Annotated in this window: 50 protein-coding genes and 1 pseudogene (2 of these 51 cut by a window edge); 18 read left to right on the top strand and 33 right to left on the bottom strand. The window is 65.3% G+C overall.

Features of this window, described 5'->3' with window-relative positions; translation table 11 throughout:
* From AC07O3_RS30560 to AC07O3_RS30530, 7 genes are all read right to left on the bottom strand, one after another.
* On the bottom strand, window positions 1-1,044 hold the 5' portion of the coding sequence (locus tag AC07O3_RS30560) for an amidase (protein WP_495341111.1). 357 nt of this gene lie to the left of the window's left edge; only the first 1,044 of its 1,401 coding nucleotides appear in the window; its start codon is at window positions 1,042-1,044; its stop codon lies beyond the left edge, outside the window.
* A gap of 4 nt (window positions 1,045-1,048) precedes the next feature.
* Window positions 1,049-2,542 (bottom strand): ABC transporter substrate-binding protein, encoded by a 1,494-nt coding sequence (locus tag AC07O3_RS30555; RefSeq protein ID WP_093083039.1) that lies wholly within the window; start codon window positions 2,540-2,542, stop codon window positions 1,049-1,051.
* 48 nt (window positions 2,543-2,590) lie between these two features.
* Window positions 2,591-3,406 carry an ATP-binding cassette domain-containing protein gene (locus AC07O3_RS30550; RefSeq protein ID WP_097198478.1) on the bottom strand — a complete coding sequence of 272 codons (816 nt, stop codon included), beginning with the start codon at window positions 3,404-3,406 and terminating at the stop codon, window positions 2,591-2,593.
* On the bottom strand, window positions 3,403-4,398 hold the full coding sequence (locus AC07O3_RS30545) for an ABC transporter ATP-binding protein (RefSeq protein WP_495341110.1): 996 nt from the start codon (window positions 4,396-4,398) through the stop codon (window positions 3,403-3,405). Before AC07O3_RS30545 ends, AC07O3_RS30550 begins: the two co-directional genes overlap by 4 nt.
* A 5-nt stretch (window positions 4,399-4,403) precedes the next feature.
* Window positions 4,404-5,285, bottom strand: a complete 882-nt coding sequence (locus tag AC07O3_RS30540) for an ABC transporter permease (RefSeq protein ID WP_495341109.1) — start codon at window positions 5,283-5,285, stop codon at window positions 4,404-4,406.
* Complete coding sequence (locus tag AC07O3_RS30535; protein ID WP_097198480.1) at window positions 5,282-6,232, bottom strand: ABC transporter permease; 951 nt, start codon at window positions 6,230-6,232, stop codon at window positions 5,282-5,284. The genes AC07O3_RS30540 and AC07O3_RS30535 overlap by 4 nt, the downstream gene beginning before the upstream one ends.
* Before the next feature lie 174 nt (window positions 6,233-6,406).
* Window positions 6,407-7,489: a tartrate dehydrogenase gene (locus tag AC07O3_RS30530; protein WP_495341108.1), complete on the bottom strand. Its 1,083-nt coding sequence runs from the start codon at window positions 7,487-7,489 to the stop codon at window positions 6,407-6,409.
* Between the two features lie 349 nt (window positions 7,490-7,838).
* Between AC07O3_RS30530 and AC07O3_RS30525 the strand changes: the two genes are divergently transcribed.
* Window positions 7,839-9,266 carry a sensor histidine kinase gene (locus AC07O3_RS30525; protein ID WP_495341107.1) on the top strand — a complete coding sequence of 476 codons (1,428 nt, stop codon included), beginning with the start codon at window positions 7,839-7,841 and terminating at the stop codon, window positions 9,264-9,266.
* Window positions 9,267-9,297: 31 nt separating this feature from the next.
* Window positions 9,298-10,155: an aldo/keto reductase gene (locus tag AC07O3_RS30520; RefSeq protein ID WP_495341106.1), complete on the top strand. Its 858-nt coding sequence runs from the start codon at window positions 9,298-9,300 to the stop codon at window positions 10,153-10,155.
* A 7-nt stretch (window positions 10,156-10,162) separates the two neighbouring features.
* Here AC07O3_RS30520 and AC07O3_RS30515 read toward each other — a convergent pair whose 3' ends face one another.
* From AC07O3_RS30515 to AC07O3_RS30455, 13 genes and pseudogenes are all read right to left on the bottom strand, one after another.
* The gene (locus tag AC07O3_RS30515) at window positions 10,163-11,653 is read right to left on the bottom strand and encodes a nucleobase:cation symporter-2 family protein (RefSeq protein ID WP_495341105.1); all 1,491 of its coding nucleotides are present in this window, start codon (window positions 11,651-11,653) and stop codon (window positions 10,163-10,165) included.
* 202 nt (window positions 11,654-11,855) lie between these two features.
* On the bottom strand, window positions 11,856-13,628 hold the full coding sequence (locus tag AC07O3_RS30510; RefSeq protein WP_495341104.1) for an EAL domain-containing protein: 1,773 nt from the start codon (window positions 13,626-13,628) through the stop codon (window positions 11,856-11,858).
* 115 nt (window positions 13,629-13,743) lie between these two features.
* Entirely contained in the window at window positions 13,744-14,499 is a 756-nt protein-coding gene (locus tag AC07O3_RS30505) for a GntR family transcriptional regulator (protein WP_093058878.1), read from the bottom strand.
* 14 nt (window positions 14,500-14,513) lie between these two features.
* The gene (locus AC07O3_RS30500; RefSeq protein ID WP_093058877.1) at window positions 14,514-15,251 is read right to left on the bottom strand and encodes an aspartate/glutamate racemase family protein; all 738 of its coding nucleotides are present in this window, start codon (window positions 15,249-15,251) and stop codon (window positions 14,514-14,516) included.
* 28 nt (window positions 15,252-15,279) lie between these two features.
* The gene (locus AC07O3_RS30495; protein ID WP_093179680.1) at window positions 15,280-16,773 is read right to left on the bottom strand and encodes an NCS1 family nucleobase:cation symporter-1; all 1,494 of its coding nucleotides are present in this window, start codon (window positions 16,771-16,773) and stop codon (window positions 15,280-15,282) included.
* Between the two features lie 300 nt (window positions 16,774-17,073).
* Window positions 17,074-17,742 (bottom strand): glutathione S-transferase family protein, encoded by a 669-nt coding sequence (locus AC07O3_RS30490; RefSeq protein ID WP_495341103.1) that lies wholly within the window; start codon window positions 17,740-17,742, stop codon window positions 17,074-17,076.
* 484 nt (window positions 17,743-18,226) lie between these two features.
* On the bottom strand, window positions 18,227-19,357 hold the full coding sequence (locus tag AC07O3_RS30485; RefSeq protein WP_495341102.1) for an acyl-CoA dehydrogenase family protein: 1,131 nt from the start codon (window positions 19,355-19,357) through the stop codon (window positions 18,227-18,229).
* An 8-nt stretch (window positions 19,358-19,365) separates the two neighbouring features.
* Window positions 19,366-19,728: pseudogene (locus AC07O3_RS30480) on the bottom strand (acetyl-CoA C-acetyltransferase); the annotation flags it as partial.
* Window positions 19,729-20,154: 426 nt separating this feature from the next.
* Window positions 20,155-21,084 carry a hydroxymethylglutaryl-CoA lyase gene (locus AC07O3_RS30475; RefSeq protein WP_495341101.1) on the bottom strand — a complete coding sequence of 310 codons (930 nt, stop codon included), beginning with the start codon at window positions 21,082-21,084 and terminating at the stop codon, window positions 20,155-20,157.
* Between the two features lie 18 nt (window positions 21,085-21,102).
* Window positions 21,103-21,723 carry a 3-isopropylmalate dehydratase small subunit gene (gene leuD / locus AC07O3_RS30470; RefSeq protein ID WP_495341100.1) on the bottom strand — a complete coding sequence of 207 codons (621 nt, stop codon included), beginning with the start codon at window positions 21,721-21,723 and terminating at the stop codon, window positions 21,103-21,105.
* Between the two features lie 8 nt (window positions 21,724-21,731).
* The gene (leuC, locus tag AC07O3_RS30465; RefSeq protein ID WP_495341099.1) at window positions 21,732-23,132 is read right to left on the bottom strand and encodes a 3-isopropylmalate dehydratase large subunit; all 1,401 of its coding nucleotides are present in this window, start codon (window positions 23,130-23,132) and stop codon (window positions 21,732-21,734) included.
* 11 nt (window positions 23,133-23,143) lie between these two features.
* Window positions 23,144-24,115 carry a Bug family tripartite tricarboxylate transporter substrate binding protein gene (locus tag AC07O3_RS30460; RefSeq protein ID WP_495341098.1) on the bottom strand — a complete coding sequence of 324 codons (972 nt, stop codon included), beginning with the start codon at window positions 24,113-24,115 and terminating at the stop codon, window positions 23,144-23,146.
* Between the two features lie 48 nt (window positions 24,116-24,163).
* On the bottom strand, window positions 24,164-25,366 hold the full coding sequence (locus AC07O3_RS30455; RefSeq protein ID WP_413332038.1) for a CaiB/BaiF CoA transferase family protein: 1,203 nt from the start codon (window positions 25,364-25,366) through the stop codon (window positions 24,164-24,166).
* 54 nt (window positions 25,367-25,420) lie between these two features.
* Between AC07O3_RS30455 and AC07O3_RS30450 the strand changes: the two genes are divergently transcribed.
* The gene (locus AC07O3_RS30450; RefSeq protein WP_413332036.1) at window positions 25,421-26,125 is read left to right on the top strand and encodes an IclR family transcriptional regulator; all 705 of its coding nucleotides are present in this window, start codon (window positions 25,421-25,423) and stop codon (window positions 26,123-26,125) included.
* 24 nt (window positions 26,126-26,149) lie between these two features.
* Here AC07O3_RS30450 and AC07O3_RS30445 read toward each other — a convergent pair whose 3' ends face one another.
* Entirely contained in the window at window positions 26,150-27,130 is a 981-nt protein-coding gene (locus AC07O3_RS30445) for a Bug family tripartite tricarboxylate transporter substrate binding protein (RefSeq protein ID WP_495341097.1), read from the bottom strand.
* Between the two features lie 130 nt (window positions 27,131-27,260).
* Here AC07O3_RS30445 and AC07O3_RS30440 point away from each other — a divergent pair, with 130 nt between their 5' ends.
* From AC07O3_RS30440 to trxB, 3 genes are all read left to right on the top strand, one after another.
* Entirely contained in the window at window positions 27,261-28,208 is a 948-nt protein-coding gene (locus AC07O3_RS30440) for a LysR substrate-binding domain-containing protein (RefSeq protein ID WP_495341096.1), read from the top strand.
* An 85-nt stretch (window positions 28,209-28,293) separates the two neighbouring features.
* Window positions 28,294-29,046, top strand: coding sequence for a glutaredoxin domain-containing protein (locus AC07O3_RS30435; RefSeq protein WP_495341095.1), 753 nt, complete (start codon window positions 28,294-28,296; stop codon window positions 29,044-29,046).
* Window positions 29,047-29,091: 45 nt separating this feature from the next.
* A complete protein-coding gene (gene trxB / locus AC07O3_RS30430; RefSeq protein WP_495341094.1) occupies window positions 29,092-30,033 on the top strand; it encodes a thioredoxin-disulfide reductase in 942 nt (313 codons plus the stop codon).
* Between the two features lie 112 nt (window positions 30,034-30,145).
* Here trxB and AC07O3_RS30425 read toward each other — a convergent pair whose 3' ends face one another.
* Window positions 30,146-30,925 carry a glutathione S-transferase family protein gene (locus AC07O3_RS30425; RefSeq protein WP_495341093.1) on the bottom strand — a complete coding sequence of 260 codons (780 nt, stop codon included), beginning with the start codon at window positions 30,923-30,925 and terminating at the stop codon, window positions 30,146-30,148.
* Window positions 30,926-31,004: 79 nt separating this feature from the next.
* Window positions 31,005-31,757, bottom strand: coding sequence for an SDR family oxidoreductase (locus AC07O3_RS30420; protein ID WP_477961822.1), 753 nt, complete (start codon window positions 31,755-31,757; stop codon window positions 31,005-31,007).
* Window positions 31,758-31,882: 125 nt separating this feature from the next.
* Here AC07O3_RS30420 and AC07O3_RS30415 point away from each other — a divergent pair, with 125 nt between their 5' ends.
* Window positions 31,883-32,800 carry a LysR family transcriptional regulator gene (locus tag AC07O3_RS30415; protein WP_495341092.1) on the top strand — a complete coding sequence of 306 codons (918 nt, stop codon included), beginning with the start codon at window positions 31,883-31,885 and terminating at the stop codon, window positions 32,798-32,800.
* Between the two features lie 433 nt (window positions 32,801-33,233).
* Here AC07O3_RS30415 and AC07O3_RS30410 read toward each other — a convergent pair whose 3' ends face one another.
* Entirely contained in the window at window positions 33,234-34,367 is a 1,134-nt protein-coding gene (locus AC07O3_RS30410; RefSeq protein WP_495341091.1) for a hypothetical protein, read from the bottom strand.
* Between the two features lie 198 nt (window positions 34,368-34,565).
* On the opposite strand from AC07O3_RS30410, the gene AC07O3_RS30405 reads away from it, so the two are divergent.
* Together AC07O3_RS30405 and AC07O3_RS30400 are read left to right on the top strand one after the other, a co-directional pair.
* Entirely contained in the window at window positions 34,566-34,952 is a 387-nt protein-coding gene (locus AC07O3_RS30405) for a VOC family protein (protein ID WP_371127416.1), read from the top strand.
* Between the two features lie 114 nt (window positions 34,953-35,066).
* Window positions 35,067-35,816, top strand: coding sequence for a TerC family protein (locus AC07O3_RS30400; protein ID WP_093081345.1), 750 nt, complete (start codon window positions 35,067-35,069; stop codon window positions 35,814-35,816).
* A gap of 24 nt (window positions 35,817-35,840) precedes the next feature.
* Here the strand turns inward: AC07O3_RS30400 and AC07O3_RS30395 are convergent, their stop codons facing one another.
* On the bottom strand, window positions 35,841-36,740 hold the full coding sequence (locus AC07O3_RS30395; protein WP_495341090.1) for a LysR family transcriptional regulator: 900 nt from the start codon (window positions 36,738-36,740) through the stop codon (window positions 35,841-35,843).
* Between the two features lie 130 nt (window positions 36,741-36,870).
* Here AC07O3_RS30395 and AC07O3_RS30390 point away from each other — a divergent pair, with 130 nt between their 5' ends.
* The 3 genes from AC07O3_RS30390 (at window position 36,871) to AC07O3_RS30380 (ending at window position 39,867) form a co-directional block, all read left to right on the top strand.
* Window positions 36,871-38,523: a sensor histidine kinase gene (locus AC07O3_RS30390; protein WP_495341089.1), complete on the top strand. Its 1,653-nt coding sequence runs from the start codon at window positions 36,871-36,873 to the stop codon at window positions 38,521-38,523.
* The gene (locus tag AC07O3_RS30385; protein WP_093058870.1) at window positions 38,520-39,206 is read left to right on the top strand and encodes a response regulator transcription factor; all 687 of its coding nucleotides are present in this window, start codon (window positions 38,520-38,522) and stop codon (window positions 39,204-39,206) included. Before AC07O3_RS30390 ends, AC07O3_RS30385 begins: the two co-directional genes overlap by 4 nt.
* A gap of 175 nt (window positions 39,207-39,381) precedes the next feature.
* The gene (locus AC07O3_RS30380; protein WP_093058869.1) at window positions 39,382-39,867 is read left to right on the top strand and encodes an SgcJ/EcaC family oxidoreductase; all 486 of its coding nucleotides are present in this window, start codon (window positions 39,382-39,384) and stop codon (window positions 39,865-39,867) included.
* A 28-nt stretch (window positions 39,868-39,895) separates the two neighbouring features.
* Here AC07O3_RS30380 and AC07O3_RS30375 read toward each other — a convergent pair whose 3' ends face one another.
* The gene (locus AC07O3_RS30375; RefSeq protein WP_495341088.1) at window positions 39,896-41,599 is read right to left on the bottom strand and encodes a CehA/McbA family metallohydrolase domain-containing protein; all 1,704 of its coding nucleotides are present in this window, start codon (window positions 41,597-41,599) and stop codon (window positions 39,896-39,898) included.
* Window positions 41,600-41,766: 167 nt separating this feature from the next.
* On the opposite strand from AC07O3_RS30375, the gene AC07O3_RS30370 reads away from it, so the two are divergent.
* A complete protein-coding gene (locus AC07O3_RS30370; protein WP_495341087.1) occupies window positions 41,767-43,797 on the top strand; it encodes a putative bifunctional diguanylate cyclase/phosphodiesterase in 2,031 nt (676 codons plus the stop codon).
* 12 nt (window positions 43,798-43,809) lie between these two features.
* Here AC07O3_RS30370 and AC07O3_RS30365 read toward each other — a convergent pair whose 3' ends face one another.
* The 4 genes from AC07O3_RS30365 to AC07O3_RS30350 are packed head-to-tail and all read right to left on the bottom strand — an operon-like array spanning window position 43,810 to window position 48,474.
* Window positions 43,810-45,036 (bottom strand): M20 family metallopeptidase, encoded by a 1,227-nt coding sequence (locus tag AC07O3_RS30365; protein WP_093058866.1) that lies wholly within the window; start codon window positions 45,034-45,036, stop codon window positions 43,810-43,812.
* A gap of 17 nt (window positions 45,037-45,053) precedes the next feature.
* Window positions 45,054-46,832, bottom strand: coding sequence for a 2-oxo-4-hydroxy-4-carboxy-5-ureidoimidazoline decarboxylase (gene uraD / locus AC07O3_RS30360; protein ID WP_495341086.1), 1,779 nt, complete (start codon window positions 46,830-46,832; stop codon window positions 45,054-45,056).
* Window positions 46,829-47,791 (bottom strand): allantoinase PuuE, encoded by a 963-nt coding sequence (gene puuE / locus AC07O3_RS30355; RefSeq protein ID WP_097198491.1) that lies wholly within the window; start codon window positions 47,789-47,791, stop codon window positions 46,829-46,831. The genes uraD and puuE overlap by 4 nt, the downstream gene beginning before the upstream one ends.
* Window positions 47,792-47,799: 8 nt before the next feature.
* Window positions 47,800-48,474, bottom strand: coding sequence for a GntR family transcriptional regulator (locus AC07O3_RS30350; protein ID WP_093058863.1), 675 nt, complete (start codon window positions 48,472-48,474; stop codon window positions 47,800-47,802).
* A gap of 74 nt (window positions 48,475-48,548) precedes the next feature.
* Here AC07O3_RS30350 and uraH point away from each other — a divergent pair, with 74 nt between their 5' ends.
* The gene (uraH, locus tag AC07O3_RS30345; RefSeq protein WP_056519771.1) at window positions 48,549-48,899 is read left to right on the top strand and encodes a hydroxyisourate hydrolase; all 351 of its coding nucleotides are present in this window, start codon (window positions 48,549-48,551) and stop codon (window positions 48,897-48,899) included.
* Between the two features lie 2 nt (window positions 48,900-48,901).
* Here the strand turns inward: uraH and AC07O3_RS30340 are convergent, their stop codons facing one another.
* Window positions 48,902-49,399, bottom strand: a complete 498-nt coding sequence (locus tag AC07O3_RS30340) for a hypothetical protein (protein WP_093081362.1) — start codon at window positions 49,397-49,399, stop codon at window positions 48,902-48,904.
* 56 nt (window positions 49,400-49,455) lie between these two features.
* On the opposite strand from AC07O3_RS30340, the gene xdhC reads away from it, so the two are divergent.
* The 3 genes from xdhC (at window position 49,456) to AC07O3_RS30325 (ending at window position 53,107) form a co-directional block, all read left to right on the top strand.
* Window positions 49,456-50,265, top strand: a complete 810-nt coding sequence (xdhC, locus tag AC07O3_RS30335) for a xanthine dehydrogenase accessory protein XdhC (RefSeq protein WP_495341085.1) — start codon at window positions 49,456-49,458, stop codon at window positions 50,263-50,265.
* Window positions 50,266-50,483: 218 nt separating this feature from the next.
* Window positions 50,484-51,689, top strand: a complete 1,206-nt coding sequence (locus AC07O3_RS30330) for a urate hydroxylase PuuD (protein ID WP_093058860.1) — start codon at window positions 50,484-50,486, stop codon at window positions 51,687-51,689.
* Between the two features lie 77 nt (window positions 51,690-51,766).
* A complete protein-coding gene (locus AC07O3_RS30325) occupies window positions 51,767-53,107 on the top strand; it encodes a glycerate kinase type-2 family protein (RefSeq protein WP_495341084.1) in 1,341 nt (446 codons plus the stop codon).
* 6 nt (window positions 53,108-53,113) lie between these two features.
* Here the strand turns inward: AC07O3_RS30325 and AC07O3_RS30320 are convergent, their stop codons facing one another.
* On the bottom strand, window positions 53,114-53,701 hold the full coding sequence (locus tag AC07O3_RS30320) for an LURP-one-related family protein (protein ID WP_426389727.1): 588 nt from the start codon (window positions 53,699-53,701) through the stop codon (window positions 53,114-53,116).
* 239 nt (window positions 53,702-53,940) lie between these two features.
* On the opposite strand from AC07O3_RS30320, the gene AC07O3_RS30315 reads away from it, so the two are divergent.
* Window positions 53,941-55,383, top strand: coding sequence for an NAD-dependent succinate-semialdehyde dehydrogenase (locus AC07O3_RS30315; protein WP_093058857.1), 1,443 nt, complete (start codon window positions 53,941-53,943; stop codon window positions 55,381-55,383).
* A 7-nt stretch (window positions 55,384-55,390) separates the two neighbouring features.
* Here AC07O3_RS30315 and AC07O3_RS30310 read toward each other — a convergent pair whose 3' ends face one another.
* Window positions 55,391-55,912, bottom strand: partial view of an MgtC/SapB family protein gene (locus AC07O3_RS30310; RefSeq protein WP_093081370.1) — the 3' portion only. The gene runs 195 nt beyond the window's last position; only the last 522 of its 717 coding nucleotides appear in the window; its start codon lies off the right edge, out of view; it ends in the stop codon at window positions 55,391-55,393.

Genomic DNA, 55,912 nt, shown 5'->3' with positions numbered 1-55,912 from the left:
GGAGAACCCGGCCGCGCTCTCGGCCCAGTCGCGGATGTACGGGAGAATCTTCGCGCGCTTCTCCGGCGTCATCGCCTGCATGTCGATGCACGAGCGCATGCGCCAGAAGTGGTCCATGCCCTGCAGCATCTTCGGCGTCATGAAGGGCTTGATTTCTTCCACCAGCGCGCCGGCCGCCTCGATGCGCTTCGCGGCGCGGCGCACCGCCTCGGCGATCTGCGGGTCCAGCGGCAGTCCGCAGCCCGCGTCCATGTGCAGTGCCACGCGCTTGCCCTTGATGAACGACGGGTCGACTTCGAAGGCCGTCCAGTCGATGCCCGGCGCCGGCAGTTCCGAATAATCGCGGTCGTCGGGCTGCGCGACCGAGGCCATCATCAGCGCCGAGTCGGCCACCGTGCGCGTCATCGGTCCGGCGCAGCGGCCCATGTAGGGCGTGCTCAGCGGAATGCGGCCGAAGCTGGGCTTGAGCGTGTAGATGCCGCACCAGCTGGCCGGCAGGCGCAGCGAGCCGCCGATGTCGGTGCCTACGTGCAGCGGGCCGTAGCCTGCGGCAGCCGCTGCACCGGCACCCGCGCTGGAGCCGCCCGGCGTGCGCGACAGGTCCCACGGGTTGCGCGAGAGTTCATGAAAGCTCGACAGGCCCGACGACAGCATGCCCAGGTCGGGCATGGTGGTCTTGGCGACCAGCACCGTGCCGTCTTCCTTCAGGCGTGCAGCGGGCGGGGAGTCCTGCGTCATCGGCACGAGGTCGTAGGCGGCGGTGCCCAGCGGCATCGGGTCGCCTTCGGTCGCGAGGTTGTCCTTGATGGTCACGGGCACGCCGTCGAGCGTGCCGCGTGGCGTGCCGGCCAGCCAGCGCGCCTCGGAGGCGCGGGCCTGCTCGAGCGCAAGCTCGGGGCGGAAGAGCCAGGTCGCGTGCAGCTCGGGTTCGTAGGCCGCGATGCGTTCGTTGACCGAGCGCACCACTTCCACCGGCGAAAGCTCCTTGCTGCGGTAGGCCGCGTGCAGCTCCTGCACGCTCAGGGAGTACAGGGGCTTGGTCATCGCATCAACTCCACGAGATTGCGGCCAGGTCGTTCACCACGATCGGCATGCTCGGCCACAGGCCCTTCACTTCCTTGCGTGCGATGGTCGGGAACACCGCCTGGTACAGGAAGCCGTTGACTGCGTCGGTTGCCAGCTGGCGCTGTGCCTCGGCCAGCAGATCGGCGCGGCGCTTCTTGTTCTCTTCGTTCTGGATGCTGACGAACAGGTCGCGGAACTTCTTCGAGTCGTAGCCCCAGTAGTAGTCGGGCTCGGTGTACTTCACAAGGTCGAAGGGCTCCACGTGCGCGACCATGGTCAGGTCGAAGTCGTGCGCGCCGCCGAAGGTGCCGCTGAGCCACTGGGCCCACTCGACGTTCTGGATCTTCACGTTGATGCCGATCTGCGCCAGTTGCGCCGCGATCATCTCGCCGCCCTGGCGTGCATACGAAGGCGGTGGCAGCTGCAGGCGCAGTTCGAGCGGCGTCTTCACGCCGGCCTCGGCCAGCAGCTTCTTCGCCTTCTCGATGTCGAAGGGGTTCATCGCCGTGGTGTCGATGAAGCCCGGCGCGCCCAATGCGTAGTGGCTGCCGATGGGCCTGCCGAAGCCGTCCGCCGCGCCCTGGACGATGGCGTTGCGGTCGATGGCCGCGAGGATGGCGCGGCGCACGCGCACGTCGTCCAGCGGCTTCTTGCGGTTGTTGATGGTCAGGATCACCTTGCCGCGCGTGCCGACCTCGATCACCTGGAAGCGCGGGTTGCCCTTGAACTGGCTCACCGAGCGCGTGCCCGCGCGCGGGAAGATGTCGATGTCGTTCGACAGCAGTGCGGCGGTCTGCGCGGCCGTGTCAGACATGAATCGGAAGACGAATTTCTCGGTCTTCGCAAGATTCGGGTCGCGATACGTCGGCGATTTCACCAGCGTGCACGAGGCGCCGCGCTGCCATGCGCTCAGCTTGTACGGGCCGGTGCCGACTGGCGCAGTGACGTTGGTCTCGGCGCTCTTGGGCTCGACGATGCAGGCGGTCGACTGGCCCAGCATGAACGGCAGGTCGGGGTTGGGCAGCGTGCTGTTCACGCCCACCATGTACTCGTCGAGCACCACGGTGCCGATCTCGCTGAAGAAGCGCTTGTCCTTGTTGGTGCTCTTGGCGCCACCTGCGCGGTCGAACGAGAACTTCACCACCGACGCGTTGAAGGGCTGGCCGTTCTCGAAGCGCACGCCCTTGCGCAGCTTGAAGACGAAGGTCTTCATGTCGGGCGACGACGTCCAGCTCTCGGCCAGCATCGGCGTGACCGAGCCGTCGGCGTTCACCTTGGTGAGCGTCTCGAAGATGTTGTACTGCGTGATCTCCGCGATGGCCGATGCGGCGCCGCTCGTCGGGTCCAGGCCTGGTGGTTCGAGCGGCATGCCGATCGTCAGCGTGTTCTTGCCGGCCTGCGCGCGCGCCTGGGGCAGGAAGACACCCGGGATTGCCGCGGCCATGGCGGAAGTCATGAGTGTGCGTCGCTTCAACATTCGATAGTTCCTGGAGGTGAGGGTGGAGGAAAAGAAAGCCTTGCCCGGCTAGCGGGACGGCGTGTGCAGAACGGCGGAAAGCAGGGTGCGCGTGTATTCGTGCTGGGCGTGCTGGAACAGGTCGGCCGGGCGGCCCCGTTCGACGATGCGGCCCTTGAAGACCACGCAGACCTCGTCGCACAGATGGTTGACCACCGCGAGGTCGTGACTGATGAGCAGATAGCTGATGCCGAACTGCTGCTGCAGGTCTTGCATGAGGTTGAGCACCTGGGCCTGCACCGAGACATCCAATGCGCTTACCGGTTCGTCGGCGACGATGAGCTTGGGGCGCGTGATGAGCGCGCGCGCAATCGCGATGCGCTGGCGCTGTCCGCCCGAGAACTCGTGCGGGTACTTGTCCATGTCGGTGGTGCGCAGGCCCACTGCAGCGAGCGCTTCGGAAGCGCGTTCGCGTTGCACGGCGCGGCTGGTCTCGGCCAGTGCTTCGAGCGGCTCGGCGACGATGCGTGCGACCGTCTGGCGCGGGTCGAGGGAGCCATAGGGGTCCTGGAAAACCATCTGGAAGTCGCGCCGCGCGGTGCGCAGCTCGGCCTTGGGCAGCGCATGCAGGTTTCGGCCTTCGAGCGAGACGGTGCCCGAAGTGGGCGTGTCGAGCGCCATCACGAGGCGAGCGATGGTCGACTTGCCCGAGCCCGATTCACCGACGATGCCCACGCTCTTGCCGGCCTGCACCTCGAAGCTCACGCCGTTGAGCGCCTTCACGGTGGGTGGCGGGCCGAAGAGCTTCTCGCGCGGCAGCGCGTAATGGCGGTAGAGGTTGTTCACGGCCAGCAGGGGCTGGCCGGCGGTGATGGGCTTGCTCATGCGGTGGCCGCCTTGGCATTCAACGCGGCGATTTCGCCCAGCCGCAGGCAGCGCACCGTGTGGTCGTTCGGCAGCATCGTGGCTTTGGGTCGCGTGCTTTGGCACAGGTCGATGGTGTGGGCGCAGCGACCGGCAAAGGCGCAGCCGCGCGGCATGTCGACCAGTTCGGGCACGCTGCCACGAATGGTCGGCAGGCGGCCGGCACGAACCGCACCGATAGCGGGCCGCGCCGCGAACAGGCCGCGTGTGTAGGGATGTGCACGGCCGGCAAAGACCGTGTCGGTCGGGCCGCTCTCCACTGCGCTGCCGCCGTACATCACGAGCATGCGCTGCACGCTGTTGGCGATCACGCCGAGATCGTGCGAGATCAGGATCAGCGCCATGCCCATTTCCTTGACCAGGCCCTGGATCAGGTCGAGCACCTGTTTCTGGATGGTCACGTCGAGCGCCGTGGTGGGTTCGTCTGCAATCAGCAGATCTGGCCCGCAGGCAAGCGCCATCGCAATGCCGATGCGCTGGCGCTGGCCGCCCGAGAACTGGTGCGGATAGGCATCAAGGCGCGAGGCCGCATCGGGAATGCCCACGCGGTCGAGCAGGCTCAGTGCTTCCTTGCGGGCCTGCGCCTTCGTCAGCCCGCGATGCAGCTGCAGTGGCTCGCCGACCTGGCGCGCGATGGTGTGCACCGGATTCAGTGCAGTCATCGGCTCCTGGAAGATCATGCCGATGCGGTTGCCGCGGATCTGGCACATCTGCTTTTCGGGCAGGCCGACGAGCTCCTGCCCGTCGAGCTTGATGCTGCCCGCGAGCTTGGCGCTGGACGGCAGCAGGCCCATGAGCGACATCACGGTGATCGACTTGCCGCAGCCCGATTCGCCGACGATGCCCAGCGTTTCGCCGCGCTCCAGCGAGAACGAAATGCCGCGCACGGCCTGCGCCGGCCCGCGCTGGGTCTGCAGGCCGATCTGGAGGTTGTTGACTTCGAGGAGGGGCATGGCGCTTACCGGGCTCTGGCGAGGCGGGGGTCGAGCAAGTCGCGCAGCCCGTCGCCAAGGAGATTCAGCCCGAGCACTGCGAGGGCGATCGCCATGCCGGGGAAGACGGCCAGCAGCGGCTGCTGGAACATGAGGGTCTGCGCTTCGCTGAGCATGCGGCCCCACGAGGGTTGCGGCGGCTGCGTGCCCAGGCCCAGGTAGGAGAGGGCGGCTTCGGCCAGGATGGCGATGGCGAAGCGGATCGTGATCTGCACGATCAGCACGGCCGAGATGTTGGGCAGCACGTGCTGCATCGTGATCGCGAACGGGCCCTTGCCGCAGGCGCGTGCGGCGGCGACGTACTCGCGCGACCAGATCGCGTTGGCAGAAGCGCGCGTGATGCGCGCGAAGGTCGGGATGTTGTAGATGCCGATCGCGATGATCGCGTTGACGATGCCCGCGCCGAACACGGCGGTCATCATGATGGCCGACAGGATCGCAGGGAAGGCCAGCGTGAAGTCCGACAGCCGCATCACCGCTTCTTCGACCCAGCCGCGTTTCGCAGCCGCGAGCAGGCCCAAGGCGGTGCCGACCACCAGGCCGATACCGACTGCGATCACGCCGACGAGGATGGACGCGCGCGCACCGACCAGCAGCAACGAAGCCACGTCGCGGCCGAACGCATCGGTGCCGAGCCAGTGCGAGGCCGAAGGGGCCTGCATCTTGTTCGGCATGTCCATCGCATAGGGCGACCAAGGCGTCCACACGAAGGACACGAGGGCGGCCAGGAGCAGCAGGGCGGCAAGCACGCCGCCGATGACGAAGCTGCGGTGCTTCAGTGCGCGCTGCCAGAAGCCGGGGACCTTGAGCGCCGCAGCGCCTGGACTTGGAATAGCAAGGGTGCTCATATGTCGCTGGCCTTGATGCGCGGGTCGATCACGGCATACAGCACGTCGACCACGAAGTTCACGATGACCACCATGGCCGCCAGCAGCATCACGCAGTTGCGCACCACGATCAGGTCGCGGTTGCTGATGGCCTGGAAGATCAGCCGGCCCAGGCCCGGCAGGTAGAACACGTTCTCCACCACGATGGTGCCGGCCAGCAGCTCGGAGAACTGCATGCCCATCACGGTGATGACGGGGATCATGGCGTTGCGCAGCACGTGGGTCCACAGCACCGCGCGCTGCGAGACACCCTTGGCGCGCGCGGTGCGAACGAAGTCTTCGCGCATCACTTCGAGCACGGCCGAGCGGGTGATGCGCGCGAGGATCGCGGCTTGAACGACGGCAAGAGACAGCGCCGGCAGCAGCAGCGACTTGATGCCCGCGAAGATGCCTTCGCCCCATCCCTCGAAACCGCCAGCGGAGAACCACTGCAGCTGCACCGAGAACACGAGGATCAGCAGGATGGCGAACCAGAAGTTCGGAATGGCGATGCCGACCTGGGCCATGCCCATCAGGCCGACGTCGCCAAGCTTGTTGTGGCGGGCAGCGGCTGTGACGCCCACCAGCAATGCAATCACGACGGTGAGAGCCATCGCCAGCATGGCCAGAGGCACGGTGAGCGCGAGGCGTTCCAGGATCAGGTCGAGCACCGGCGAGCTGTAGGCGTAGCTGTCGCCGAGGTTGCCGGTGAGCAGGCCGCCGATCCAGTGCCAGTAGCGTGTCCACGCCGGCAAGTCGAGGCCCAGCTTGGTGGCCAGCGCTGCGACGGCTTCAGGAGAGGCATCCGGTCCCATCAGCATCTGCGCTGCATTGCCCGGAAGAATCTCCAGTACCAGGAACACGATGATGGATGCGCCCACCAGGGTGCCGATGAGCGTCAGTGTGCGTTTCAGCAGGAACAGGCCCATTTCAGTGACTCCGCTCTGCGTTGTGTCGTTGGGTGTTCTTGTTCAGGGTGCGTGCGAATGACACCGGGTACTCCCCTCCGCGAATGTTCCCCGCCTTCGGCTGCTCCTTTATTTCGCTGCGGGGAGCACCCGGTGCCATTCGCACATGAGCGCGCCTTGAACAAGAGCGAGATTTCATGCCGAGATGCAGCTAGCAATCGCGCGGCCGACGTCCACAGTCGAAGCAGTGCCGCCCATGTCGCGAGTACGCGGACCTTCGCTCAGCACGGTCTCGATGGCCGAGATCACCGCAGCCGAAGCCTCTGCGTACACCGGGTCGTTGTTGCCCAGATGGTCGAGCATCAGCGCGGCCGACCAGATCTGGCCGATCGGATTGGCGATGCCCTTGCCCGCGATGTCGGGCGCCGAACCGTGCACCGGTTCGAACAGTGAGGGGAATTTGCGTTCGGGGTTCAGGTTGGCCGAGGGCGCGATGCCGATGGTGCCGGTGCAGGCCGGGCCCAGGTCGGAGAGGATGTCTCCGAACAGGTTGGAAGCCACCACCACGTCGAACCAGTCGGGGTGCTGCACGAAATGCGCGCACAGGATGTCGATGTGGTACTTGCTCGTCGCCACGTCGGGGTAGCGCGTAGCGATCTCGGCCAGGCGCTCGTCCCAATAGGGCATGGTGATCGAGATGCCGTTCGACTTGGTGGCGGCCACCAGGTTCTTGCGCTTGCGGCGATTGGCGAGCTGGAACGCGTAGTCGATGATGCGGTCCACGCCGGTGCGGGTGAACACAGCCTCCTGGATTGCCATCTCGCGCGGCGTGCCTTCGAACAGGCGCCCACCCACCGAGGTGTACTCGCCCTCGGTGTTCTCGCGCACCACCAGAAAGTCGATGTCACCGGGCTTGCGGTGCGCCAGCGGGCCAGGCACGCCGGGCATCAGGCGCACGGGGCGCAGGTTCACGTACTGGTCGAAGTCACGGCGGATCTTGATGAGCAGGCCCCACACGGCGATGTGATCGGGCACCTTGTCGGGCGCACCCACCGCACCGAAATAGATCGCGTCGTGGCCCTGGATCTTGTCGTCCCAGTCGGCCGGCATCATCAGGCCGGTGCGCACATAGTGGTCGGAGCCCCAGTCGAAGTGGTCGTATGAGAAATCGATGCCGAAGCGGCGACCGACCGCATCGAGTACGCGCAACCCTTCGGGCATGACCTCGACGCCGATGCCGTCTCCGGGAATGACGGCAATCCTGTGCTTTTTCTGCATTGACTCAACCTGTTCCAAGTTCGTTTCGTTCGGTGCACCAGCGCTCGTGACGCAGGGCTTGCCAAAAAATTCTAGAAGCGAGAACCGGGCCTGAAGAGGGGGTTGGCACTCAAATGGCATTGACAAAATCAGAAGGCAAAGCGGAATGCCTTCACAGGGGATTCCGAGAATTTCTTGTCATTAAATTGACTTTGACTTCAGAAAATTAGAAGGCAACAAGCATCCGCGACCGACCGCTTGCCGGCTCCGACAACCGGTTCATGAAGGTTTTCTGAAGCCCTCGGCGCGGGCGTGCCGGATACTCCACGCGCTTGCGATGCGCTCCGCAGAGACCGCCGCCTGGAGGACCATGAATCTTTTGCCTGTCGCCATGACGGCGCTTGCCCGGCGCTGGAAGCGGTGGTTGCAGCCCTCGCTGCTGCGGCGCCTGCTGCTGGCGCAGACCGCGGTGGTCGTGCTGCTGTGGGGCGCCATCCTGGCGCTGTTCCTGTACGACTCCAACCGCGTGACGGATCTGGTGCGCTACGACAAGATCTTCGATAGCGTCATCACGATTGCGCAGAACCTCGCGGCCGACCCCGCCCGTCAGCAGGAGGCCCTGAAGGCCTTCGACATGGCGCTGCTCGAAACCTCGGGTGACTTCAGTTCGGAGACGGACAAGGCGCCCGTCATGCAGGTGTGGCAGCGGGGGCGGCTCATCTTCAACTCCACAGCTGCCGCGCCGGTCATGCAAACGGCAGTGCCGGGTCGGGTGGAGAACGTGCGCGTCGGCGAGCGCATGTGGCGCGCGCGCATGATGACTTCGCCGGGGCTTGACACCCGCGTGCTGCTGGCCGAGCCGAAAGTCCTGCGTTTCAGCGTCACCGTCGACCACCGCAGCTACTACCTGCTGCCGCTGGCCATCAGCCTGCCGTTTCTCGTCTTTCCGGCGTGGCTGTCGGTGCTGTTCGCGCTGCGGCCCTGGCGGCAGGTAACGCAAGAGACTGCCGAGCGTGGCCCGGCCGACCTGACGCCGCTGAGCTTCGAACCGCGGCACAAGGAGCTGCAGCCGCTGGTGCGCAGCATCAACGACCTGCTGCGCAGCGTGCGCGACCGGGCATCGCGCGAGCGCATGCTGATCGCCGATGCAGCGAATGAACTGCGCACGCCGCTCGATGCGATGCGCGTGAATGTCGAAGCGCTGAAGGAACAGACCGCCGACGCGGGCCAGCGCGAACTCATGATCAACCTGCTGCGCAGCAACGACCGCGCCGCGCGGCTGGTGGGCCAGTTGCAGCAGTTGATGCGCAGCGACGAGATGCCGCAGGACGCGGTGCCCATGCGGCTCGCGTTCGATGCGCTGGTGCAGGAGCGCATCCCGTTCGTGGAGGACCTTGCACGCGTGCGCGGCATCGGGCTGGACTTCGTGTCCGAAGGCGCGGTGCTGGTGTTCGGCGAACGCGAGAGCCTGATCTCGATGGTGAGCAATCTCATCGAGAACGCCATCAAGTACAGCCCGGATGGCGGCACTGTCACCGTGCGCGTTGCGTGCGAACCGGAATCGTCGAAGGCCGTGCTGCGCGTGACGGACCAGGGGCCGGGCATTCCGCCGGAGCTGCGCGAGCGCGTGTTCGACCGCTTCTTTCGCAACCCGGACCAGACGCAGTCGGGCAGCGGGCTGGGGTTGGCGATCGTTCGCTCGGTGCTGAACAAGCATGGCGGCCGGATCGAACTGGCAGCCGGTGAAGACGGGAGCGGCCTGCTCGCGACCGTGTGGCTGCCGTTGTCGACGGGCTGACAGGGCCTTGCGTCCCCCGTACCATGGCCCGATGCGAACACTCCAACTCCCCACCGGCGGCGAGATGCCGGTCCTCGGTCTCGGCACCTGGCGCATGGGCGAAAACGCGGGGCATCGCGCGGCCGAAGTGAAGGCGGTGCGCGAGGCCATCGCGCTCGGCTACCGCCTCATCGACACCGCCGAGATGTACGGCGAAGGCGGCGCCGAAACCGTCTTGGGCCAGGCCATCGGCGAGGCCTTGCGTGCGGGCGACGTGCGGCGTGAAGAGCTCTTCGTCGTCAGCAAGGTCTACCCGCACAACGCCAGCAGGCGCGGCACGCGCGATGCCTGCGAGCGCAGCCTGAAGCGGCTGGGGCTCGACGCCATCGATCTCTACCTGCTGCACTGGCGCGGCAGCCATCCGCTGAGCGAGACGGTCGCGGCAATGCATTCGCTGGTAGCAGACGGGCGCATAGCCCACTGGGGCGTGAGCAACTTCGACACCGACGATATGGAAGAGCTGGCGCAGGCCGTGGGCGATGGCCCGGAGTGCGCGGCCAATCAGGTTTACTTGTCGCTCGGCGAGCGCGGCCCGGAGTTCAGCCTGCTGCCCTGGCTGCGCGAGCATGGCATGCCGCTGATGGCCTACAGCCCGATCGACCAGGGCGCGTTGGCTGAAGACGATGGGCTGGGCGAATTGGCCGAGCGGCTCGGCGTGACGGCCGCGCAATTGGCGCTGGCCGCGGTGATCGCGCGGCCCGGCGTGGCGGCGATTCCGAAGGCGGTGCGCAGCGCGCATCTGAAGGAGAACCTGGCGGCAGAGGAGTTGAAGCTCGATGCGGCAACTCTCGAAGAACTCGACCGATTGCACCCACCGCCGCGGCGCAAGGGGCCGCTGGCGATGATCTAGCAAAGGCTCAGTGGGCTTCGGCCTGCTTGGCCGCAGCAATGACGGCTTGCTCGTCGTGCTTCGCACCATTGAGGAACAGGTTCAGAAGCACAGCCGCAATCGACGCCAGCAAGATGCCCGACTCGATCAGCGAGTGAATGGCATGCGGCATCCACTGCTTGAAGTTGGGCGCGATCAGCGGAATCATGCCGACGCCGATCGACACCGCGACGATCATCGCGTTGTGGCGGTTGGTCTTGAAGTCCACGCCCGACAAAATGCGGATGCCGGTGGCCGCGACCATGCCGAACATCACGAGGCCCGCACCGCCGAGCACCACCGTGGGCAGCGACTCGACCAGCGCGGCCATCTTCGGCAGCAGGCCCAGCACGATCAGGATCGCGCCGCCGGCCACGCACACATAGCGGCTCTTGATGCCGGTGACGGCCACGAGGCCCACGTTCTGCGAGAAGCTGGTGTACGGAAAGGTGTTGAAGATGCCGCCAATCAGCGTGCCCAGGCCGTCGGTGCGCAGGCCGCGGGCCAGGTCCTTCTGGCTGATCTTGCGGTCGGTCATCTCACCGAGCGCGAGGAACATGCCGGTCGATTCGATCATCACCACGATCATGATGAGGGTCATCGTCAAGATCAGGATCGGGTCGAACTGCGGCATGCCGAAGTGAAAGGGCAGCACGATGTCGACCCACGCGGCCTTGCCCACCTTCTCGTAGGTCATGAGCCCGGTGATCGAGGCCACCACGGCGCCGATCACGATGCCGAGCAGCACCGAGATGTTGGCGATGAAGCCCTTGGCGTACTTGACGATCAGCAGGATCGACACCAGCACCAGCGCGGCCACGCCGAAGCCCGACAGGTCTGCGTACTTTGGGTTGGGCACGGTGGGCATGATCGCGAAGCCCTTGGGCACGGCGGGAATGGAGCTGCCGGGCGAGGTCACTTCTGCCAGCCACTTCGCATAGACCGGGTCGACCAGCGCGGGCGCCGTCGGGCCCACGGGGTTGCCGAAGATCCAGTTGATGCCTACGCGCATCAGGCTGATGCCGATGACCGCGATGATGGTGCCGGTGACCACTGGCGGAAAGAAGCGCAGCATTCGGCTCACCAGCGGCGCGATCAGTATCGACACCACACCCGCGCCGATGATGGCGCCGAACAGCAACTGCGCGCCGTTCTGGCCGGGGTTGGCATTGGCGATGGCGACCATCGGCGCGACCGACGCGAAAGTCACGCCCATCATCACCGGCAGCTTGATGCCGAAGAACTGCGTGGCGCCCAGCGCCTGGATCAGCGTGGCGATGCCGCAGCAGAAGAGGTCGGCCGAGATCAGCAGCGCGACCTCGTCGGGCGTGAGTTTGAGCGCGCGTCCGACGATCAGCGGCACCGCGACGGCGCCCGCATACATCACCAGCACGTGCTGCAGGCCGAGGGCCGCGAGCTTGCCCGAAGGCAGGCGCTGGTCCACGGGATGGACTATTGAGAGAGAACTGTCGGCCGTCATCGTTGGGCTCCTGCTGCGGCGAGAAGGAAGGTGGGCGACACGGCTTGGCATGCGCACACCCCGTTGTGTACGCCAAACTGTATACAACTTATGCAACAATCCAGACTCTGGAAAACCCGCATCCGCGCAGGGGCCTCGCCGAGTGGTCAAGGCCGCAAGACTGTCGCTGGCCGCCGGGACCATCGACGCATGAATCCCTGCGCTATGCGCGCGGCCGGGCCTCGCGCACAGTGAGGCCCGAGGCCGCCTGCTTGGCATCGTGCTTCGCAATGGCCGCTTCGCTCGCCACATCCTCGGCATGGCTGAACATTCCCGGCGGAATGCGCACCGCGCCGATGGACAGCGTGGAGAAGGGCGTGAACCGGACCACGCCATGCCGGTCCTCGCCTTCGATGCCACCGGACTGTCTTTCCGCTTCGTCGTAGAGGCCGGGCGCCTGCCGGTTGAAGTCGTCGATCAGAGCGGTGCAGCGCCGGTGCCAGTCAGGGCTCTGGAACAGCACCAGGAAGTCGTCGCCGCCGATGTGACCGACGAAGTCGCGATGGGCGTCTGCGTGCTGCGTCGCCAGTCGCGCGAGCAGCAAAATCATTTCGTCGCCGCGCCAGTAGCCGTAATGGTCGTTGAACACCTTGAAGTTGTTCAGGTCGGCATAGCAGGCAGCAAAGTCGGCACCGCTGTTGAGCAGGCGCGCAATGTGGATGTTGATGGGGATGTTGCCCGGCAACGAGGTCAGCGGATTGGCGTGCCGCGCGGCCTCGATGCGCGCCTCGGTCACGGCGCGCACGAGCTGGTCGCCCGTGCCCAGGCCGACGTAGCGCTTCTTCTCCGTGACGATGAAACCTTCGCTCAGGTAGCGCTGGTCTTCAGACATCAGGATGCCGAGCAGGCTCTCGACGTTCTCCTCGCGCTCCACGATGCGCGGGGTGCTGCTGCCGTAGGCCAGGCAGGGGCGGCGGCCGTGGACCTCGCGGAAGTACATCCGCGCGTAGTCGTTCATGAACGACTGCCGGTTGATCAGCGAAACGGGGGTGCCCTTGTCGACCACGGCGAGCGCATGCAGCTCGGGGTGCTTCTGGAAGATTGCGGAGACCTCGTCGATCGGCGTCTGCGGGCTGAGCGCAGGCGCCTGGATGATCGACAGGCTGCGCAGCACGTTGGGCTGCGACGGTTGCGACGCGTGCGGCATCACGGCGATGCGGGTGTCGCGGATGGTGGCCGCCATGGGCTCGGGCAGCGCCGGCTGCAGCGCCGGCGCCGGCCGGCCGAACAGGTAGCCCTGGCCGTGGGCAATGCCGAGGTCGCGCAGCACGTGCAGGTCCTTCGCGTCTTCCACGCCCTCTGCAATGAGCTCGGTGCCCAGCGCGTTGCCGAAGCCGACGATGGCGCGCACCAGCGCCACGCTCTGCGGGCTGTTGGCGATGCCCTGGGTGAGCAGCTTGTCGATCTTCACGAAGTCTGGCTGCAGGTCTTTCCAGCGCCGCAGGTTGGAATGGCCTTCGCCGAAGTCGTCGAGCGCGACGCGCGCGCCCAGCGCATGCAGCGCCTCGACCGCGCGCCCAAGCGCCTCAGGGCTGCCGGTGGCCCGCTGCTCGGTGAGCTCCACAGTCACGTCGCGGGCACTGACGTTGTGGTGCGCGAGCATGCGTTCGAGCCAGCACGCCGTGCCCGCGCCGCCCATGGCCGCGACCAGCGCGTCGGCGCTCATGTTCACGAACAGCCGGCCCGCATTGGGCAGGCGGCCCCACTGGGCGAGGATGACTTCCACGCACAGCAGCTCGAACTCGGTCAGCCGCGACTCGGTCGCGGCAAGTGCAAGCAGCGCCTGCGGGCTGTGGAGCGGGGTGCCGGTCGGTCCGCGAATGAGGGCTTCATGGCCGAAGACCGTGCCCTTGCGCAGATCCACGATGGGCTGGAATAAGGGCGAGATCGCAGGAGGCGAGGCAGGGGTGGCGTTGGGCCGGGTTTGCCGGGGCATGCTGTGGAAGTTGTTCGTCGGCGGCGATCGCGCACGGGAAAAACGCGTAAGCCATTCGGGCTACAGCATGACGCAGTTGTGTGACAGCCGCACCGGCCCTGCCGGCCGTGTGGGGTCAGGCGAGCAGCGCCTTGACCAGATCGAGCTGGCGGTCGGGCTTTTCGGTGCCGAGTTCGAGGCTGGACTCGATGCGCTCCAGGTGGTCGATCATGCTCGTCACGGCTGCCTCCACGTCGCCCTTGCGGCACAGGCGCAGGAAATCGGCGTGCTCGTCCGACGAGCAATGCGGGTCGTTCGACGAGTGGTAGAGCATCGCAATCAGCGAGCTGCGCGCGACCAGTTCACGCACCAGCTCGGCCAGCGTGCGGTTGCCGGTGGCCTCGGCCAGCGCCACGTGGAAGTCGCCCAGCAGCTTCTCGCGCACAGTGCCCGTGGTGGTGGTCTGGCGCAGTGCGGTGCGCTCGAACTTGATGTGCTGCTCCAGCACCTGGTAGTCGCGCGGCCGCGCGGCGGCGATGAACAGGCGCACCACTTCGCTTTCGAGGATGCGGCGCACCGCGAACACCTCGCGGGCCTCTTCCACCGAGGGCTGGCAGACGAAGGCGCCCTTGTCGGGAATCATCTCGATGAGCTTGTCCTTCGACAGCATCAGCAGCGCGGCGCGCACCTTGGTGCGGCTTACCGAATACACGCGGCCCAGCGCTTCTTCGCGCAGCCAGGTGCCGGGCGGCAGGCGCTTCTCGACGATCGCGGTGGCGATGTCGTTGGCGATGCTTTCGATGGAGCTGTTCTTGTCGGCTGCGGCCACGCCGTTCTCGTCCGGAACGGCGGTGGCAGGGGAAGCGGAGGGTTTGGAACTGGCGCGGGGCATGCGCGGATTGTGGCCTAGCGCGGGAGAGTGAAGCCCTCGAGCGCACCAATGATGGGCTTGGGCAGGGGCTTTGCCAATTCGCCGCGCTTGCTGGTGCGCAGCTTCAGGGCGACGAGCGATTCGATCAGCTTGGTGCCCGCGGCCACGCCGTCGATCACGGGCACGCCGAGCACCTGCTCGATGTGCGCGCACAGGTCGGTCATGCCGGCGCAGCCGAGCACGATGCAGTCGGAGCCGTCTTCTTCGAGCGCGCGCCGGCATTCGTCGACGATGCGTTCCCGCGCACCCGAGCCCGGCTCTTCCAGTTCGAGCACGGGCAGTTCGCAGGCGCGCACGTTGGCGCAGAAGCGCTCCATGCCGTAGATCTCGGCCAGGTGCCAGGCCTGGCCCATGGTGCGGCCCAGGGTGGTCACCACGCTGAAGCGGCTGCCGATCATGCTGGCCAGGTGCATGGCGGCCTCGGCGATGCCCACCACGGGGCCGCGTGCCAGCTCGCGCGCGGCCTTCAGGCCCGGGTCGCCGAAGCAGGCGATCACGTAGCCGTCGATGCCGTCGCGCTCGCCCGAAGCGATCTCCTGCAGCAAGCCCGGCACGGCCAGCGCCTCGTCGTAGTGGCTTTCGATGGAGACCGGCCCCATGGCCGGGCTCACGGCCACGATCTCGGTGCCGGCATGCGCCACCGCGCGGGCGCAGGCGCCGATCTTCTCGGTCATGCTCCAGGTGGTGTTGGGATTGATGATCTTGATGCGCACGGCGCGGTCCCTTTCTTTCTCTTTCAGTTCAAGTCTTGCTGTTGCGGTTCAGCAGGGCATAGAGGACGAAGCCCAGGCCCATGCCGATGAACCAAGCATAGTTGGCGCCACCGCGCAGCGCCGGCACCATCACGCACAGGATCGGCACGAGGGCGGACGGCACCAGCGCCTGGATCGCCTTCGGGTTGTAGCCGCCGCTGTACCAGTATTCGCCCTTGGGGCTCATCGTGTAGAGCGCGTCCACGTCGATGCGCTGCTTGCGCACGATGTAGTAGTCGGCAATCAGGATGCCGAACAGCGGGCCGATGAACGAACCCAGCACGTCGAGCGTGTAGTGAATGACCTCGGGGCTGTTGTAGAGGTTCCACGGGGTGAGAAACACCGAGCCCACCGCGGCGATCATGCCGCCCGTGCGCCAGCTGATGTGCTGCGGCGCCACGTTCGAGAAGTCGAAGGCCGGCGAGACGAAGTTGGCCACGATGTTGATGCCGATGGTGGCGATCATGAAGGTCAGTGCGCCCAGCACCACGGCGGTGGTGCTGTCGATCTTGCCCACGGTGTGCACCGGATCGGTGATGAGTTCACCAAACACGGGCAGCGTGGCGGCGGTGGTGATGACGGTCAGCAGCGAGAAGAACACGAAGTTCACCGGCAGGCCCCAGAAGTTGCCCTTCTTCACCGCATCGAAGCTCTTGCCGTAGCGCGAGAAGTCGCCGAAGTTGAGCATCGGGCCGCTGAAGTAGCTCACCACCAGCGCAATGGCCGAGAGCATCACGGGCAGCGCGTCCCAGCCCTGGAACTTGATGCCGCCCAGGTTCAGGTCGATGTTGCTCCAGCCGGCCTTCCACACCAGCCAGCCGCAGAGCACGGCCATCACCACGTACACCGCCGGGCCGGCCCAGTCGATGAACTTGCGGATGGCATCCATGCCGCGCCAGAACACGAAGGCCTGCAGCACCCACATGACCATGAACGCGACCCAGCCAAGCGCCGAGAGGCCGACGAAGCCGTACTGCGCGACATCGGCATACGGCGCGAGGCCCGGGGCCATGTGCAGCGCCAGCACCATGAACGCCGCCGACGCGAGATACGTCTGCACGCCGTACCAGGCCACCGCGATCAACCCGCGGATGATGGCCGGAATGTTCGCGCCCAGCACGCCGAAGGGCGCGCGGCACACCACGGGGTAGGGCACACCCGTCACCTGGCTGGGCTTGGCCACCAGGTTGCAGAAGAACTGCACGATCACGATGCCCACCAGCAGCGACACCAGCACCTGCCAGCTCGACAGGCCCAGCGCGAACAGGCTGCCGGCCGTGATGTAGCCGCCCACGCTGTGCACGTCGGACATCCAGAAGGCAAAGATGTTGTATTGGCCCCAGGTCTGCTTCTTCAGCGGAGCGAGGTCTTCGTTGGTCAGGCGCGGGTGGTAGCCGGGCTTGATGAGGGCGTTCGATTCCGCGTGCGGCGCAATGCCGGCTTCGCTTGCCCCCGCGGGGGCCTGGCTGACGACTGTGCTCATGGTCTTTCCTCGTGCGAGTGGGGTGGATTGAGTACGTGCTTTTCGGATGCGTTATTTGTATACAAAAAATGCACTCAATCAAGACCATTCGGGGAATCATATATCCGTAGATTCCCTGATGCGCTGTAGACGTGCGCGGCCGAAGTTGCGGCACGAGTGATCGAGCAGCCCGGTCTGGAGAGTCTGCGATACGACTTCAAACAGGATCTCGAACTCGCCCTGCCGTCATTGATGCGAGGGGTGGCTCCGTCATAGCCCCATGTCGACAGGCACGGCCTTCGAAGCTGCGAGGGTTCGTTCTCAGGGCCGGATGTCCGGCGACGGAATTGTCGCGACGCCCTGGGCGCTGGCCGCGGCCGCCTGCGCCGCCATGGCGGCCTGGTATGCGGGGCGCGCCTGCAAGCGTTTCCAGTAGGTCGACACGGCCGGCGTGAATCGTTCGTTCAACCCCAGGTGCTGGGCGAGCAAGAGCGCATATCCGACTGAAATATCGGCGGCGGTGAACCGGTCGGCGCAAAGGTATTCCTGTTTCGCAAGCAGAGGTTCCAGGGTTCGCAGGCGTGCTGCAAACCATCTGGCGTAGTCTTCGGCGACCTGGGGCTGCCGGCGTTCACCCATCTCGAAATGTGCGTACCGCAACACGAGCGTTTGCGGAAAGGTCAGCGTCGCTTCTCCGAAATGAAGGAAGTTCAGATAAGCGCCGTAGTCCGGCTCGTCCACACCGACGTCGAGCCTGCCGGCGGAGAACCGTGCCGCGAGATATTGGCAGATGGCCACCGACTCCGTCATACGGACGCCATCCTCGGAAAAGGCGGGTACGGTACCTAGCGGATTGATGTCCAGGTACGAGCGGGCCATCGCTCGCGGTGGAAATGGAAGCATCTCCAGTTCGTAGGGAACTCCAATTTCCTCGAGTGCCCAAAGCGGCCGGAACGACCGCGCACTGACGCAATGATGCAAGATGATCATGTGTGCATTCTCACCGCCTCATTGCGCCTTGCCCCAGTGATTGTGCGACTCGATAGCAGCCGTTGGCACTAGCAGGCTCCCCGCCAACTTATGGCTTTCGACCAAGAAGACCAGAGAGACAACGACGTCATAGTCAAGCGCCCTTCCATCATCGATGATCTTCAAGGCACTCTCAAGCGTCCATGCAACCCTGTTGAAGCAGCAAATACGTATGACGGATTCGAGCTGATGAAGTGACCTTGGTGATACCTTTATTGGGTACCCTTCGCCAACGTTGGCTGCGGAGAGAGCTTCAACTAGTGGGGCTCTCAGGAGCTTTGCCAGGCTCGTAGCATCGTCACTGGGTTTCATGGTCCTCGGAATTTCTAACATCGTGCTTTCTCCAAACTCACGCATGGAAGATTCGCCCAAGCAATCGCAGGTACGACCGAGTGCCCCGAGCAGCCACGTCTGATTTCAAAGCGCTCTCGGCAGTCAACCGCCCCTACGCCAGCGCGCGCTGGATCAGCAGCTTCTGGATGTCCGAAGTGCCTTCATAGATCTGGCACACGCGCACGTCGCGGTAGATGCGCTCCAGCGGAAAGTCGTTCACGTAGCCGTAGCCGCCCAGCGTCTGGATGGCGGCGCTGCACACGCGCTCGGCCATCTCGCTGGCGAACAGCTTGGCCATGGCGGCTTCCTTCAGGCAGGGCAAGCCGGCGTCGCGCAGGCTCGCGGCATGCCAGATCAGCTGACGCGCGGCTTCAAGCTGCGTCGCGCATTCGGCCAGGCGAAAGCCCACGGCCTGCTGCTCGAAGATCGAGCCGCCGAAAGCCTGGCGTTCCTTGGCATAGGCCAGCGCCACGTCGAAGGCGCTGCGCGCCATGCCCACGCTCTGCGCGGCAATGCCGATGCGGCCGCCTTCGAGCGCGCCGAGCGCGATCTTGTAGCCCTCGCCCTCGGCGCCGATCAGGTTCTCGCGCGGGATGCGGCAGCCGTCGAAGTTGATCTGCGCTGTGTCGCTGCTGTGCTGGCCCAGCTTGTCTTCCAGGCGCGCCACGTTGTAGCCCGGCGCATCGGTCGGCACGATGAACGCGCTCATGCCGCGCTTGCCTGCGCCCTTGTCCGTTACCGCGATGACGATGGCCACCTGGCCGTTCTTGCCGCTGGTGATGAACTGCTTCACACCGTCGATCACGTAGGCGTCGCCGTCCTTGCGCGCCGTGGTGCGCAGGCTCGAGGCATCGCTGCCTGCCTGCGGTTCGGTGAGACAGAAGGCGCCGAGCATCTGGCCCTGCGCCAGCGGTTCGAGCCACTGCTTCTTCTGCTGCGCGTTGCCGTAGCGCATGAGGATGGCGTTGACCGGGCAGTTGGTCACGCTGATGGCGGTGCTGGTGCCGCCGTCGCCGGCCGCGATTTCCTCCAGCACCAGCGCGAGAGTGAGGTAGTCGAGGCCGGCGCCGCCGTTCTCTTCGGGCACGCAGATGCCGTAGGCGCCCAGCGCCGCGAGGCCCTGGTGGGCTTCCTTCGGAAAGCTGTGCTCGCGGTCCCACTTGGGCGCGTTGGGCCAGAGTTCGGCTTGCGAGAAATCGCGCACCGCGTCGCGGATGGCTTCCTGGTCGGGAGTCAGCAGCATGGCAAATCTCAGAGGAGTTCCAGAGCCACGGCGGTGCCTTCGCCGCCGCCCATGCACAGCGTCGCCACGCCGCGCTTCTTGCCGCGCGCCTTCAGCGCATGGATCAGCGTGACCATGATTCGAGCGCCGCTGGCGCCGATCGGGTGGCCCAGCGCGCAGGCGCCGCCGTGCACGTTGACGATCTCGTGCGACACGTCGAGCTCGTGCATCAGCGCCATCGGCACCACGGCGAAGGCCTCGTTCACTTCCCACAGATCGACGTCTTTCACCTTCCAGCCGGTCTTCTGGGACAGCTTGGCGACGGCACCGATGGGCGCGGTCGAGAACCACTCGGGCTGCTGCGCGTGCGTGGCGTGTACGATCGATGCCAGGCCCCTTGCCGTACCAGATGCCGAAGACGCCATCCACCTCGCGGGCCCGAACGCGCGGTGCATCTGCGCCCCCCAAAGGGCCGTCGCAGCAAGGTCTTCATTGAGGCCCGGCTGAAAGACGATGTCGTGGGCTTTCAGTGCAGCGGCGGCCTTCCACAGCTGTTGGTCGTAGCCGCCCAGTGGCGATCCGCGATAACCAGAGACGAGTCCGGCAGTGTCCAGGCCTTGACTTCGATCCAGACGCCGCTGAACCATCGGCAGCCGCACCAGGGCCTGAATGCCCGAAAGAAAGGCCGGCCCGTCCTCGGTGCCGTAGATGTCCACCTTCTGAAAGGCCGTGTCCGCTGCGCCCATTGCGTATCTCCTTGTGGAGCACCGAGGCCCCTTCAAACTGTTTGATTTGAGCCGACGATCAACGGGCAAAGTTCACCGTGCCGTGGCGGCAGGTGCCGCCTCGGCGTCATAGAGCCGCAGGCGCTTTCCCGCGCGCATGACTTGACCCGGCAAAGGGCGCCCCAGCGTCTCTTCCAGCAGCCATGCCGCCCGTACGAGCGAATCGAGGTCGATCCCCGTACCGTGACCTTCCTCGTGGAGGTAGTGCACCAGATCCTCGGTGCACACATTGCCCGTGGCGCCAGGGGCGAAGGGACAGCCTCCAACCCCTCCAACCGAGGATTCGTACTCCTCGATCTCAAGCTCCAGGCCGGCTGCCACGTTCACGAGACCGAGACCCCGGGTGTTGTGGAAATGGAGCGAAAGCCTTGCCTCGGGGACGGCGTTCCGGACGCTTGCGCACACGGCCCGAACCACGGCGGGCGTCGCCATGCCCGTTGTGTCCGCCAGGGTGACATGCCGGATTCCGATGCGGCTGAGCGCCTGGACGATACCGACCACTGAACTGGCATCCACATCGCCTTCGAAGGGGCAACCGAAGACAGTGGAAATCGCGCCCCGCACCGGAATGCGATGCTGGAATGCCACGTCGGCGACCGCTTCGATGTTGATCAGCGAATCGGCGATGCTGCGGTTCAGGTTCTTCCTGTTGTGCGTCGCGCTGGCTGACACGAACGCCACCAACTCGTCAGCCCCGGCCCGGATCGCATCATGTGCACCTCGAACATTAGGCGCAAGCACGCTCACGACAGAGCCTTCCGGTCTGCTGATCCGCTGTACGACGTCGGCGGCATCCGCCATCTGCGGGACGGCCGTGGGCGATACGAAGGAGGCGGCCTCCACGGAGCGTATGCCTGCGTGGAAGAGCGCATCGATAAGCTGGACTTTTCGAGCGGTGGGAATGAAGCTCTTCTCGATCTGCAGGCCGTCTCGCGGCCCGACCTCGGTGATTTTGATTTGCATAGGTTCTCAACCAAAAAATCAGCTGCCCGTTTGCCAGATCCAGGGACGCACCTGACGGTCCCTTTGCTGAAACGCGGAAATGTCATCCTCGTAGCGCTCAGCGAGGGTGATGGGATCAAGCCCTTGGAGCAAGGCATCGCGTTGGGCTGTGTCAAGCGTGAATGAATGCACCGATCCGTCCGGAAAGGTGACCTGGCACGCCTTCAGGTCGATGTCGACCAGCTTGCATTCCTCTCTCTCGAGCATGGCCAGGAGGTCTTCGACTTCCTGCTCATTCAAGGTCAAGGGGAGGATGCCGTTCTTGATGCAGTTTTCGTGGAGGATCGAAGCGAAGCTTGGAGCGATGACACATCGAATGCCGAAATCCGCGAGCGCCCAGACCGCATGTTCGCGTGAGCTCCCACAGCCGAAGTTCGACTGCGCAACCAGAACGGTCGCCTGTCGAAAGGGTGCTCGGTTCAACACGAAGTCGTCGACCTCTTCTCCGCCCGGCGCGTACCGCCACCGGTGGAACAAGTAGTTGCCCAGTCCCGATTTCTTCAGGGTGTAGACATGCTGAACCGCGATGATCGCGTCGGTGTCGACGTTCGCTTTGGGCATCGGTGCGGCGATGCCTCGCCATTGAGTGAAGGGCTGCATGATCAGTCTCAGAGACGTCGAGCGTCGGTGATGACGCCGGTGATGGCCGCGGCCGCCGCGACGGCTGGGCTGGCAAGGTGGGTGCGGGCACGAGGGCCTTGCCGGCCTTCGAAATTGCGATTCGAGGTGGAGACGCACCGCGCGCCCGGCGGAACAACGTCGTCGTTCACCGCAGCGCACATCGAACATCCCGGCTCGCGCCACTCGAAACCGGCGTCCAGGAAGACACGATGCAAGCCCAGCGCTTCGGCCTCGCGCTTGACCGTCATCGAACCCGGGACCACCAAAGCTCTGACGTGGCTCGCTACCTTGTGACTGCGGACGATCTCGGCAGCGGCCGAAAGATCTGACAGTCGGCTGTTCGTGCAGGAGCCGATGAAAACTGCGTCGACTTTGAGGCCAAGCAAGGAAGCGCCGGGCTGCAGCCCCATGTACTCGATCGCACGCTGCGCGGCTCCGCGCTGCTCCTCGGTATCGAAGTGGGCTGGAATCGGCACTGTCGAGTCGATCGGCATCACTTGCTCGGGGCTCGTGCCCCAGGTGATCTGCGGCGCCGCAGCGCTCGCGTGGAAGCGCAGTTCCCTGTCGAACACTGCCCCGGGGTCAGAGGCCAGCTGCCGCCACTCCCGTACCGCTGCATCGAAGCTTGAACCCTTCGGTGCGAACTCGCGTCCGTGAAGATAGCTGAACGTCGTGTCGTCCGGAGCGATCATGGTGGTGCGTGCGCCGGCTTCCACGCCCATGTTGCACAGGGTAAATCGTCCCTCCATGGGCATATCGGTGATCGCTTGCCCCGCGAGCTCGAGCGCATAGCCTGTGGCGCCTGCTGTTCCGATCTGTCCGATCAGGTACAGGATGAGGTCTTTGGGCGTCACGCCAGCACTCAGTTGTCCGTCGACCAGAATCCGCATCGTTTTCGGCTTGCGCACGGCAAGGGTCTGGGTCGCGAGCACTTGCTCCGCCGACGAGGTGCCGATTCCCCAGGCCCATGAGCCCAGCGCACCGACCGTACCGGTATGACTGTCACCGCAAACCAAGGTCATGCCCGGCAACGCAATGCCCAGTTCGGGAGCGATGACATGGACGATGCCCTGCTGTGCATCCTGCACATCGAAATGCCGTATGCCGTGAGCACGGGTACTGTGACGGAACGCCCGTATCAGCGCGGCCCCGCCCTCGACGGTTTCGTCATCCCGATTGCGCCGTGTCGACACCAGATGGTCGGTCGTTCCGAAGGTCAGCTCCGGATTGCGCACCCGCCGGCCGGCCTGCTGGAGGCCATCGAAGGCCTGAGGGCTCGTGATCTCGTACAGCAGGTGGCGGTCGATGTGGACCAATGTCTCGCCACCCTCGAGGTCAGCGATGCGGTGCTGATCCCAGAGTTTTTCGAAAAGAGTGCAGACGGTCATGACTGCGGCCTCTACTGGATGACTGCGCCGGACCGAGACACCAGCGAGCCGTGCTTGGTGAATTCGGTCCGCATGAATGCCATGAGCGCCTCGGGTGCCATCGCGGCAGGCACTGCGCCTTCGGCCGCAATCTGGCCCTTGAAGGAATCCGATTGCACGATCGCCGTGATGGTCTCGTTGAGCTTCTGCACGATTTCCTTCGGCATGCCCTTCGGTCCGATCACTGCGTACCACGCCTCCAGGACGCAGCCAGGAAAGCTTTCCGCGATCGCGGGTACTTCGGGCAGGTTCGGCATGCGTTTGGCACTGGATACCCCCAGCACCTTGAGCCTGCCTTGTTTGACGAGCCCCTCGACACTGGCGTACGAGAAAAAGGCCACATCGACGGTTCCACTGACCAAGTCCGGAATGACGGGCCCCGCCCCCTTGTACGGCACATGGGTGAGCGTGAACTGCCCCTGCTCCTGCATGTACATCCCCATGAGGTGCAGGATGGTGCCGTTCCCCGAGGAGCCCAAAGTCAGCTTTCCGGGGCTCTTCAGCGCCAGCGCCTTCAGTTCGCCGACATTGTTCGCCGGCAGATCTGCCCGCGCGATCAGAACCATCGGCGTTGATGCGACCCCCGCGATCGGCGTCATGTCCTTCAGCGCGTCGTACGCGAACTTCTTGTACAGGTGAGGGAACACCACGTAGTTCGAGCTGATCAGGCCGATCGTGTAGCCGTCCGGCTGTGCGCGCAGCAGGTTCTCGGTGCCCAGTACTCCGCCTGCCCCGGGAAGGTTCTCGACGAACACAGGTTGCTTCACTGCCCTGGTCATATGGTCCGCGAGGCGGCGTGCCATGCCATCAGCGCCCGAGCCCGCCGAGTTTGGCGTCGTGAGCCGAATGGATTTGCTGGGATAGGCTTCACTCGCGAACGCGAGGTGCGGGATCCACAAGAGTGAAGAAGCGGCAAGAAGTTGACGACGATTGAATCCGGTCATGTGGTTGTCTCCTACGGTTTTTGTGGGGGATGATCAGTTCGGGGATTGCTATTGGGGTCCGGCAACGGCACCGCAATCGAACAAGTGCTGCGACTCCGCGTCCGACAATCCCCAGGTGTTCAGATACTCAGCGGTCTGCGCACCGACGCCCTGAGGCTGGAGGCGAACACTGGGCAAGTGGTCGTCGATTCGGAATGGCATCGCCGGCAAACTGGCGCGCCGGTCGCCAACCTTCACCTCCAGCAGTGAGCCGTTGGCACGCAAATGCTCGTCCTCGAGAAGATCCAGCGGAGTGCGCACGGGCCCGAAGGGAATCTCAGCCTTCTTGCAGAGTGCCTCGACAGCGGCCATTGAGAGCGTCGCGAACTTCTCGTTGAGACGCGGGATGAGCCAAGGCCGCTCCTTGGTCCTGCTCGAATTGGTCGCCAGGCGCGGGTCGTCCAGGAGCTCTTGCAGGCCGAAGGCGACACAGAACCGGTTCCATTGAGCGTCGCTGGTGATGCCGATGAACATCTGGCCATCGGCGCATGGGCAGAGGTCGTAGAGGCACCAGGCCTGCGTCCTCGCCGGCATCGGCACGACTGGCGTGTCGCCGAACTGCGCCATGGCCATGTGCTGACCCACCAGGAAGGCAGTCGTCTCGTACAAGGCACTGGTCACACGGGAACCTTGGCCCGTGGCTTCGCGAGCACGAAGAGCGGCCATGATTCCAATCACGCCGAACATGCCGCCTGTCATGTCGACAATGGACGCACCCGCCCGGATCGGTTGGCCGACCGGACCCGTCATGTAGGCCAGCCCACCCATCATCTGCACGACTTCATCGAGAGCAGGGCGCGCCTGATAGGGGCCCGGCAGAAAGCCCTTGAGCGAGCAATAGATGATCCGGGAATTGATGCGGTTCGCCTCGGCATAGCCATACCCCAGCCGGTCCATCACATCGGGACCGAAGTTCTCGATCACCACGTCGGCCCATTCGAAGGCGCGCGCGAGCACCGGACGGGACAGAGGATTCTTCAGATCGATCGCAACGCTTTGCTTGTTGCGGTTGAGATAGCCGAAGAACCCCGACCCGAAGCCCGTGAGGCTGCGCGTCGGATCGCCTTCCACACGCTCGATGCGTACGACCTCCGCTCCGAGATCCGCCAGGATCAGGCCGCATGTGGGCGCCATGACCGTGTGGCCGAAGTCCAGGACTTTCAGCCCGGCCAGCGGCAGTCTGGAATCGATGTCTTCGCTATTGTGTTTCACCTGATGATCCTGTATGATCGTTGTATGAAACAACTTTAGCGTTGAAAGGGCTCTATGTCAAAAGAAGACTCCGCGGCAGGGACATCCGCGCTGCGCGTCAACGCGCTGGAGCGAGGGCTTCGGCTGCTGATGGCGTTGCGCTATGACGAGGGCCAGAAGCTCAGCGAGGTGGCCCGTGCGACAGGTCTGGACAAAGCCACCGCGTCCCGCCTGTTGCGCTCGCTGGCGCAGTACTCTTTCGTGTTGAAGGACGGAACCGAGCGCTATCGATTGGGGCCGGCGATAGCAGTGCTCGAGCGCACGGGTAACGCGACGCAAGGCATCGCGGCCGTGGTCCAGTCGACCTTGAACCGCCTCGCAGAGGACACCGGAGAGACCGCGAGTTTCTTCGTGCCCCATGGCGATCTGCGCTTGTGCGTTGCAGTCGCCTTTGGGAATCAGGCTGTCAGCCACCTTCTGAGGGTCGGCGACACCCTGTCGACGGAACGAGGCGCAAGTGGTCGCGTCATGCGCCAGTTCGAAACCGGCAGGCCCGTCGGTTCTCCGGACCTGGTGCAGACGAGCCTGGGAGAGCGAGATCCGGAACTCGCGGCGGTTGCATCGCCCGTCTTCGACACGCGAGACAGATTGCTGGGAGCACTCTCGTTGTCGGGCACGTGCACACGGTACTCATCTCCCGGTCACTTGAAGAGCTTGCAGGTGGCCGTGGCCGCGGCGGCGCGGGAGATCGAGGCACTGTTCACCGCGCCTGCTTCGTAGGTGGAGAGGCTACATCCAGCCTGGTCAATCCACGCGCACGCCGGCAGCTTTGACGAGTTCGCGGTTCACGGTGGCGTCATGGGCAATCGCCGCCTTGAACTCCGTGCGGCCCTTCGGTGCAACGACGATGCCCTGCTTGTACAGCCTTGAGCGCCCTTCTTCGGTCGCAACGATCGCGAGCAGCTGCTTTTCGAGAGCCGCGACGTCGGCTTCCGGCATTCCCACTCTACCGAGCAACCCAATCCAGCCGCTGTACTCGTAGCCCGGAAATCCAGATTCTTCGACGGTCGGGACCTTCGGTAGATCGGGCCAGCGTTCCTTGGTTGTCACCCCCAGGCCGATGAGTTGCCCCGAGGCGACGAAAGGTTGGGCCGCCACCACAGAAATTACCCCCACCGGCAGTTGACCACCCAGCAGATCGGCCGTGAGTGGCCCGGAGCCTTTGTATGGAACGTGCTGCATGGAAACCTTGGCGCGTTCCTTCAGCATCTCGGTCGCGAGATGCGCGGGATGGCCACTGCCGCCCGTGCCGAACGAGATCGAGTTCGGCTTGGCGCGCGCCGCGTCCAGTAGATCGCGCAATGTTTTGAAATTTGTCGAAGGATGCGCAACGATCACGAATCCCGTCACGCCGAGCTGCGCGATCGGCACGAACTCCTCGAGGGCATATCCCGGCTTCTGGTACAGGGCAAGGTTGATGGTGTGGTTGTTCGAGGTGACCAGCACGCTGCTGCCGTCTGCATCCGAGCGCGCAACCAGCGCGGCAGCAATGTTGCCGCCGGCACCCGGACGGTTGTCCACAATCACCGCCCGGCCCTGCAGCGTTGCGGGCAACTTCTCGGACAGTAGCCTGGCAGTGGCGTCGACGGCTCCACCCGGCGGATACGGGACCACGAGGCGCAAAGGCTTCGCGCTTTGCGAGAAGGCGGGCAGCACGCACAATCCGACGGCTGCAGTTGCAGCACCCAGGAGCGTGCGTCGGCGAATCACGGGAGTTTGTCTCATGGCAGGAGCCTTGTAGTGGTGGGTATCGAGAGAAGTATCCCGATCGCCAGGAGGTCCGCTATTCAATCGGAGTATCCGGGCATCGCAACCGAAGATGGCATGCCGGCTTTGCCGAGCCAATGAGCGCTATATGGACCTTCGCCAGCTGAAGTATTTCGTCAAGATCGTCGAGCAGCGCAGCATGTCGCGGGCGTCGGTGGAACTCAATGTGGCCCAGTCGGCCCTGAGCCTGCAGATCTCAGGCCTGGAAACGCGCCTTCATCAGAAGCTGTTGATCCGCCGTTCGACGGGGGTGACTCCCACAGAGGCCGGTAAGACGCTCTACAAGCACGCGGTCGCCATCCTGCGGCAGGTGGAACGTGCCACGCAGGACGTCGAACGGTCCGCGTCCGAAGTGAGCGGGCCCGCTTCGCTGGGCTTGCCGGTGGTCGTGCAGGACCTCCTTGCCATCGACCTCCTGGTGGCTGCGCGGACACGGCTGCCGCAGGTCAGGCTCCACCTGGCCGAGGGCATGAGCTACCTGCTGAAAGAGATGGTCCTGCAGGGAAGGCTCGACATGACCGTCACCTACCAATTCGAGCCTTCGCCCGGCATCGTGGAACAGCCCTTGTTCAACGAGATGATCTATCTCGTGTCCCCCGTCGGTTCGGGAATCAAGCCACGCGACCAAGGCATGTCAATCGCGGAGGTGGCGAAGTTGCCGCTGTTTCTTTCGAGCCGTCAGACGGGCATGAGACGGATCGTGCAAGCCGGACTGGCCGCGCACGGCCTCACCATTGAGCCGCTTGCCGAAGTCGACTCCCTGCGGACCTTGGTCGACGCGGTGGAAACCGGCAACGCCCACACGATCCTGCCCGCATCCGCCCTGCAGAAGCAGCTCAAGAGCCTGGCCGACCGGCCGCTGGTCATCAACGCACTGGACATTTCCAGAAACGTGGTGCTGTGCACCTCCGAGCACCTCCCGCTCGGAGCGGCGGCGACCGCTGTCTACGACGTATTGGACAACTTGATCCGCGAGGCTTTGGAGGACCGGAGGTGGGTTGGCATCCGGCCCGTTCCGGACGCGCCATCGACTTGAACGAAGGCCCTGTCTGCACATTGAATAGCGCCGCGGCCATGCGATCCATAGAGTGAAGTCTTCATCACTCAAAAGCAGGCCTGCCATGGAATCGATCACCGTCTACTGGACCACCGGGTGCTCCAGTTGCGTCAGGGTCAAGGAGTTTCTGACCAACAAGGGCGTCCCCTTCGAGTCGGTCAACGTCGCCACCGACCCTGGCGCCATGAAGTTTCTGGCGTCATTGGGGATCCGGTCCATTCCGGTGGTGGTGCGTGACCGGGAGTACACCTTCGCGCAGTCGCTGGACGACGTTGCCAAGTTCGTTGGTGTCGAAAACGTCGTGGACGTCCTGCCTCCCGAAGTGCTCGTGGAGCGCTGGAAGAAGATCATGGAGATCGCCACGCATGCGATCTCGAAGATTCCTGCCGCGATGCTGGAGGAACGGCCGGCGCCCCCGCGTGCGCGCACGGTTCGCGATGTGGCGTATCACATCTTCCAGGTGCCCGACGCCTATTTACAGGTCGTGATCAATGGCCTGGAAGACTGGACGATCGTCGCCAACGTGGATGCACCGCCGGACATCGACCTCCCCGGCATCCTCGCCTATGCGGACGACAAGAAGAAGCGAGTGGCCCAGTGGTGGGACACCCTCGAAGACCGAAGCTGCACACAACCTCTGAAGATGTTCTATGGCGTGCATTCCATGCATTCCTTTCTGGAGCGCTCGGTCTGGCACAGCGGCCAGCACACGCGTCAGCTCCTCTGGTGGTGCAACGAAAAGGGCATTCCCGTCGAGCAGCAGCTGACCAGCGAAATCCTGCAGGGGCTGCCCATGCCCAAGGGACTTTGGGAATAGGCCCGGGCCGATGACCTTCGCGCAACTTCCATTCGTGACTTCCCCATGCTCAATCACTCCAAACTGATCATCCTGGGTTCAGGCCCTGCCGGTTACACCGCCGCCATTTACGCGGCGCGAGCGAATCTTGCCCCCGTGCTCATCACCGGCAACGTGCAGGGTGGCCAACTGACGACGACCACGGACGTGGAAAACTGGCCGGCCGATGTCCAAGGCGTGATGGGGCCGCAACTGATGGAGCGATTTTTGCAGCACGCAGAGCGCTTCGATACGCGCGTGATGGTCGACCACATCCGTGAGGTGAATCTGCAAAGTCGGCCGTTTGTCCTCACGGGGGACAGCGGCTCCTACTCTTGCGACGCCCTGATCATTGCCACCGGCGCGTCAGCCAAGTACTTGGGACTTCCCTCGGAAGAAGCGTTTCGTGGCCGTGGCGTTTCAGGATGCGCGACCTGCGACGGATTCTTCTACGTGGATCAGGATGTCTGCGTTGTGGGCGGTGGAAACAGCGCGGTGGAAGAGGCCCTCTACCTGTCGAACATCGCCAGGAAGGTCACCCTGATTCACAGGCGCGAGAAGTTCCGGGCCGAGCCGATCCTCCTGGACCGGCTGCACAAGAAAATCGAAGAGGGCAAGATCGAACTGAAGTTGAACTGCGTGGTCGAACAGGTGCTGGGTGACGACGAAGGCGTCACGGGCGTACGGCTTCAAGACCGGGCTGGGGCCTTCAGCGAGCTGGTGGAAGTGAAGGGCTGCTTCATTGCGATCGGGCATCAACCTAATACGATCCTCTTCGAAGGCCAACTGACGATGGCGGATGGCTACATCAAGACGCGGTCCGGCCTGGATGGGTATGCCTCCATGACCAATGTTCCCGGGGTGTTCGCCGCAGGGGACGTTCAGGACCACATCTATCGGCAAGCGGTCACCAGTGCGGGAAGCGGTTGCATGGCTGCCTTGGACGCGCAGAGATTTCTGGACTCTTGAGGACGTCGCAGCACTTGAGCAGGAGGACAAGCCGCCAGGGCCGGCCAGGGAAGGTCCGCAAAACCCCGTCCACGACGACTGATGAGATTGCGTGCGAGTCGATCGGGTGCTCTCAAACCAGCATCGATTGCTGGGCGAAGATCCCCGCCATCGCGCCCTGCGACGATGCCTGGGTGACCGAGGGCAAGAAGGGCGTGGTCAGGTCGCCGGCGGCGTAGATGCCGGGCAGCAGGGCACCTTGCTGGTGGAGATGCGCCTGGAAGCGGGAGGCGTAGTCCTCGGCAACTGCATTCCTCACGCTGGCTCGCACTGCCAATGCCTCTCGCCAGGCCGAAACGCGCGGCAGGCCATCGAAGATTTGCTGCGTCGCTGACGGGTCGATCAGCTCGAAGTAGCGAAAGAGCGGTGCATAGACTGCATCGACCATGCCGAACGCCGCGCCAGCGAAATACGGGCCTGCGGTGACTTCCGACTCCAACTTGGCCAGGCGCTCACGGAAGCTGGCGCGCTTCGCATCCGCAACCTGCGAGTCACGCGCATGAAGGAACTGCCAGCCTTCAGCGAAAGTCTGGGTGGCGAACTCGATCCAGGCGCGGTGTCGGGCGCGTGTCAGCGCGTCGTGGGGGTACATCGGCGAGCCGCCCTGCGTCTCGTTGAGGTACTCGCAGATCACCACGCTTTCAAAAAGCGCCGCGTCCTCGGCATGGGCCTGGGGAACCTTGAGCACGGGCACCTTGCCAGTGGGCGACAGCGCGAGGAACCAATCGGGCTTGGCCGACAGGTCGACGTTAACGCGTTCGAAGGCGACGCCCTTCTCCAGAAGGACGATCGCGGCGCGCTGCACGAACGGGCAGAGCGGGTGGCTGATCAGGGTAAGCATCTTGATGGGCATCTGTGTTGGCAGGGATCAGGAAGGCGCCTTCGACTCGTCCCAGTCGCAAGGCGCCTTCGGCGCGCAGGACCTTGTGCGCTCAGCGATTGAGCAGGCGACCGCCGTCGACCACGATTTCCGTGCCAATCGACCAGCGGGATTCATCGGAGGCCAGGTACAGCACGGCCTTGGCTACCTCTTCAGGCGTGCCGAAGCGGCCCAGCGGGATGGTGGCCGCGATGTCCTTGTTCAGTTGTTCGCGGTAGGCCTCGGGGATGCCCAGCTTGTCGTACAGCGGCGTGTCGATAGGCCCCGGGCTGACCGCGTTGATGCGAACCCCGCGCCCGAGCAACTCGGTCGACAGCGTCTTCGACATGTTCAGGACCGCTGCCTTGGTGGCCGCGTAAACGGAGGAGCGGTCTGCGCCCACATGCGCGCTGACGGACGTGTTCAGGACGACCGATGCGGAGGGTGCGAACACCGGCAGCAGCGACTGGATCAGGAAGTACGGGCCCTTGACGTTGACGTCGAACGAGCGGTCGAACATCTCTTCCGTCCAGTCTTCGAGCGGCAGCCAGACGGAGATGCCCGCGTTGAGGAAGGCCACGTCCAACTGGCCGTAGTGGTTCTTGACGGCTTGTGCCAGGTCCTTCTGCGCTGCCACGCTGGCCGAGTCGGCGCGCAGAACCAGCACCTCAGGTCCGAGTTCGGCCTGGGCCTTGGCGATGGAATCCGGGTTGACGCCGGTGACGATGACGCGGGCGCCTTCGGCCAGAAACTGCTTGGCAGTTTCCAGGCCAATGCCGCTGGTGCCGCCAGTTATGAGGGTGCGTTTGCCTTGCAAGCGTGACATGACTTTCTCCTGTAGACGGCCACCCACCGTGGCCGATGAGGAGAATGTGCATCCATGCCTCCATTTCTATAAGATGGCCCGATTGAATACCATCCATGCATTTCAGGCATGAATTGGAGGGACACTTGGACCGATTCCTGCTGATGACCTGCTTCGCGCGTGCCGTGGAGACGGGGAGCTTCACGGCCGCAGCTCGTGACCTGGGCCTGGGGCAGCCGAACGTGAGCCGCTACGTCGCAGCGCTGGAAGAGCACCTCCAGACCCGGCTCCTGCACCGATCCACACGGAAGCTTGCCCTCACGCCTGAGGGGGAGCGCTACTACGCGGACGTCCGGCGGATTCTTGATGCTGTGGACGAGTCCGAGTCGTCTTTCAGGAGCAACGTCGATCCGTCAGGGCTCTTGCGGGTAGCCTGCCCCACCGCGCTGGCCCATGCTTTCGTGTTGCCGCACATCCCGACTTTTCTTGAGCGCTATCCGAAGTTGACCCTGGACCTGCAAATCAATGATCGCTTTGTCAACCTCGTCGATGAGGGGACGGAGCTGGCGATTCGCATCGGACAACTGGAGGACAGCGCGCTGCGCGCCCGACGCATCGGGTCTTACGAGCGGGTGTTCGTGGCGAGTGAAAGCTACCTTGCGCGGCGCGGCGTGCCGCAAACGCCTGACGACCTCCGAGACCACGACTGCGTCATCTACACGCTGCTGTCGTCGGGTGCTACTTGGCGCTTTCGCGAGACCGATGTGCCCGTTTCCGGCAGGCTCAGAGTGAACTCACCTGAAGCGGTCAGCTCGGCGGTCATTGCAGGCTTGGGAATCGGCCACGGCCCGGCATGGCTCTTCGACGAAGGGTTGAGGAGTGGGCGCCTGAAGTTCATCTTGAAGGGCTACTCCGCGCCGGCCGTTCCTGTCCAGATCGTCTACGTCGCCAATCGACTTTTGCCGACGCGAGCAACCGTGTTTATGGATTTCATTGCTGACGTGTTCTCCCGGATTCCTGCCTTTGGCGGCACCGTCAAGCCAGTCGTTGCCGGTCAGCAATGACTGCCACCTACGGATGGTTTTGTCTCAATCGCGCGGCCCCGCGCCGGTGCTGAAACCGTGCAGTGATGCGGCTGGTGCCTGCAGATTGGAAGTGTGGGTCGATCGAGGGCGGAAATTCACAGCCCCTAGTTTGTTGTGATGGGCTGCTCGCTCCAGAGGGAGTGGGTGACTTTCCGCGTAGGGCGATTAGTTGCCAAGAACGGCGACGCACTTTCCGCTGAATCGTGAATTTCAAAAAAAGTTTTCGAATCAACGACTTGCGGCGAGAGCTTTCCCGACGCACTTTATTCACACACAGCAGTGCTGTAGACGCAGGTGAGAAAAACGCGGGCCGAAGCCAGGCGCGCGTCGGCCCCGGCCCGGCAGGCTTGCACAGCCTTGGGAGCGGGTGGTGCCCGTCTGCGGCGGCGAACGGCCGCAGGGAGGAGATTGCTCAGTACAGGCTGTAGTGGTAGTCGTAGCTGCGCAGCCGGAGTCGTGGCTTGCGCGGTTCATCGAAGTGAAGCTGCAGCAGATTGCGCGGGTGCGCAGTGTCCACCAGCAGCTGGTTTTCGGACTCGGGCGAGCCCGCCTGCGACAGGGCGAGGCGTTTGAACACGTTGGTCAGAGCGGATTCGGCGTCCTGTGGCTTGTACTCGTCGTCCAGCAGCAGTCCGGGTTCGGCGATGTGCTCCTGGTGGAGCCAGTACCAGACTCCTTCATTCGGTATCGCGGGCCGGGCGCCGGAGTTGCCTTCGTCTGCCGGGGTGTTGGGCGGCTCCCCGGGAGCGACGCCATCCGGGTCCCAGGCCAGGGCGCCGAGGCCGTCGCCGATCTCCACGAACACGGCCACGCTGCGCTTGTAGCGTGCAAGGACGGCGGGGGGCAGCAAGGTGTTCAGGGACTGGTTGCCATCGTCGAGAGCATGGCCGCCCAAGCCCGTCAGCAGGTCGATGGGCGTCTGCAGGCGGTGGGGAGGCAGGAAGTACGAGTTTCCGATCTCGACGTTTGCCCCACCCAGCACTTCGCGCAGCAGCGCGGGCAACCGGACGTTCAGGCGCGTCTCCGATTCGAGGAGTGCTGCTTGCGCGGTGATGCCGGCAGGCCAGTGCGGCTCGCCCACCTCTACCAGCCTGGACAGATGGGCAAAGGCCCGGACCCGGTCGATCAGGGGCTGGCTCTGGTCGTAGAGCGGATGGGAGACAGGGGCCAGGTCGAGCACGGCCCACCGCTTCTTGAATGATGTGGCTCGCCCTTGCGCGTCGACATGCGATCCGCGCAGTTCGAAGCGCTGGAGTCCGGCGGGCAGATCGAAGACCACCGCAGGGAGCTTCTTCAGTCCGGGCAGCACTGCCTTGTGCTCCAGCCGGGCGACAGTCCTGCCGTCAATCAGCACATCGGCGTTCACCTGCTCGCCTGCGGCGAGCCAGGGGTGGATTCCGGCCTTGCCGTTCTTGGCCCCCTGCGGCATCGCCTGCGCAGGAGCGCTCTTGCCGAAAATCCGCAACAGCCCCGTCCACAGCCCGGTCAGAGGTGATCGCGGTTGCTGGTGGACATGAACGGCAGGAGAGGGAGGAGTCGATGGCATCTTCGCTGTGGATTCAGGAGTTCAATCCCCGCAGTGTCGCCCGACTGATGCATCGAAATTGGTGTGGCTCACAAGAAAAATATATCGCTTTCGATAATGAGGGCCGCTGCCTAAAGTTGCGCCCATCCCACCCCTTGATCCGATGGAAAGCCCATGAGCAGCACCAGCACCCGCATCCCGTTTCATCTCGCGTTCCCCGTGCGCGACATCGCCGAAGCGCGCGCCTTCTACGGCGACCTGCTGGGATGCCCCGAAGGCCGCAGCGCGCCCGAATGGGTCGACTTCGATTTCTACGGCCATCAGATCGTGGCGCACCTGGCGCCAGACGAATGCGGCCACCACCAGAGCAGTTCGGTCGACGGTCACGACGTGCCGGTGCGTCACTTCGGCGCGATCGTTCCCATGGACCAATGGCAGGCCATGGCCGACAAGCTCATCGCCCGCCAGACCAAGTTCGTCATCGAGCCCTATATCCGGTTCAAGGGCGAGCCCGGCGAGCAGGCGACGATGTTCTTCCTGGACCCCTCCGGGAACGCCATCGAGATGAAGTCGTTCGCGGACCTGAGCTCGCTTTTCGCCCGCTGAACGGGCAATGGCCCATGGGTCGCGGGGGCGCTGGCGCCCTGTGCGTGCGCGCCTTTAAGATGCGCTCGCCCGCCGCGGTCGCCGACCGCGCGTTGACGCAACAGAGTCGCGCCCATGCTCCAACTTCTCTCCGATCCCCAGGTCTGGATCGCCTTCGCCACCCTGACCGCGCTTGAGCTGGTCCTCGGGATCGACAACATCATCTTCATCTCGATCCTGGTCGACAAGCTGCCGCTGGCCCAGCGGGAGTTCGCGCGGCGCATCGGCCTTTTCATGGCCATGTTCATGCGCATCGGCCTGCTGCTGGTGCTGGCATGGATCGTCGGGCTGGTGAAGCCGCTCTTCGTGGTGTTCGGCCAGGAGATCTCGGGCCGTGACCTGATCCTGATCCTGGGCGGGCTGTTCCTGATCTGGAAGAGCACGAGCGAGGTTCACCAGTCGCTTGAGGGCGAACACGAGCACAAGCAGAGCACGGCCAAGGCGACCTTCGCCTCGGTGATCCTGCAGATCATGCTCATCGACCTGGTGTTCTCGCTCGACTCGATCATCACCGCGGTCGGCATGGTGGACGACGTGCGCGTCATGATCGCGGCGGTGATCGCCTCGGTGCTGCTCATGATGCTGTTCGCCGGGCCGATCGGCCGCTTCGTCTCCAACCATCCCACCATCAAGATGCTGGCGCTGTCCTTCCTGGTGGTGGTGGGTGTCGTGCTGGTCGCCGAAGGCTTCGAGCATCACGTGCCCAAGGGGTATGTGTACTTCGCAATGGCTTTCTCGCTGAGCGTGGAAATGCTCAACATCCGCATGCGCAAGAAGTCGGCGAAGCCCGTGGTGCTGAATCCACCCCACATACCGGGCGATTGAGGGGCTGAGCCGGTCAAGTCGGCACTACGCCGAACGTCGGCGAGTCGGTGCCGTCGCGTCGACCGCATCGCGTAGGCATTGGGCGAAGTGCGCCACCACGGGCGGACTGGCCCGGGGCTTGCGATGAAGCAAGCCGATTTCGCGATGGAAAGTGAACTCGCCCAGCGAGACGATGCGCACTCCCGCAGGCATCGGAAGATGCGCCTCGACCAGCGGCACAAGCGCCACGCCCAGGCCCCTGGAGGCCAGATGAATCAACCCGGGGATCTCGTCGATCTCGATGGCGTCGTTGACCGCAAGGCCTTCCCGGCGAAGAAACGCCTCGACCATCCGCCCTCCGAACGAAGCCCTGTCGTAGCGAAGGAACGGCTGTTCCTGGATCAGCGCCCGCCAGTTCTTCGTTGCGGGAACGGCCTTGGGCACGACCAGCACAAAGGGCTCCTGCACCAATGCCTGCCACGTCAGGTCGGGAGGCATTCCGAAGGGCGGGCGGATGATCACGGCCGCATCGATCTTGCCGGCGTCCAGGTCGTCCATCAGGCGCATCGAGACGCCGGGCGACACATGGACGCGCACAAGGGGAAATGATTTGCGCAGCTGCTCGAGCGCGCGCGCCAGCAGAGTTGGTTGCGCCGACGCAATCGAACCGATGCGAAGGAGCCCCCGGGCGGCGTCGTCGTGAGGAAGTTCGCCGAGCTTGGCGAACAGGGCGCAGATTTCTTCTGCCCGCGGCAAGGTCGTCTGGCCCGCGACGTTCAAGGTGGCCGATCGGCCCGTCCGGTCGAAGAGCTCGAAGCCCAGGGCCTCTTCGAGCCGCTTCATCTGGCTGCTCACTGCCGATTGTGTGAGGCCGATGCGGTCGCCGGCTGCCGCGAAGGTGCCGAGCTTGCACACCGCAATGAAGGTCTTGAGTTCGTTGATCACGCCTGGAGCATCGCAAACATCGATGCTCGGGTCAATCGAGCTTCAACAGAAGTGATGGATGTCTGGCCGTCCAACGGGCATGGGCTATTCTTCGCACCCTTCCAAGCAGGTATCCGCCTCGCACCGATCGATGCCTTCCATCAAATTCCGCTCGCGGCTTTCGCTGGCCTTCGCGGCGCTCGTTGCGCTGGTCTGCGTGCAGGCAGCCTTCATCTACCTGGGCTCCGAGCGCGTCACCTTCTATGCGCAGCACAGCCGGTTGGCGAGCGACATCCAGTCCGACTTGCTGGAGCTGTCCGCCAACAAGCAGCGGCTGCGGGTCTGGGCCTCGCAGCGGCTGATGAATGGCGACGCACCCATCGAGTCGCGCGACCGCTGGCTGGCCGGCATGCGCTCCAGCGCAGCCAGCCTGCGGGACCTGACGCAGCGCGACCTGGCCTGGTGGACCACCGTGACCTCGGCGCGGGGCACACAGGTGCCCGAGGCGGTGACCCAGCTGGCGGCCAGCATCGACCTGCTCGATGCCAACATCGCCGCGGTCCAGGATCGCCTGCTGCAGCTCACGCCACTGCAGCCGGGAGCGGAGTTTTCATCGGTGTGGCGGCAGATCAACCAGGTGTTCGACGTGACGCGCGGGCGCGACCTGCGCGAACTCGTCAACGGCGCAATCGAGCGCCAGAAGCAGGCGGTGCCGGCCGCGCGCCTGGCCACCGAGCACGCGATCGAGGTGCTGCGCCTGCAGGCCATCGGCCTCGCTGTGTTGACCCTGGCAGCGGCGGTGCTGCTCGCCATTCGCCTGAACCGGCGGCTGCAGGCGCCCATCGCCAGCCTGCTGACCGGCACGCAGGCCTTGCAGGCGGGCCAGATGGACCATCGCATGGCGGTCGGCTCGGGTGACGAATTCGGCCAGGTGGCCGAGAACTTCAACGCCATGGCCGCCGAACTGCAGCAGCGCCGAAGCGATGCCGAAGCCGCGCGGCACAAGCTCGAAGAAGCAGTGGATGCGCGCACGGCCGAGTTGCAGACCGCGCACGTCACGCTGCAGAACATCGACCAGCGCCGCCGCCAGTTGTTTGCCGACCTGAGCCACGAGCTGCGCACGCCGGCCACCGCCATCCGCGGCGAGGCCGAGATCGCGCTGCGCGGCACCGACAAGCCGCTGGCCGAATACAAGGAAACGCTGTCGCGCATCGTCGGCGGCGTGGAGCAGCTCGCGCGGGTGATCGACGACCTGATGCTGATCGCGCGCGCCGAGGCCGATCAGCTCGTCATGCGGCAGGACCAGGTGGACCTCGGCCTGCTGGTCGGCGATGCCACCGAGCAGGCCGAGGCGCTGGGTGCGCTGCACGGCGTTGGGGTTCGCCTCGATGCCTCGCGCGACGCACAGCCAGGGCTGCTCTACGTGCATGCCGATGCCGACCGGCTGCGCCAGGCCTTGGTGATCGTGCTCGACAACGCGGTGCGCTATTCGCGCTCGGGCGGCGAGGTCCGCATCGGCTGGCGTGAAGTCGACGGATGCGCGGAGATCGCAGTGCGCGACAAGGGCATCGGCATCGACGCCGACGAGCTGCCCACGGTGTTCCAGCGCTTCACGCGCGGCCAGCGCGCGCGGGCTCATCGGGTCGACGGCACCGGCATCGGCCTGTCGATCGCGCAGGCCATCGTTGTCGCGCACGAAGGGCGCATCGACATAGACAGCGAACCGTTCGTGGGCACGACGGTTCGCATCCGGCTGCCGCGCTTTGATGGCGCAGCCAGCCCCACAACGCCGGAGGCCGCATGAACAACATCCTCGTGGTCGAAGACGATCCGCGCGTGGCCGACTTTCTGCAGCGCGGCCTGCGCGCCGAAGGCTATGGCGTGCAGCTGGCGCGCACTGGCACCGAGGGCCTGGCATTGGCGCGCGGCGGAGAGCCGGCGCTGCTCATCCTCGACCTGATGCTGCCCGGCATCAGCGGCCTGGAGCTCTGCCAGACGATGCGCGCCGAAGGCCATCATGTGCCGGTGCTGATGCTCACGGCCATGAGCTCGCTGGAGGACAAGGTCAACGGCCTGCGGCTGGGCGCGGACGACTATCTGACCAAGCCCTTCGCCTTCGAGGAACTGCTCGCGCGCATCGAGGCGCTGCTGCGGCGCGGACGCGAACAGCGCGTGAAAGCGAGCAGCCTGCAGGTGGCCGACCTCGTGCTGGACCGCGAACGCATGCAGGTCACGCGGGCCGGACAGCCGATTGCGCTGACGGCGAAGGAGCTGGCCTTCCTGGAGCTGCTGATGAGCGCGCCCGGCCGCGTCTACAGCCGCGAGCGCATCCTCTCGAACGTGTGGGGCACCAACGAGGATCCGCTGACCAATGTGGTCGACGTCTACGTGCGCCGCCTCAGGGCCAAGATCGACGAGGGCCACCCGCTCGCGCTGCTCAAGACCGTGCGCGGCTTCGGCTACCGGCTCGACGCGCAGGAGGCCTGAACAACTGGACGCCCGGGCGCGCGTTCATCCGTTGTTCATCTGCGCTTCAACCTGCGTTCATGGCCCGCCACGGGTCGTGTTCATCTCTGCGCCAGAGACTTGATTCCTGCCTCGCGAATGCGGTGCAGCGCCGGCAGACACCGGTGCTTCAACACTTTCACAACAAGGAATCTCCGTGAAGAAAAGTCTCGTCACCAGTGCCGCCCTCGGCGTTCTTTCTCTCACTCTCGCCACCGGTGCGCTGGCCCAGGGTTCGGGCGCCGTTGCTTGCGCGCCGACCAATGAAGCGCAGATCGGCGCGCTGTTCGACCGCTGGAACAACTCGCTGCGCACGCTGGACCCCGACAAGGTGGTCGCCAACTACGCACCCGACGGCGTGCTGCTGGCGACCGTGTCGAACCAGCCGCGCACCAACCCGGCGGAGATCCGCGACTACTTCGTCAAGTTCCTCAAGAGCGAGCCGCAAGGCACGATCGACAAGCGCATCGTCAAGATCGGCTGCAACGTGGCGCAGGACGTCGGCACCTACACCTTCCGCTTCAAGGATGGCGGCACGGTGCATGCCCGCTACACCTATGTCTACGAATGGGTGAACGGGCAGTGGCTGATCGCGCATCACCACTCGTCGGCGATGCCGGAGGCGCGCGCCGCGAAGAACTGATCGATGCGGGCGGGCTCCGGCTCGCTCGCTACAGCGCCGCGACCTTCACGAACACCGGGTTCGAGTAGAACCACAGGTCGCTGTAGTTGCGCACGTTGATCGCATTGAAGCGCGCCACGTTGTCGGTGCCGGTGGTCTGCGCATCGGGCAGCGGCTCACCGGCGGCGGTTTCGTTGGGCACGTCGGTGCCCAGGTTGGTGCCTCGCAGGCGGAAGTACTGGTTGTTGCCGGCCTTCACCGTGTAGCTCACAGAGAAGTAGCCGTCGGCATCGAGCTTCCAGTCGTTGCGGGTGAAGCGCTTGAGCACGCGCGTCGACGGGTTGGTGTCGCGCGCATAGCCCGGCGTGCCCGCCAGCTCGGGCCCGGTCACGTCGCCGCCGATCAGGTCGATGTGGTCGACCACCGGCTTCACGTTGGCGAAGTTGCCGCTGCCGAGCTGGTATTCGAAGTTGTTGCGCTCGGGGCTCTTGAAGCGGATGGTGATCTTCAGGTCTTCACCGGCCTTGGCCGTCACGTCCGAACCCATCTCGCCAGCACCTTTGGCGCTTTGCACCTTGAAGTCGAGCGCGTCGATCAGGCCGCCGTTCACAGCGAAGAGCTTGCCTGAGCGCAGGGCCGAGAGCAGCGACTTCGGATCCTTGACGTCGCCCCACAGGTGGTTCCTGGCGTATTCGCCCGGCGCGTAGCCGCTGCTGTACTGGCCTTGCGAGGTGGTGAAGTGGTAGTCGGAGTCGGCCACGTTCCAGATGTGGCGGCCTTCGGACAGCAGCGCGTCCCAGGTGCCGCCGAGCTTGGCGACGAGGTAGTCGACGCCGCCGTAGGTGCGCGAGGGCAGGTTGGCCGGAATGTAGGCGCTGTTGTAGCCGCCGCGGTCGGGCTCCATCTGGTTGCCGACCATGCCTTCGAGCGAGAACACGATGTTCGGTGCGAGGTCGTTCATCTCGCGCAGCTGGGCGATCGTGTACTTGCCGGGGTTGCGCGAAGGATGGTTGATCTGCAGGTAGCTGGTGTCGGGGTAGTTCTTCTTGAGCCAGGCGATAGCGGCGAGTGTCTCGGCGTGCGTGTCGTAGTTGACGCCGGCCTTCGGGCCCCAGGCGGTGACGTCGCCGGCCGGGAAGAGTGCGGCGGCCCGGTTGGTGAAGAGGTATTCGAACTGGCTCGCGGCCTTGAGCGCGGCATCCGACATGGGGTTGTCGGTCAGGATGCCGACGTTGCCGTGGTCGTGCGAGGGCATGTCCCATTCGAAGGACGCGAAGATCGTCTTGTCGGCATATTTGCCGCCGGCCTGCAGCGCCTTGATGCGCGGCACCTGGTACTTGGCCATGCCTTCCGAGAACGGAATCTGCGCCGGCAGCTTGGTGCCGTTGTTGTCGTAGGAGGACAGGCGCAGGTGATCGGACAGCGCCGCCCAGTCGAGCCCGAACTGGTCGAAGGCCTTGGCCAGCACCTGGTCGAGCGTGGAAATCTGCTGCGTGTCGTCCGACTGGATCGTGTGGATGTGCAGGTCGCCCACGGTCCAGCGGCCTGGCGGCACCGACGGGCCTGGATCGGCCGCGGGAGCGGGTGCGGGCGCGACGGCCGCCGGGGTGCTGGGCGCCACGGGGAAGAAGGCCGGGCCGCTGGAGTCTCCGCCGCCGCAGCCGGCCAGCATGAGCGTGCCGATGGCGAGGGTGGAGAACAGCGTGCGGCGGAACGGGAGGGGCGTCGAGAGGGTGGTCGGAAGAATGAACATGGCGGTCTGAAAAAAATGACGCGCACCTGAAGTGCGCGTGTCGAAGGAAGTCGCCGAGTCTCGAATGGCGCGATGACGCTTCGATGAAAGCAGAACGAAAGTTCGTTGTTTTCGCGCCAGCAACCGGGCCGCCGGAGGGCTTGCCCTCTATAAACTGTGCCCCTTCCATGATCCCCAGCGCGCCCGTCCCCCTGCCCACCGCATCCATCGACGATGGGGTGCTGTCGCGCATGGTGCGCACCGACCAGCTCGTGACGGTGCGCCGCAGCGTTCTCTCGGCCATTCCGATCAGCGTGGTGCTGAGCTTCACCGCGGCGCTGGTCGCCCTCAATGCCGGCCGCGCGTTCGAAGGAATGAGCTGGCTGCTGCTGTCGCTCATGGTGAACGGGATGCGCAGCTACATCTGCCGCTGGCCGTTCGCGCCTTCGCCCGGTGCCGAGCCCGGCAGTGATGTCCTGACCTCGCCTGACGGCCGCCCGGTCGAATGGCACCTGCGCATTGCTGCGGTCCTGGCTGCGGTGTCGGGCTGTGTGTGGGCCCTCATTCCGTTTCTGTGCGACGGCTACTCATCGCCGCAAGCGGTGTTCTATCTCACGGTGGTGTGCGGCATCTGCGCGGGGGCCGTCACCTATGGCATTGCCTATGCGCTCGTGCCCATCAGCTTCATCACGCCGGCGCTGCTGTCGGTGGTCGGTTGCCTTGTCTATGCAGGCGGCTTCGACAACCTGAGCCTGGCGGCGATGGTGCTGCTGTACCTCGCGGCACTGGTGCGCGGTGCGCTGCACAGCGACAGGACCTTCCGCGAAGGAAGCCGCCTGCGCAACGAAGCCACCGCCATGGCCGCACAGCTGCGGCTGGTGCACGCGCTGTCGCTGGACGCCACGCAGCAGCTGGCCTTCCGGGCCTCGCACGATTCGCTCACCGGCCTGCTCAACCGCGAAGGTTTCACCGAGGCGGCGACGCTGCACATCGCCGCACCCGGCGGCGGCCAGCACGGCCTGCTGCTGCTGGACCTCGACGGCTTCAAGGCGGTGAACGATGCCTTCGGCCACAAGGTCGGCGACCGCGTGCTGCAGGACGTGGCCCGCTGGCTGCAGCGGGAGACCGCCGACATGCAGGCCGTGCTCGGCCGCTGGGGCGGCGACGAGTTCGCGGTGCTCTACAGCCTGCAGGACGAGCGGCAGGCGCCCACGGCGATTGCGCAGGCGCTGATCCGTTCGATCTCCTTCGCCACTGCGCACTACGGCGGCCACCTGGGCGTGAGCATCGGCATCTCAGTCTCGGGCGAGGCCGAGATTGCCGACATGATCAGCTTTGCCGACGAGGCCGTCTACGAGGCCAAGCGCACCGGGCGCAACCGCTACCAGGTCTTCGACAAGGCGCTCAACCAGCGGCTGGCCACGCGCCGGGACGTGGAGCGCGACCTGCTCCATGCCATAGAGGCGCGCGACATCGGTGTGTGGTACCAGCCGATCATGAACAGCGACGGCCGGGAAGTTCACAGCCTCGAGGCATTGATGCGCTGGAACCATCCGCGCCACGGCCACATTGCCCCTGAAGAGGTGATCTACGCGGCAGCGAGCACCGGCGTGGCCGAGCCGCTGCTGCGGCATCTGGTCGACGAGGTCTGCCTGGGCATGCGCCAGCTGGAGGCCGTAGGCTCCAGCCTGGCCGCCGTGCCGGTTGCCATCAATGTCTCGCCGCGCGAGATGGCGCAGCTGGCGGTCGACGACATCGTGCTCGGCATGCTGAAGGCGCGCGGCGTGGCACCGCGCCGGCTGCAGATCGAGATCACGGAAGAGGTGGCGCTCGACACCCATGCCACGCGCAGCCGGCTGAGCGCGCTGTCGGCCGCGGGCGTGGCAATCGTGGTCGACGACTTCGGCGTGGGTTATTCGTCGCTGGCGTCGCTGCGCAGCGAGTACGTGCGCCAGGTGAAGATCGACCGCAGTTTCATTCTCGACCTGTCGTCCTCGCCGGGCAACGTGGTGCTGGTGGACGCCATCGTCCAGCTCGGCCGCTCGCTGAACATCCAGGTGGTTGCCGAAGGCGTGGAAACGCAGGACGAGCTCGATGCCCTGCACGCGATAGGTTGCCGGCTGGTGCAGGGCTACCACCTGGCGCGGCCCGCGCCGCTGCCCGAGGTGATGGCGTGGGCCGCGGCGCGCTCGGCGCCCGCGGCCGTCAAGGTCATCTGAGCCGGATCAGGATCAGGCCAGCAGGTCGCTGAGCGTGCGCGCGATCACCTTGGTGGCGCGGCGCAGGTCTTCGAGCACCACGCGCTCGTCGCTGCGCTTGGCGTGCGATTCGAGCACCGTGCGCGGGCCGGCGCCGTAGATCACGCCGGGAATGCCGGCTTCGACGTACAGGCGCACGTCGGTGTACAGCGGCGTGCCCATGGCCTTGATGGGCTCGCCGAACAGTTCGCCGCCGTGCTTCTGGATCGCATCGACCAGCGGCTTGTTGCCGGCCAGCGGCTTCATCGAATTGGCGAGCAGCAGGCGCTTGATCTCGACCGTGATGCCCGCGCTCTCGGCGGCGGCATCGGCAATCACCTTGCGGATGGCGGCTTCGACCTCGACCGGGTTCTCTTCGGGAATCATGCGGCGGTCGAGCTTGAACACGACCTTGCCGGGGACCACGTTGGTGTTGGTGCCGCCCTCGATACGGCCGACGTTGAGGTACGGGTGCGTGATGCCCTCGACCTTCGACGTGACCTGCTGGTAGAGCGTGTTCTGCGCATACAGCGCGTTGAGGATCTTCACGGCGCCTTGCAGCGCGTCGATGCCGGTGGCCGGCACGGCGGCGTGGGCCATCTTGCCGTGCACCGTCACTTCCATCTGCAGGCAGCCGTTGTGCGCGGTGACCACTTCGTAGCTGAAGCCGGCCGCGATCATCAGGTCGGGCTTGGTCAGGCCCTTGTCGAGCAGCCAGCCCGGGCCGAGGATGCCGCCGAACTCTTCGTCGTAGGTGAAGTGCAGCTCGACGCTGCCCTTGGTCGGCTTGGCCACTGCTTCGAGCGCACGCAGCGCGAAGGTGAAGCTTGCGAAGTCGCTCTTGCTGACTGCTGCTGCACGGCCGTAGAGACTGCCGTCAGCGATCTCGCCGCCATACGGGTCGTGCGTCCAGCCTTCGCCGGGGGGCACCACGTCGCCGTGGGCGTTCAGCGCCACGGTGCGGCCTTCGTTGCCGTACTTGCGGCGCACGATCAGGTTGGTGATCGATTCGAGGCCGTAGTCCTTCACTTCCTGTGCGGGCACGGCGTGTTTTTCGGCGTCGAGGCCGAAGTCTTTCAGCAGCTCGGCGGTGCGCTCGGCGTGCGGCGCGTTGTTGCCCGGTGGCGTGTCTGTGGGCACCTGCACGAGTTGCTGCAGGAATTGCACTTCCTCGTCGAAGTGGGCGTCGATCCAGGCGTCGAGCTTGGCGTAGTCGGTCATGGTTGTTCTTCTGTGAATCAGTGGGCTTGTTCGGCGGTGAGGTTTTCCAGAAGCAGCTGGAAGGCCTGTACAGCGAGCTGGATGTCGTCGTTGGTGCTCGATTCGAGCGGGTTGTGGCTGATGCCCGAGTTGATGCCGCGCACGAACAGCATGGCCTGCGGCATCACCTCGTGCAGCTTCATCGCGTCGTGGCCGGCGCCGCTGGGCATGCGAAAGAGCGGAATGCCCAGCGCGTCGACGGCCTTTTCCCAGCGCTGCTGCCAGGCGGGTGCGCTGGGCGCGGCGGCGGCGCGCATGGTTTCTTCGAGCTCGTAGCGCACGCCGCGGCGCTCGCAGATGTCCTTCAGTGCGTTGACCACGTCGGTGGCCAGCGCGTCGCGCTGCGCGTTGTTGGGCGCGCGCAGGTCGAGGCTGAATTTGCAGCGGCCCGGCACCACGTTGATGGAACCGCTGGGCACTTCGAGCATGCCGACGGTGCCGACCGAGTCGCCGTCTTTGGCGGCGCGCTGCTCGGTGTAGAGAATCAGCTCGGCCACGGCGGCCGCGGCGTCGCGGCGGCGGTCCATGGGCGTGGTGCCGGCGTGGCTGGCCATGCCGATCACTTCGCCCACGTAGCGCACGCTGCCGTTGATGGAGGTGACGATGCCCAGCGGCAGGTCGAGCTCGGTGAGCACCGGGCCTTGCTCGATGTGCACTTCGACGAAGCCGAGGTAGCGCGCCGGGTCGCGCTGGATCTTCGGGATGTCTTCTTCCTTCAGGCCCGCATGCTGCATGGCCTCGCGCATGGTGATGCCGTCGGCATCCTTCTGGTCGAGCCAGCGCTGGTCGAAGTGGCCGATGAGCGCGCCCGAGCCGAGGAAGGTCGCCTTGTAGCGCTGGCCTTCCTCTTCGGCGAAGCCCACCACCTCGAAGGCGAAGGGCAGGCGCTTGTTCTGCCGCTTGAGTTCGCGCACGCAGGCCATCGGCACGAAGATGCCCAGGCGGCCGTCGTACTTGCCGCCGTTACGCACGGTGTCGTAGTGCGAGCCGGTGAGCAGGGTCTTGGCGCCGGGCGTCGCGCCTTCATAGCGGCCCACCACGTTGCCGACTGCGTCGATGTGCACCGAGTCGAAGCCCACGTCGCGCATCAGCGCGCTGATCTGCGCGGCGCAGGCGCGGTGCGCATCGGTCAGGTAGGTGACGGTGAGCTGGCCCTTCTCGGCATAGCCCGGATCGGTGTGCACCGAGAGCTGTTCCTGCCAGTCCCACACATCGTTGCCGAGCGTGACGTCGGCGGCGAACTTGTCGTCGAGGCGAATCTCCGCAATGCGATGGATGTTGCGCAGCGCCTCGCCGAGTTCGAAGTCGGGGTGGTTGTAGAGCCGGCGCGCGAAGGTGTCGATGATCTCGCGCTTGGCCAGCCCCGTGCCGCGCGGGCCGCGCACCGCGAGGATGAACGGAAAGCCGAACTTCGCGTTGTAGTCGGCGTTGAGCTGCTGGATCTTTGCGAACTCCTCGGGCGTGCAGTCGGTCAGGCCGGCCTTGCTCTGCTCGTTGGTCGATTCGGCCGTCAGCGTCTTGCTGACCATGGCCTTGCCGGCGAGTTCGGGGTGGGCGCGGATCAGGCCGATCTGCTCGTCGGCCGACGAAGCGGCCAGCGCCTGCACGAGCGCATGCTTGAGGTGCGCGAGCGAGCGGAACGGGCGAGCGGCCAGGGCGCGCTGAGCGATCCAGGGCGAGTGCTCGTAGATGCCGTCGAGCAGCGCGACGGCGGCGGCCGGCACCGCGGCGTTGAGTTGGGCGATGGTGAGGCTCATGATGCGGCTCCGGCTTCAAAGGGGTGCGCCTGCTTCCAGTGGCGCGCGATGTCGACGCGCCGGCAGACCCACACGCGGTCGTGTTGTGCGATGTGATCGAGAAAACGCTGCAGCGCCGTGATGCGGCCCGGCCGCCCGAGCAGGCGGCAGTGCATGCCGATGCTCATCATCTTCGGGCTGTTGTCGCCGTTCGGGTCGCCTTCGGCATACAGCGCGTCGAAGGTGTCCTTCATGTACTGGAAGAACGGGTCGGCGTGCGAATAGCCCTGCGGCAGCGCGAAGCGCATGTCGTTGCAGTCGAGCGTGTAGGGCACGATGAGCTGCGGCACCACGGTGCCGTCGGTCTTTTGCACCTTCATCCAGAAGGGCAGGTCGTCGCCGTAGTAGTCGCTGTCGTATTCGAAGCCGCCGTAGTCGGCCACGAGGCGGCGCGTGCGCGGGCTGTCGCGGCCGGTGTACCAGCCCAGGGCGCGTTCGCCGGTGAGCTTTTCAATGGCTTCCATGCCCAGGCGCATGTGTTCGCGCTCGGTGGCTTCGTCGAGGTTCTGGTAGTGGATCCAGCGCCAGCCGTGGCAGGCGATCTCGTGGCCCAGCTCTTTAAAGGCGGCGGTCAGCTCGGGGTAGCGCTCAAGTGCCATGCCCACGCCGAAGACGGTCAGCGGCAGGCCGCGTTTTTCGAACTCGCGCAGGATGCGCCACACGCCGGCACGCGAGCCGTACTCGTAGATGCCTTCCATGCTGATGTGCCGGTCGGGAAAGCTCGCCGGGTTGAACATCTCGGAGAGGAACTGCTCGGAGCCCGCGTCGCCGTGCAGCGTGGCGTTCTCGCCGCCTTCTTCGTAGTTGAGGACGAACTGCACCGCGACGCGCGCACCGCCCGGCCATTGGGCGTGGGGCGGGTTGCGGCCGTAGCCGACGAGGTCGCGCGGGTAGGGCAGGGTAGTGTCGTAGACGGTCATGGTTTGGATCAGGACAGCGCGAGGGAGATGTCGTTGGTGGGCACCTTGCGGTCGAACGTGAGATTGGCCTCGACGTGCTCCAGGTGTTCGGTCATGAGGCGCACGGCGCGCTCTTCGTCGCGCGCGGCCAGCGCCTTCACGATGTCGGCGTGCTCGTCGTTGGAGTGCTCGGCCGCGCTGGCGCTCTGGTACATCAGCGTGATGAGGGCGCAGCGCGAGATGAGTTCGCCCAGGATCTGCGCCAGCACCTGGTTGCCCATGAGCTCGGCCATGCGCACGTGGAAGTCGCCGAGCAGCTCGGTGCGGCCCGAGATGTCTTCGCCCGACACGGCTGATTTTTCGAGCGCAACGTGCTCCTTCAGCGCCTTGATCTTGGCGGGCGTGACGGTGCGCACGAACTCGCGCGTCATCTCGGCTTCGAGCATGCGGCGCACGGCGAACACCTGCTTGGCCTCGTCGACGGCCGGTGCGGCCACGAAGGCGCCGCGTGCGGGCTCGAGGCGTATGAGCTTGTTCTGCGACAGCTGGAACAGCGCCTGGCGCACCAGCGTGCGCGAGACGCCGAAATGATCGGCCAGCTTCTGCTCGGCCAGCTTGGTGCCGGGCTGAAGCCGGTGCTCGACGATGGCCTTCGTGAGGGCATCGACGATCGAACGGGTGGTGGAGGACTCCATGTTTTTCATGATAGACCCAAAGCCGGTAACTGTATACACTTTTGTCCACCGGAATTTCCCGCACCCATTTCAAGGAGCGCCCCATGGGCCTGAGCACTCACGTACTGGACACGATGCATGGCGGTCCCGCAGCCGGCATGGAGGTCGCGCTGTTCACCACCGACGGCGACGCCGCGACGCTGGTGAAGCGCTTCACGCTGAATTCGGACGGCCGCAGCGACGGCCCGCTGTACGACAACAACTCGCTGAAGGCCGGCACCTACCGGCTGGTGTTCGACGTGGCGGGTTACTTCAAGGCTCGCGGCGTCAAGCTGCCGGAGCCCAATTTCCTGAACAAGGTGTCGCTGGATTTCGGCGTGGCGCACACCGACCAGCACTATCACGTGCCCCTGCTCGTCAGTCCGTGGAGCTACTCCACGTACCGGGGCTCCTGAGGTCAGTCGCCTTGTTGCTGGCCTTCTGTCAGGGTGTCGAGCTGGAAGCGCCCGCTCTTGTCCCACAGCCAGGTGTCGGTCCACGTGACCGCTCCGAGGCGCGTGGCGGCGGGGAAGGGCGCGGCCTGCAGCACGGCACGCTCGATCTCGGCGATCACTTCGGGCGCATGCTGGGGCGCGCGCAACCAGTGCATCGACACCACCTTGCCACCCGCATCCAGGTTCACCTGCAGCGTACCGACCGCATAGAGCATCGGCGGCAATTGCCCGCCGTAGATGCGCGAGCGGTTGATCTCGTAGATGTGGCGCGCCGCATCGCGGCGGTAGTCGCGCGCCGTGGCGGCGTTCGATGCACGAGGCACCCGGCCGGATGCGCTGGAAGGGGAGGCGCTGCTCAACTGGCCGGGCACGGCACCAGGGCTGCCGCAGCCGGCCAGCCAGAGGGCGGAAAGAACGGAAGCAGCAAGTGCAAGGCGGCGGGGCGTAAGCTGGCGATTCATCGCCGGGTTTATACCGTGAGTCTTCACGGGCCAGGCAACCGAAGGTATCGACAACGATGAGCGGTGCGGTCGATCAACTGCTGGCACGTCTTCGCCACGAAGACGCGGTGCTGGTGCGCGTCGAATCGACGCAGGGCTCGGCGCCGCGCGAGGCCGGCACCTGGATGGCGGTGTGGGCCGATGCGCTCACGGCCACCATCGGCGGCGGGCAGCTCGAATTCCAGGCCACGAAGGAAGCACGCGAAATGCTGGCTGGCTCGCGCAAGCCCTTCGATGGCATCCAGCGCTACCCGCTGGGCCCGAGCCTGGGACAGTGCTGCGGCGGCGTGATGTTCCTGTCGTACGAGCGCATCACGGCCGCTGATGCGCCAAGGCTGCAGCGCGAACTGGTCGCGCAACTCAAGCCCGTGGCGCTGTTCGGCGGCGGCCACGTGGGCGCCGCACTGGCACGGCTGCTGGCTGCGCTGCCGTTTGCGGTGCGCTGGGTCGACAGCCGCGACGGCGTGTTTCCCGACGAATTGCCCGCGCAGATCGACACCGAACATTCAGAACCCGTGCAGGACGCCGTGGCCGCGCTGGTGCCGGGCAGCCGCGTGCTCATCATGAGCTTCAGCCATGCCGAAGACCTGGACATCGTCATCGCCTGCCTGAAGCGCCTGCGCGAGCGCAACGACCTGCCCTACGTCGGCCTGATCGGCAGCAAGACCAAGTGGGCCACTTTCAGCCATCGGCTCGAGGCGCGGGGCTTCACGGCCGACGAACTGGCCCGCATCACCTGCCCGATCGGCGTGCCCGGCATCACGGGCAAGGAGCCCGAGGTGATCGCCGTGGCGGTGGCGGCACAGTTGTTGCAATCGCTGGGCTGAACAGGGTTTTCCCGGCGGCCACGCCCTAAAAAACAACCCCGTCCCTTGCCAAAACTGTATACACTTTCGGTCCACAACAAGCCGCAGCGGAGCGAGGCCCATTTTTTCATGGAGCCTGCGTTCGCGGCACTTTCTCTGCTTACAGCGCCCGCGGTGGTGAGCAGGCTGAAACCCCTCCTTGGTGCCCCCACGCGCCAATCGGGTTGAGAGAGAAGCATATGGAAAGTTATTACCTCGACTGGGCCAACCTGCTGCTGCGCTGGGTCCACGTCATCACCGCCATCGCCTGGATCGGCGCTTCCTTCTACTTCGTGATGCTGGACAACAGCCTCGAGAAGCCGCAGGACCAGGAATCGCTCGACAAGGGCGTGGGCGGCGAGCAATGGGCCGTGCACGGCGGCGGCTTCTACAACATGCAGAAGTACGCGCTGGCGCCCAAGAAGCTGCCGGACCACCTGCACTGGTCTTACTGGGAGAGCTATTCGACCTGGATCACGGGTTTCACGCTCTTCACCATGTCGTACCTGTGGAACGCGAGCACGTACCTCATCGACAAGTCGAAGATGGACTGGCAGCCCGGCGCCGCCATTGCCGTGGCGCTGGCCTTCTTCGTGGTGTTCTGGATGGTGTACGACGGCATCTGCCAGATCTTCGGCCGGCGCAAGCACGGCGACACCATCGTCGGCGTGCTGATCGCCATCTTCATCGCCTTCGCGACCTGGCTGGCCTGCCAGTGGTTCGCGGGCCGCGCGGCCTTCTTGCTGGTGGGCGCCATGATGGCCACGACCATGAGCGGCAACGTGTTCTTCTGGATCATTCCCGGCCAGCGCAAGAACGTGGCGGCGCTGCGCGAAGGCAAGCCGGTGGACCCGGTGCATGGCCAGCGCGGCAAGCAGCGCAGCGTGCACAACACCTACTTCACGCTGCCGGTGCTGTTCGCGATGCTGAGCAACCACTACAGCTTTACGTACACGCACAAGTACAACTGGATCGTGTTGCTGCTGATCATGCTCGGCGGCGCGGCCATTCGTCAGTTCTTCGTGGTGCGGCACCGCTTCAAGCTGGGCAATGCGGGCAACCCGCTGCCCTATGCGCTGGTCGGCATCGTGGTGCTGGGCCTGACCATCGTCTGGATGAAGCCTGAACCCGTGGCGGCGCCGGCGGTGGCTGCCGCTGCGCCTGCCGTGCCGTTCAAGGACGTGCAGAAGGTGCTCGAACAGCGCTGCTTCATGTGCCACGGCGCGGCCGTTCAGATGAAGAACGTGCGCGTCGATTCGCCGGAGCAAGTGGCCGCGCATTCGCAGGCGATCTACCAGCAGGTGGTGGTCACGAAGATCATGCCGATGAACAACGCGACGGGCATCACCGACGAAGAGCGGGCCCTCATCAGCCGATGGTTCCAGGCTGGCGCAAAGACCAACTAGACAGACAGAAGTTGACCGGCGGCAAGAGGGCGGGTCACGGTCCGCAGCACAATCGCCGGATTGGAGACAAAGCAGCAATGACCGCATCGAACCCCGCCTTCGGCCCCGCTCCCGATCCGCGCGAAGCCCCGCGCGCCTTCCTCGAACATCTCTACCGTGTGGCGGTGGACCGCGCGCTGCCGCTGTCCACGCTGGGCGCCCATCTGCCGCCGCCGCCCAAGGGCCGTACGCTGGTGCTGGGCGCAGGCAAGGCCGGCGGCTCGATGGTGCAGGCGCTCGAGGCCCTGTGGCCGGCCGATGCGCCGCTGTCGGGGCTTGTCGTCACGCGTTACGACCACATTCCGCCGCGGCCCGAAGGCGTGCCGCAGCGCATCGAGATCGTCGAGGCCGCACACCCCGTGCCCGACGCAGCAGGCCAGCAGGCCGCCGAGCGCATCCTCGCGCTGACGCAGGGCCTCACGGCCGACGACCTTGTGCTGTGCCTGATCTCGGGTGGCGGTTCGTCGCTGCTGGTGTTGCCGGCTGAAGGCCTGACGTTGGCCGACAAGCAGCGCATCAACAAGCAACTGCTCGAAAGCGGCGCAGGCATCGGCGAGATGAACTGCGTGCGCAAGCACCTGTCGCGCATCAAGGGTGGCCGGCTGGCGGCGGCATGCGCGCCGGCCCGCGTGGTGACGCTGACGATCAGCGACGTGCCAGGCGACGACGCAGCCGTCATCGCCAGCGGCCCGACGGTGCCCGACGCCACCACCTGCGCCGATGCGCTCGCCATCCTCGACCGCTATGGCATCGAAGTGCCGGCGCCGGTGCGCGCGCAACTCGAAAGCGGTGAACTCGAAACGCCCAAGCCGCACGACGCCGTGTTCAAGGGCCACGAGACGCACATGATCGCCACGCCGCAGCAGTCGCTCGAAGCCGCGGCCAGGGCTGCGCGCGAGGCTGGCATCGAGGCGCACATCCTCAGCGACGAAATGGAAGGCGAATCGCGCGAAGTCGGCAAGGTGCACGCTGCGCTGGCGCGAGCGGTGGCGCACCGCGGCGAGCCGTTCGCGCGGCCCTGCGTGATTCTTTCGGGCGGCGAGACCACGGTGACGATCCGCCCACGCCAGCCGGGCCAGGCCAAAGGCCGCGGCGGGCGGGCCGGCGAGTTCTGCATGGGGCTGGCCGGTGCGCTCATGGGCCAGCCGCGGGTGTGGGCGCTCGCCGCCGACACCGACGGCATCGACGGTGTGGAAGACAACGCGGGCGCCTTCGTCACGCCCGACACGCTGGCGCGCGCCACCGCTGCCGGGAAGAAGCTGTCGGACCACCTCGACCGCAATGACGCCTATGGCTACTTCGACGCCATCGGCGATCTGTTCGTGACCGGCCCGACCCACACCAACGTCAACGACTTCCGCGCGCTGCTGGTGCTGTAAGGAGCTTTACTCCTTCAGCACCATGTCGATGCACATCACCGCCGCCACGATCAGCAGGCGGCGGGCATCGTTGGCCGGCACGCCCGGGTCGATCGACAGCATGTAGTTGTCGGCGGTGGTGAAGAGTTCCTTGCCCAGCCCCGCCCATTTCTTGGACACGGCGGCGAACTCGGTGCTGCCCTGTACGAAGCGGAAATCCCAGCTGGTCCACTTGCCCTTGAGCGTGCAGGCAATCTGCTCCTGAGCGTCGAGCACGTCGAACTTGCCGCCGATGGAAAAGAGCTTCTGCTTGAACGAACCGACGACCTGGTCGTTGCCGTCGAGCACCTGCACCTTCGACAGGAAGATGGACACGCCGCGCTTGACCGACAGCACCTTCTGCCCTTCGGGCGTCGACACCACCACGTCGAATGGCGTGAAGCGCTTGTAGTCGGTGAAGCGCAGCAGCTTGCTGAAGAAGCCGAGGTTCGGCTCACGGCACTCCAGAATTTTCTGTTGCGAATTCGGGTCGAAGATGTCGTAGTTGTTGGCGGCCTTGAAGATGCCGACGTGTTCCTTGATGAAAAACAGGTTGTTGCGCAGCGCTGCGTGCATGGATTTCCCTCGTCCTCTGTGTGTTTGTGTGACGGGGATTATGTTCGGCGCGCATGACGACCCCGTTCCTCGCCCGTGACCGCCGGCGGGCGAGGTTTGTGAACTCGGGTTAATCTATGCCCCCGGCGGCCTGTGGCTGCCGTTGAAGCCGGCGCATCCTTTCGGGTGCAGAGCCGCACAGCACCTCCAGAATTCCCCATTCTTCTTTTCATCATCCAGTCCCCGAAGGAAAGTTCGCCATGACCGCCACCTACACCGACACCCGCCTGCTGATCGACAACGAATGGGTCGACGCCACCGGCGGCAAGACGCTGGACGTCGTGAACCCCGCCACCGGCAAGGCCATCGGCAAGGTGGCTCACGCCAGCATCGCCGACCTCGACCGCGCCCTGGCCGCCGCACAACGCGGTTTCGAGACCTGGCGCAATACCCCTGCCAACGAGCGCGCCGCCGTCATGCGCCGCGCCGCCGGCCTCATCCGCGAACGCGCCCCCGAAATCGCCAAGCTTCTGACGCAAGAGCAGGGCAAGCCGCTGGCCGAAGCCAAGGGCGAAACGCTGGCTGCCGCTGACATCATCGAATGGTTCGCCGACGAAGGCCGCCGCGTCTACGGCCGCATCGTGCCCTCGCGCAACCTGGCCGCACAGCAGCTCGTGCTGAAGGAGCCGCTGGGCCCCGTCGCCGCGTTCACGCCGTGGAACTTCCCGATCAACCAGATCGTGCGCAAGCTCGGCGCTGCGCTGGCCACCGGCTGCTCGTTCCTGGTGAAGGCCCCTGAAGAAACCCCGGCATCGCCCGCTGCGCTGCTGCAGGCTTTTGTCGATGCAGGCATTCCGCCCGGCACCGTGGGCCTGGTGTTCGGCAACCCCGCTGAAATCTCGAACTACCTGATCGCCCACCCGATCATCCGCAAGGTCACCTTCACCGGCTCGACCCCGGTCGGCAAGCAACTCGCCGCGCTGGCCGGTTCGCACATGAAGCGCGTGACGATGGAACTGGGCGGTCACGCTCCGGTGATCGTGGCCGAAGACGCCGACGTGGCGCTGGCCGTCAAGGCAGCGGGCGCGGCCAAGTTCCGTAATGCGGGCCAGGTCTGCATCTCGCCGACCCGCTTCCTGGTGCACAACAGCCTGCGCGAAGAATTCGCCCGTACGCTGGTCAAGTACACCGAAGGCCTGAAGCTCGGCGACGGCCTCGCCGAAGGCACGACCATCGGCCCGCTGGCCAACGCCCGCCGCCTCACGGCCATGGCCCATGTGCTGGAAGACGCGCGCAAGAAGGGCGCCACCGTGGCGGCTGGCGGCGAACGCGTGGGCGACACCGGCAACTTTTTCGCCCCCACCGTGCTGACCGACGTGCCGCTGGACGCCGACGTGTTCAACAACGAACCCTTCGGCCCCATCGCCGCCATCCGCGGCTTCGACAAGCTCGAAGAAGCGATTGCAGAAGCCAACCGCCTGCCCTTCGGCCTGGCCGGCTATGCCTTCACCAAGTCGATCAAGAACGCGCACCTGCTGAGCCAGAAGCTTGAACTGGGCATGCTGTGGATCAACCAGCCCGCCACGCCGTCGCCCGAAATGCCGTTCGGCGGTGTGAAGGATTCGGGCTACGGTTCGGAAGGCGGCCCCGAAGCGCTCGAGGCCTACCTGAACACCAAGGCCGTTTCGATCCTCGGCGTTTGATCGGCGCTTAGTCTTCGGCGGAGGCGTTCCAGAACGCCTGCTGCACGCCGTCGAGCGCTTCGAGCTCGGCAATCACCTGGTCGAGCTCCAGCGGCTCGACTGCGGTGGCGTACAGCGTCGCTTCGATTTCCGTGTCGGCCGGCCCGAAGGCGTGCTGGTCGACGTCGCGCACCGGGTAGTTCGCGGCTTCCAGGAGCAGCAGCAACTGGTCCATTACCTCGGGCCGTGCCGCGCGCGAGCAGATCACGCGCACCGCATAGGTCGCCTCGCTCGATTCTTCGCTGATCGGGCGACGGTTGATCCGATTGACCACCGGCCGCAGCAGCGTGTTGCTGGCCAGCACGAACAGCGCGGCGATCATCGCCTCGCCCAGCAGATCGGCACCCGCGCAGGCGCCCACCGCCGCCGACCCCCACAGCGTGGCCGCCGTGTTCAGGCCCGTGATGTTGGCGCCTTCCTTCATGATCGCGCCCGCGCCCAGGAACCCGATGCCCGAGACCACGTAGGCCACCACGTGCACAGCCCCGTC

The sequence above is a fragment of the Variovorax sp. GW821-FHT09D05 genome, from assembly GCF_059416325.1.
The sequence above is the reverse complement of the archived record's forward strand: the minus strand, read 5'-3'. Positions and strand labels throughout refer to the sequence as shown.

What these genes read in the sequence shown, in the direction of transcription:
- AC07O3_RS30490 (WP_495341103.1), bottom strand. Translation starts at nt 17,742, where the DNA reads ATGATCATCTTGCATCATTGCGTCAGTGCGCGGTCGTTCCGGCCGCTT.
- AC07O3_RS30440 (WP_495341096.1), top strand. Translation starts at nt 27,261, where the DNA reads ATGGACCTTCGCCAGCTGAAGTATTTCGTCAAGATCGTCGAGCAGCGC.
- AC07O3_RS30450 (WP_413332036.1), top strand. Translation starts at nt 25,421, where the DNA reads ATGTCAAAAGAAGACTCCGCGGCAGGGACATCCGCGCTGCGCGTCAAC.
- AC07O3_RS30385 (WP_093058870.1), top strand. Translation starts at nt 38,520, where the DNA reads ATGAACAACATCCTCGTGGTCGAAGACGATCCGCGCGTGGCCGACTTT.
- AC07O3_RS30495 (WP_093179680.1), bottom strand. Translation starts at nt 16,773, where the DNA reads ATGAGCACAGTCGTCAGCCAGGCCCCCGCGGGGGCAAGCGAAGCCGGC.
- AC07O3_RS30350 (WP_093058863.1), bottom strand. Translation starts at nt 48,474, where the DNA reads ATGAAAAACATGGAGTCCTCCACCACCCGTTCGATCGTCGATGCCCTC.
- AC07O3_RS30320 (WP_426389727.1), bottom strand. Translation starts at nt 53,701, where the DNA reads ATGCACGCAGCGCTGCGCAACAACCTGTTTTTCATCAAGGAACACGTC.
- AC07O3_RS30540 (WP_495341109.1), bottom strand. Translation starts at nt 5,285, where the DNA reads ATGAGCACCCTTGCTATTCCAAGTCCAGGCGCTGCGGCGCTCAAGGTC.
- AC07O3_RS30530 (WP_495341108.1), bottom strand. Translation starts at nt 7,489, where the DNA reads ATGCAGAAAAAGCACAGGATTGCCGTCATTCCCGGAGACGGCATCGGC.
- AC07O3_RS30340 (WP_093081362.1), bottom strand. Translation starts at nt 49,399, where the DNA reads ATGAATCGCCAGCTTACGCCCCGCCGCCTTGCACTTGCTGCTTCCGTT.
- trxB (WP_495341094.1), top strand. Translation starts at nt 29,092, where the DNA reads ATGCTCAATCACTCCAAACTGATCATCCTGGGTTCAGGCCCTGCCGGT.
- AC07O3_RS30485 (WP_495341102.1), bottom strand. Translation starts at nt 19,357, where the DNA reads ATGCTGCTGACTCCCGACCAGGAAGCCATCCGCGACGCGGTGCGCGAT.
- AC07O3_RS30550 (WP_097198478.1), bottom strand. Translation starts at nt 3,406, where the DNA reads ATGAGCAAGCCCATCACCGCCGGCCAGCCCCTGCTGGCCGTGAACAAC.
- uraH (WP_056519771.1), top strand. Translation starts at nt 48,549, where the DNA reads ATGGGCCTGAGCACTCACGTACTGGACACGATGCATGGCGGTCCCGCA.
- AC07O3_RS30520 (WP_495341106.1), top strand. Translation starts at nt 9,298, where the DNA reads ATGCGAACACTCCAACTCCCCACCGGCGGCGAGATGCCGGTCCTCGGT.
- AC07O3_RS30365 (WP_093058866.1), bottom strand. Translation starts at nt 45,036, where the DNA reads ATGACCGACTACGCCAAGCTCGACGCCTGGATCGACGCCCACTTCGAC.
- AC07O3_RS30435 (WP_495341095.1), top strand. Translation starts at nt 28,294, where the DNA reads ATGGAATCGATCACCGTCTACTGGACCACCGGGTGCTCCAGTTGCGTC.
- AC07O3_RS30545 (WP_495341110.1), bottom strand. Translation starts at nt 4,398, where the DNA reads ATGCCCCTCCTCGAAGTCAACAACCTCCAGATCGGCCTGCAGACCCAG.
- AC07O3_RS30325 (WP_495341084.1), top strand. Translation starts at nt 51,767, where the DNA reads ATGACCGCATCGAACCCCGCCTTCGGCCCCGCTCCCGATCCGCGCGAA.
- AC07O3_RS30410 (WP_495341091.1), bottom strand. Translation starts at nt 34,367, where the DNA reads ATGCCATCGACTCCTCCCTCTCCTGCCGTTCATGTCCACCAGCAACCG.
- AC07O3_RS30515 (WP_495341105.1), bottom strand. Translation starts at nt 11,653, where the DNA reads ATGACGGCCGACAGTTCTCTCTCAATAGTCCATCCCGTGGACCAGCGC.
- leuD (WP_495341100.1), bottom strand. Translation starts at nt 21,723, where the DNA reads ATGCAGCCCTTCACTCAATGGCGAGGCATCGCCGCACCGATGCCCAAA.
- AC07O3_RS30315 (WP_093058857.1), top strand. Translation starts at nt 53,941, where the DNA reads ATGACCGCCACCTACACCGACACCCGCCTGCTGATCGACAACGAATGG.
- AC07O3_RS30535 (WP_097198480.1), bottom strand. Translation starts at nt 6,232, where the DNA reads ATGGGCCTGTTCCTGCTGAAACGCACACTGACGCTCATCGGCACCCTG.
- leuC (WP_495341099.1), bottom strand. Translation starts at nt 23,132, where the DNA reads ATGACCGTCTGCACTCTTTTCGAAAAACTCTGGGATCAGCACCGCATC.
- AC07O3_RS30460 (WP_495341098.1), bottom strand. Translation starts at nt 24,115, where the DNA reads ATGACCGGATTCAATCGTCGTCAACTTCTTGCCGCTTCTTCACTCTTG.
- uraD (WP_495341086.1), bottom strand. Translation starts at nt 46,832, where the DNA reads ATGAGCCTCACCATCGCCCAACTCAACGCCGCGGTGCCGGCCGCCGCC.
- xdhC (WP_495341085.1), top strand. Translation starts at nt 49,456, where the DNA reads ATGAGCGGTGCGGTCGATCAACTGCTGGCACGTCTTCGCCACGAAGAC.
- AC07O3_RS30505 (WP_093058878.1), bottom strand. Translation starts at nt 14,499, where the DNA reads ATGCCCCGCGCCAGTTCCAAACCCTCCGCTTCCCCTGCCACCGCCGTT.
- AC07O3_RS30370 (WP_495341087.1), top strand. Translation starts at nt 41,767, where the DNA reads ATGATCCCCAGCGCGCCCGTCCCCCTGCCCACCGCATCCATCGACGAT.
- AC07O3_RS30475 (WP_495341101.1), bottom strand. Translation starts at nt 21,084, where the DNA reads ATGCAAATCAAAATCACCGAGGTCGGGCCGCGAGACGGCCTGCAGATC.
- AC07O3_RS30445 (WP_495341097.1), bottom strand. Translation starts at nt 27,130, where the DNA reads ATGAGACAAACTCCCGTGATTCGCCGACGCACGCTCCTGGGTGCTGCA.
- AC07O3_RS30425 (WP_495341093.1), bottom strand. Translation starts at nt 30,925, where the DNA reads ATGCCCATCAAGATGCTTACCCTGATCAGCCACCCGCTCTGCCCGTTC.
- AC07O3_RS30420 (WP_477961822.1), bottom strand. Translation starts at nt 31,757, where the DNA reads ATGTCACGCTTGCAAGGCAAACGCACCCTCATAACTGGCGGCACCAGC.
- puuE (WP_097198491.1), bottom strand. Translation starts at nt 47,791, where the DNA reads ATGACCGTCTACGACACTACCCTGCCCTACCCGCGCGACCTCGTCGGC.
- AC07O3_RS30510 (WP_495341104.1), bottom strand. Translation starts at nt 13,628, where the DNA reads ATGCCCCGGCAAACCCGGCCCAACGCCACCCCTGCCTCGCCTCCTGCG.
- AC07O3_RS30375 (WP_495341088.1), bottom strand. Translation starts at nt 41,599, where the DNA reads ATGTTCATTCTTCCGACCACCCTCTCGACGCCCCTCCCGTTCCGCCGC.
- AC07O3_RS30555 (WP_093083039.1), bottom strand. Translation starts at nt 2,542, where the DNA reads ATGTTGAAGCGACGCACACTCATGACTTCCGCCATGGCCGCGGCAATC.
- AC07O3_RS30400 (WP_093081345.1), top strand. Translation starts at nt 35,067, where the DNA reads ATGCTCCAACTTCTCTCCGATCCCCAGGTCTGGATCGCCTTCGCCACC.
- AC07O3_RS30525 (WP_495341107.1), top strand. Translation starts at nt 7,839, where the DNA reads ATGAATCTTTTGCCTGTCGCCATGACGGCGCTTGCCCGGCGCTGGAAG.
- AC07O3_RS30390 (WP_495341089.1), top strand. Translation starts at nt 36,871, where the DNA reads ATGCCTTCCATCAAATTCCGCTCGCGGCTTTCGCTGGCCTTCGCGGCG.
- AC07O3_RS30330 (WP_093058860.1), top strand. Translation starts at nt 50,484, where the DNA reads ATGGAAAGTTATTACCTCGACTGGGCCAACCTGCTGCTGCGCTGGGTC.